Origin of the sequence: Chelatococcus caeni, assembly GCF_014196925.1 — a bacterium.
GTDB lineage: Bacteria > Pseudomonadota > Alphaproteobacteria > Rhizobiales > Beijerinckiaceae > Chelatococcus_A > Chelatococcus_A caeni.
The window spans coordinates 722,471-779,413 of the sequence record NZ_JACIEN010000002.1 but is presented as its reverse complement, the minus strand read 5'-3'; the positions used below and the strand labels follow the sequence as shown (position 1 = coordinate 779,413).

Here is a 56,943-nt window from a genome sequence, read left to right as displayed (position 1 = left end):
GAAGCAGTCGAAGCGGCCGGCTTCCGCGAAGCGCACGAGGATCTCGTTGTCATTGACGCCGACGCCGATCGCCTTCACATGGCCGTTGCGGCGCAGCTCGTCGAGGGCGCGATAGCCGTCGGCCATTACCTCGTCGAAGCGGCGGTCGACGGCATCGCCGTGCCAGCGCCGGTTGACGTCGTGGATAAACAGGATGTCGAAATCGACGAGGCCCGTGCGCTGCTGGCTGTCCTCGATCGACCGCATGACGCCGTCGTAGCTGTAATCGTATACGACCTCGAAGGGCAGCGGGTCGACATACATGCTCTCCGGCGCGCGGCCGCGCACCGGGCGGAGCAGCCGGCCGACCTTGGTCGACACCACGCAATCGCCTCGGCGCTCACGCAGGGCGTGGCCGAGGCGATGCTCCGCGAGCCCGAGGCCGTAGAACGGCGCCACGTCGAAATAGCGCAGGCCCGCGTCATAGGCCGCCGCCACCGTCGCATCGGCCTCGGCGTCCGAGAGCGCTCGGTAGACGCCGCCCAGCGGGGCGGCGCCGAAACCGAGCACCGAGACGGCAAGGTCGGTGCGGCCGAGACGGCGCGTCGGGACGCCCTCCGTCATCTCAGGCGTCCTTGCTGGCGCGCACGGTGATGCCCGCCTGCTCCTCGCGCAGGTGCAGCACCGAGGTGACGTCGAAATCGGCGAAGCCCGTGGTCTTGGCCTCCACCAGCACCGCATGGGCCGCGTCGCCGACCGGCGTGTCGACGCCGAGCGCCCTCGCCATGCCGATGGCCAGCCGCTGGTCCTTCTCCCCGAGCTTGACCATGAAGCCGGGCGAGAAGTCACCGGCGAGGCCCTTCTTCGGCAGGGCGATGGCGAGCTGGTTGTTCCAGGCCATCGTCGTGCGCATGACCTCGGTCATGAGCTCGAGCGACAGGCCGGCCTTGGCGCCCATGACGAGCGCCTCGCTCGTTGCCGACAAGATGGTGGCGGCGAGGAAGTTGTTGGTGAGCTTCAGCGCCTCGCCCATGCCGAGACTGCCGCAATAGAAAAAGTCGCTGCCCATGCAGGCGAGGATCGGGCGCACGCGCTCGACCACGGCGGGATCGCCGCCCACCATCAGGGTCAGCGTGCCGGCGATGGCGTGATCCTGGGTCTTGCCGACGGGGCTGTCGACCATGGCGATGCCCTTTTCGGCAAGCGCCTGGCCGACACGCCGCGTCACGGCGGGATCGATGGTGCTCATGTCGACGAGCACGGCGCCCGGGCGCATGGCGTGGGCGAGCCCGCCCTCGCCCAGCACCGCCCGCTCGACGTCCGGCCCGTCGGGCAGCATGGTGATGACGACATCGGCCCCGTCGGCGAGATCGGCGAGCGAGGCCGCGGCCTCGCCGCCGACCGCGACATGCGCCTCGATGGCGTTGCGGTTCAGGTCGAAGCCCTTCACGCGATAGCCCTTGCGCAGGATGTTGCGCGCCATGGGGCCACCCATGGTGCCGAGCCCCAGAAACCCGATCCTGTCCATCGATTCCATCCTTGTTCGATCCGGCAACGGATCAGTTCTTCGTCTGCCAGCGGTCCTGCTGCCATGTCGGCAATCCGCGCAGATCGCCGGCGTCGGAGGCCGTGAAGGCGCTCTCGTCGGGCTTGCTGCCCGAGAGTTCGTAGGCCTCGCGCAGGAGCGGCGCGGCCTTGGCGACATTGTCGTGCACGACCTGCCACTCTAGCGGGGCCGGGATCAGCCCGCCCGCCACCATGAATTTCGAGGTCTCGACGATGGCGCTGACGTCACCCTGCGTCGGCCACACCCAGCCGCGGCGGAAGAGCACCTCGTCCTCCACGACCTTGGCGCCGAGGTCGGACGGCAGGCCCCAGTATTTCTCGACGCTGTCGGAAATGGCGGCCGGCGACATGCCCTTCAGCGCATCGACGGCTTCCTGCTGGGCGGCGACGAAGGCCGTGATCAGTTTCGGGTGCTTGTCGAGGAGTTCATCCCGCGTCATCCAGAAGGAGCGGTGCAGATAATAGCCGTCCGGGTAGAAGGCGGACTTCTTGACCGACGGCAGCAGGTGCCCCGCCCCCTCGCCTTCCGGGCCCTTGTAATGGTCTTCCGTGTAGCCGAAGGAATTGACGATGCCGACGGTGCCGACCTCCTTCTGCGCCTTGAGGAAGGCGGGATAGATCAGCACGGCCGCATCCATGCCGCGCGGGATGGTCGCCGCCTGCGCCTGGGTCGGCGTGTTGATCATCTTGATGTCGAAGTCGCGCGGATTGCCCGAGCCGAGCTCGTTGAGGAGGATCTGAGAAAAGGCGTTGTAGGGGTCGCCGCCCAGCAGCGCGCCGACGGTCTTGCCCTTGAGATCCGCGATATTGCGGATCTCGGATCCCTTCCGCGTCGCGACGACGAAGCGGAAGTGCCCCTCGCCGACATTGACCACCGTCCACGGCTGCTTGGCGGCGAGGCCGCGGATGATGGGCGTGTTGCCCCACATGCCGAGGTCGAGATTGTTGCTGACGAAGGCCTCCACCATCGGCTGCGCGGAGGGATAGTCACGCCAGTCGACCGTCAGGTCGTAGCCGGCCTCCTTCGCCTTCTTCTCGAAGACCTTGTTGTTGAGCATGTATTGCGTGACGGGCGAATTGCCGGCCGCCCAGGGCTGACGCCCCACGGAGACGCTCACGGCCTGCGCCCGCGCGATGCGCGGCGCGGCGATGACCGCGATGCCGGCCGCTCCGGCCGTTGCGAGGAAACGGCGACGCGTTGGCTTGCTGGTATCCCTCATGTCAGTCCTCCCTTGGCCCGCTTTGCTGCGGGCTCCCCTCAGCGCCTGTCGATGGTGGCTTCGTAGGCCTCGCGGCGGATGAGCTGCCAGATCTCGTCGGCGAGCGTCTGGAATTCGCTGGTGGCGCGCAGGCTTTCGCGCCGTGGCCGCGGCAGATCGATGTCCATCACCGTCTTGATGCGGCCGGGGTGGTTGCTCATCACGGCGACCCGGTCGGCGAGGAACACCGCCTCGTCGATGCCGTGCGTGATGAAGATGACGGTCTTGCGCTCCGCACGCGGCAGGTCTTCGCCCCAGATGCGCAGAAGCTCCTCCTGCAGGATGAGCCGCGTCTGCGCATCGAGCGCCGCGAAGGGCTCGTCCATGAGCAGGACTTCGGGCTCGTTGGCGAGGGCGCGCGCGAAGGCGCAGCGCTGGCGCATGCCGCCGGAGAGCTCGTGCGGATATTTGTGCTCGGCCCCCGTGAGCGAGACGAGGTCGATGTAGTGGCGCACCAGCTTGTCGCGCTCGGCGGCGCCGAGCCGCGCATCCGAGCGGAAACGCGGGCCGAATTCGATGTTCTCGCGCACTGTCTTCCAGGGAAAGAGCGCGTAGTCTTGGAAGACGACACCGCGCTCGGAGCCCGGGGCGCGGATCGGCGCGCCATCCATGGCGACGGTGCCGGCGGACGGCTCGGCGAGCCCGGCGATCATGTTGAGGATCGTGCTCTTGCCGCAGCCGGACGGGCCGACGATGCAGAGAAACTCGCCCTGGACGATGTCGAGCGAGACATCGGCGATCGCAAGTGTGCGCTGGCCCGTGCGCGGGACGATGTATTCCTTGCTGATGCCGTCGAGGCGGATCTTCGGCGCGGCTTGATCTAGCGCTTCCATGGGATCATCCAGTATTCGAGGGCGCGCACGCCGCGGTCGATGAGAAGGGCGACGACGCCGACGCCGATCATGCAGACGATGATGCCGGAGAGATCGACGCTGTAGGCGTAGAAGACGAACATCATCTGCCCGATGCCGCCGGAGGCGCCGCCGCCGGCCTTCGCCCCTACGGCAAGCTCCGCGGCGATGATCGATGTCCAGGCGACGCCGAGCGCGAGACGCGCGCCGACGAAGAGATTGGGCAGGGCGCCGGGCAGGACGACCGTGCGCAGGATGGTCAGGCGGCCGACGCCGAGGGTGCGCGCGGCGCGGATGAGGCCGGGATCGATGCTGCGCACGCCGTGGATCGTGTTGACGATCATCGGGAAGAACGCCGCATAGCCGACGATGAAGGCGGCCGCCGGCGTGCCCGTGCCGAACCACAGGATGGCCAGCGGCAACAGGGCGATGGGCGCGATCGGCCGGAAGCTCTCGATGATCGGATCGAGGTTGCGGCCGACCGGGCGATAGGCCGCCATGGCGGTGCCGAGGACGAGCGCGAGCGCGGCGGATGTCGCGAAGCCGAGCATGACGCGCTGCAGGCTCTGCAGCAGGGCGAGCGGCAGTTCGCCGCTGGCAATGAGCGTCCAGCCCGTGGCGAGGACATCGGCCGGCACTGGCATGCGGTCGGCGGGCGCCGCCTGCATCGCCGCGAGCTGCCACAGAATGAGCAGCAGGGCCGGCAGGACGAAGGGGCGCAGGCGAAGGGCGAGATTCACAATGCGCCTCCCTGCGTCTGGGCCCAGGGGGTGAGCACGCGTTGCAGCCAGCGCAGCAGCCGGTCGAAGAGATAGCCGAGCAGGCCGATGAGGAAGACGAAGGCGAGCACGCTCGGCGTCATCAGCAGCTCGCGATACCACTCGACGGCAAAGCCGAGGCCGGAGGGCGCGCCGATGAGCTCGGCCGCGACCATGGCCATCCAGCCGGCGCCGGCCCCGAGCCGCGCTCCAACGAGGATGTTGGGCAGCGCCGCCGGCCAGATCACGTGCCGGACGATGTGTGCCCGGCCGACGCCGAGCACGCGCGCGGCCTGTACCAGCCCCGGATTGACCGAGCGCACGCCGACGACGGTGTTGATCACGATCGGAAAGAAGGCGCCGTAGAACATGATGGCCGTCGGCAACGCCTCGCCGACACCGAGGATGAACATGCCGAGCGGGATCCAGGCGATGCCGGAGATCGGCCGCAAAAGCTCGATCAGGGGATCGACCATGGCGAAGACGTTGCGGCTCAGGCCCATGGCGAAGCCGAGCGGCACCCCGAGGAGGATCGCGAGGGCGAAGCTCGTGCCGAGCCGGGTCAGGCTCGCCACCACGTTGCTGAACACTTCGCCCTGCCGCGTCAGATCGACGAGCGCCTCGGCCGCCGCGATCGGCGAGGGGAGAAGGATGGGGTTGCCGATCCACAGCGAGACGAGATGCCAGATGACGAGGAAGACGGCCATCGCCCGCACATAGACGAACAGGCCGCCGATCGACGCGTAGATGCGGGCGGCAAGGGGCGTCGGCCAGTATGGCGTGGCGCCGCCCGGCGCCACGGCGGCGCCATTCTCGTCACGAGCCGTCAAGGGCTCCTCCCAGGATCGCTTTTCAGGATCATTTTTCTTGTCTATTGGGTAATGGTACCGGTACCATTCGACAGCGTCAAGCGACTGGGCTAGATGAAGCGCGCATGACCAAGATGTCCGATCCAACAGGCCGGGGCGCCAAGCGCGCAGGGATCCGCGACGTGGCGCGGCTCGCCGGCGTCGCGCCCATGACCGTGTCGCGCGCCCTCTCCTTCCCGCATCTGGTTTCGGCGGAAACCCGCGAGAAGGTCGCCGCCGCCATCGCCGCCACCGGCTATATTCCCAACCGGGTGGCGAGCAGCCTGTCGTCGAACCAGACCATGACGATCGGCGCGGTCATCCCGACGCTGCGCAACTCGATCGCCGCCGATTTCGCCGAGGGCTTCAATCAGGTGCTCCGCGCCCGCGGCTACCATCTCCTCCTCGGCAACAGCGAATTCGTGCCGGAGGACGAGGAGGCCATCGTCGTCGAGTTCCTGTCGCGACGCGTCGACGGCATCTACCTGACCGGTTCCACCCATACCGAGCGCACGCGCAAGCTGCTGCGCGACAACGCCGTGCCGACCGTCGAGATCGCGAGCCTGCCGGAGGATCCGATCGACCTGGCGGTCGGCTTCTCGAACTTCGGCGCCGCCTATGCGGTCACGAAGATGTTCGCCGAACAGGGCTATCGGAAGGTCGCCCTGTTCACGACCTTCACCAAGGACAACGAACGGCAGGTGGAACGCCAGGCGGGCTATCACGCCGCCGTGCATGAATTCGGCCTCGACGACGATCCGGAAGGGCTCGTCGCCGAGCTCGAGATGGATCTGAAGGCCGCGGCGCGGCAGCTGCGGCTTCTGCTCGAGCGGCGCCCGGATGTCGAGGCGCTGTTCTGCACGGGCGACTTCATCGCGGCCGGCGCGCTGTTCGAGGCGCAGCGGCTCGGCCTCACCGTGCCGCAGGATCTCGCCATCGCCGGCTTCGAGGGCCTGGAGATCGCGGAGAATCTCAATCCCTCGCTCACGACCGTGCGCATCCCCCGCTACGAGATCGGCCGCAAGGCCGGCGAGATGCTGCTCGACCGCATCGCCCGCCGGCCGGTCGAGACGCCGGTGGTCGACCTCGGCTTCGAGATCATCAGGCGGGAATCGACCGCGGCCACGGCAGGCCAGCCGAAGGTCCGCGCCGAGGCGGGTGAGCGGCCGGCCGGCACAGGCGGGTGAGGGAGGAGCGGTCCATGGGATACGCGATCCGGGCGGTCTCCGAGCCGGTCGATATTCTCGGCGAATCCCCCGTCTGGAACGCGCGCGAGGCGGCGCTCTACTGGGTCGATATCCGCGCGCCCGCGCTCAGGCGGCTGAACCGCGGCGGAACGGTCGAGACCTGGCCCATGCCCGATCTCGTCGGCGCCGTCGTCCTGCGTGTGGACGGCCGTCTCCTCCTCGGCCTGCGCACGGGGCTCCATACCTTCGATCCCGCCGATGGGCGGCTCGTACCATGGCTGCCGATCGACGAGGGCCATGCGGAAAACCGCATCAACGACTCGCGCTGCGACAGGGCGGGCCGGCTGTGGTTCAGCACGATGTGGGACTTCGGCCGGCGGCGCACCGGCAGCCTCTACAGGCTCGACGGCGCCGTGATGCAGCTGGAATCGATCATCCGGGATCTCGCCGTGCCCAACGCCATCGCCTTCTCGCCCGCCGGCGACCGGGCCTATTTCGCCGACAGCGCCGACGGCGCGATCCACTGCCTCGCCCTCGATCCGCGAACCGGCGCCCTCGGCCCGCCTCAAGTCTTCGTGCCGGCCGGCGTGGTGCCGGGCAAGCCGGACGGCGCGACGGTCGATGCCGAGGGCTTCCTCTGGAACGCCCGCTTCGGGGCCGGCATCGTGGCGCGCTTTTCGCCCGACGGCCGGCTCGAGCGCGTGGTGCCGCTGCCGGTGTCCAACCCGACCTCGTGCAGCTTCGGCGGGCCTGATCACGCGACGCTCTTCGTGACCACCGCCACGCAAGGGCTGGACGACGCGCAACGCCGGGCGCAACCGCTCGCCGGCGCGGTCCTTGCCTTCGAGCCGGGCATAGGCGGGCTCGCGGAGCCGGCTTTCGCCGGATGAGGCGGCGCGGAACAGGCGCAACGACAAGACAACGGGAGGCTGCCATGCAGGAAGGGGCGACGGGACCGGGGCCGGCGGGCGGCAAGACGGGCGGCGCGCGCCGCGACGATGCCAGCTTCCTCGGCTTTCCCCGGCCTAAAGGGCGTGCCGGGATCCGCAATGCGCTCCTCGTGCTCGGCATCAACGGGCTCGTGGCGCCCGCGGCGCGCCGCATCGCCCAGGCCCTTCCCGGCAGCAGGCTCGTGGCGACGCCCTATGGTCGCGGCCAGCTCGGCCCCGACAAGGAGGTGCACTTCGCCCAGCTCATCGGCCTCGGCGCCCATCCCAATATCGGCGCGACGCTCGTCGTGGGCGCGGACCGGCCGACGGCCGAGATGATCGCAGAGGCGATCGTGGCGCGGTCCGGAAAGCAGGTGGCGATCGTCACCCTCGATGACGTGCACGAGGACGCGCTCGCCCTGACCGAGCGCGGCATCCGGCTCGGCGGCACGCTGGCGCGGGCGATCTCGGCCGAGCGGCGCCAGCCGGTGGCGGTCAGCGACCTCTTCATCGGCATCGAATGCGGCCATTCCGATGCGACCTCCGGGCTCGTGAGCAATCCGCTCGCCGGCGCGGTGGCCGATCGCCTCGTCGATCGCGGCGGCACGGCCGTGGTCGGCGAAACGCTCGAATGGCTCGGGGCGGAACATGTCCTCGCCGGACGGGCAGCCGAGGCCTCGATCGGCGAAGCGATCGTCGAGGCGGTCGCCCGGCGCGAGAAGGCCGTCGCCGCGCTTGGGGTCGATCTCCTCTACAACAACCCCGGCTACGAGAACGTACGCGGCGGGCTCTCGTCCATCGAGGAGAAATCGCTGGGCGCGATCGCCAAGGCCGGCAGCCGGCCGATCCGCTCGGTCCTGCCCTTCGCCGCGCAACCGGCCGGTCCCGGCCTGCACGTCATGGACGGGCCGGGCTTCTCGCCGGAATCGCTCACGGGCTTCGCCGCGGCGGGTGCCCAGCTCATGCTGTTCACCACCGGCCCCGGCAACAGCTTCTGCAGCCTTGTCGCGCCGACGATCAAGATCAGCGCCCATCCCGATGCCACGAGGGCGCTGGCCGAACAGGTCGATTTCGATGCGAGCGCGGTCCTTCTCGCCCGCGCGACGGTCGACGATGCAGCCGACCAATTGTTCGATCGCCTCGTGGACGTGGCGTCGGGCACAGCCACATGGGGCGAGATCTTCGCCGAAGGCGAGGAATGCCTGTTCCGAAGCGGAGGCTCCTTCTGATGTCGGGATCCGAGAAGCCGGAAGCCGCCTGGGAGGCGATGGCCATCAACGCCGCCGACAACGTCGCCGTCGCCCTATGCGACATCGAGGGCGACGTGAATGTCCGTATCGGCGATGCCGTTCACGTCATGCGTGTCGCGGCGCCCATTGCGATGGGGCACAAGTTCGCCACGCGCGACCTCGCGGCCGGCGAGCCCGTCCTCAAATACGGGGAATGCATCGGCATCACGACCGCACCGGTCGCAGCCGGCGAACATGTGCACGTCCACAATCTCGAGAGCCGCCGCGCCCGACGCGAGGCCGGTTGAGGGGGGCGTCACCGTATCCCGGCGCCGCCCGTTACGATGCACAGGCCGGGTGTGACAGCACCGCTTGCGGCGGGATCCACGCGCCGCGTGTCAGGAGTTCCCGAACCTGGCTGCGGACCATGTCGGCCAGCGCCCGCGTCGCCGTGGTCGTCGGGCGCTGGGTGGAGGTGGCGAGGAGGAGCTGGCGCGTCAGCTGCGGCTCGACGATGCGCCAGAGCTTGATGCGCCCCGAGCGGACGAGCTGATGGCAGCTCGAATAGGACAGGATGGTGTAGCCGAAGCCCTGCTCCACGAGATTGAGCGTCGAGGGCATAGCCTCCACCTCGAGTTCGACATTCACCTTGATATGCGCCGCGCCGAGAATTTGGTCGACTAACAGACGCAGGCCGTGCGGCCGGCTCGGCATGATCATCGGCAGCGCCGACAGGCGCGAGGCAAGGACCGGCCCGGGCGGCAGCCGTTCCGGATCGGTGTCGGCGCCGAGCAGGAAGAGTTCGTCCTGCAGCAGCGGCTCGGAGATGAGGTTGCTGACGCCCGGCGCGTTGTAGAGCACGGCCACGTCGATCTTGCCCGTCATCAGCCATTCCAGCACATGGCCGCTGAAGCCCTCCATCACGCGCATGGCGATGAGCGGGAAATCACGCCGGAAGCTGCGGACCAGCGGCACGGTGAGCACCGAGCCGACCGATGGCGGCATGCCGATGATGATCTGCCCCTTGGGGCTCGTGCGCAGGGCCGCGATGTCGCCTTCGGCCCGGGCCATGGTGTCGAAGATGCTGCGCGCATATTGCTCCAGGAGCTTGCCCGCCTCCGTCAGCACGATGCCGCGGCCGTTGCGATAGAGCAGTTCCACGCCGAGCTCCTGCTCGAGTGATTTGATCTGCCGGCTCAGGACGGGCTGTGCCACCGAAAGTATCGCCGCTGCCCGCGAAAAGCTCCCGGACTCCGCAACACCGGCGAACATCTTCAGCTGCCTGATATCCATCCCTGCAACTCTTTCTTGTCCAGCCGTTGTGCCCGGCGTTGTCCAGCAATAGCACAAAGTTGTCATAACAGTTAGCGCAAGCCCGACAGCGACTTGCAGGCATTCGTCTGCCACCATCCGGCCCCGGGCAAGGCGCACCATGCGCTTCGACAAAAGGGAGAATGACGATGGAGGAAGCACTGGAACGTCGCACGGCGCTGCTCACCGGCGCGGCCGGCGGCATGGGCAAGGCCATCGCGCGGGCCCTCGTGGCGAGCGGCCGGCAGGTCGTCCTGGTGGACCGCGCGCCGGAGCCGCTGCACGCACTCCAGGCGGAACTCGGCCGGGCGGCCCATGCCGTCGTGCTCGACGTCAGCGACGGCGCCGCCGTCGCCGCTCTGCCCTCCGCCCTGCCTCCGGCATTCGGCCGCATCGACATCCTGATCAACAACGCCGGCCACGACATCGGCGGGCGTACCCGCTTCGACATCGGCTCGGCCGACGACTGGGCCGCCATCATCGAGACCAATCTCATCGGCCTCATGCGCATCAGCCGCGCCATCCTGCCTGACATGGTCACGCGCAACCGCGGCGACATCGTCAACATGAGCTCCATCAGCGCCCTGCGGCTGGTGCCCGACATGGCGGCCTACACGGCGAGCAAGACCGGAGTGCACGCCTTCACCGGCGTCCTGCGCGGCGAGCTCGCCGAGACGGGCATCCGCGTCACCGAGATCATGCCCGGCCTCACGCGCACCGGCATCATCGCCGCCCGCTATCGCGGCGACGAGGCGGCGGCCGAGCGCTATTTCGCCGAGTTCAAGATGGCCCTCGCGCCAGAGGACGTGGCGCGCTGCATCCTTTTCGCGCTCGATCAGCCACCCGAGGTGCAGATCGCCGAGATCGTCGTGCTGCCGGTCAACCGGTGGTGATCACGATCCGTCGCGCCGCTTGGGCTCGAGGTCGAGCCGGGCGGCGATGCCTTCGAGGCCGGGCGCGGCGGCCGGATAGAGCGCGAGCACCAGCGGATCGTGCCCGGGCACGATATGATCCCTCGACGTCGCCAGCCTCTCGACCGTGTCATAGCCCTCCAGCACGCCTTCGAGGCTGTGCACCGTCGGGAAGACGCGTCGCTCGTCGAGATGGCGGTAGAAATGGGCGGCATCCGAGGCGATCACCACATGGCCGCGCCGCGTCCTGACGCGCACGCATTGCAGGCCCTTCGAGTGGCCGCCGATGTGGTGCAGGGTGATGCCGGGCACGATCTCCGACGTGCCGTCGTGGAAGCGCACCTTGTCCGCATAGACGCGCCGGACCATGCCCACGACGTCCTCGACCTCGAAACTGTGGCGCAGCACGTGGTGGCACATGCAACGCCCGGTGACGAACTGCATCTCGCAGTCCTGCACGTGAAAGCGGGCGCGGGGGAAAAGGTCGTTGTTGCCGGCATGGTCGTAGTGCATGTGCGTGATGATGACATCCTCGACCGTGCCGGGATCGACGCCGACGGCCCGCAGGCCCTCGGCCACGGGCAGCACGAACTCGCGCCCGCGCCGGCCGCCGGATTCGGCATTGAACCCCGTGTCCACGACGAAGGTCCGCTTCTCGCCGACGATCGCCCAGACGAAGTAGTCGAGCGGCATGTCGACGTCGTGCGCATCGCCGCCGATGAAGTTCTCCGGCGACCGTCGGGCGCTGTGGCCGTAGCGGACCGCATAGACCTCGTAGATGTCGTCGCCCATGGCCTCCCTTTCCCGGTTTTGCGGCGTCAGCGCATGACGAAGGGGTTCGGCACCTCACCGCTGGTGTCGATCCAGACGCTCTTCTCCTGCAGGTATTCGCGCACGGCGCTGAGGCCGCTTTCGCGCCCGATGCCGGAGCGCTTGTAGCCGCCGAAGGGCGACATGTAGCTGACGGCCCGGTAGGTGTTGACCCAGACGGTGCCCGCTTCGAGCCGCTCCGCCATGGTGAGCGCCCGTCCGATGCTCTGCGTCCAGACGCCGGCGGCGAGCCCGTACAGGGTGCCGTTGGCGATGGCGATCGCCTCTTCGTCGTCGTCGAAGGGGATGATCGAGAGGACGGGCCCGAACACCTCCTCCTGCGCGATGCGCATGGTGGGCTTCACATGGGTAAAGATGGTCGGCTCGACGAACCAGCCCTTGCCGCATTCCGGCCGGGTCGCGGGCGTGCCGCCGAGCACGCAGCGCGCGCCTTCCGCCTTCGCGATCTCGATATATTCGAGCACCTTGGCGTGCTGAGGACGCGTGGTGACCGGGCCGACCTGGGTGGCCTCGTCAAGAGGATCGCCCATGCGCGCAGTCTTCGCCACGGCGAGCAGGCGCTCCACGAAATCGTCGTGCAGCGAGCGGTGCACCAGGGCGCGGGAGCCTGCGATGCAGGTCTGCCCCGTCGCGGCGAAGATGCCGGAGACGACGCCCTTGACGGCGTTGTCGATCTCGGCGTCCTCGAAGACGATATTGGCCGACTTGCCGCCGAGTTCGAGCGTCACGGGCTTGATGGAGCGGGCGGCGAGTTCGTAGACGCTCTGGCCGGTGCGGTCGCCGCCCGTGAAGGCGACCTTGGCGACGCGGGGATGCGCGACGAGCCGCTCGCCGATCTCGTTGCCGAAGCCGGTGACGATATTGACGACGCCGGGCGGGAACCCCGCCTCCTCGAACAGCCGCCCGAATTCGAGCGCCGACGCCGACGAGAACTCGGACGGCTTCCAGACGACCGTGTTGCCGGCGCCGAGGGCCGGCGCCAGCTTCCAGGCCGCGAGCATCAGCGGCGAATTCCAGGGGGTGATGGCGGCGACGACGCCAAGCGGCTCCTCACGCGTGAAGTTGAAGACGCCGGGCTTGTCGATCGGGATGACCCGGCCTTCGAGTTTGTCCGCGAGGCCGCCGAAATAGTAGAACCACTGCGGGATGTAGCGCAGCTGGCCGCGCATCTCCGTGATGAGCTTGCCGTTGTCGCGGGTCTCGATCTCGGCGAGGCGCTCGGCCTCCGCTGCGACGAGATCGCCGAGCCTGCGCAACAGGGCCCCGCGGGCGCTCGCGCTGATGCGCCGCCAGGCGGGATCGGCGAAAGCGGCGGCCGCAGCCGCGACCGCCCTGTCCACGTCGGCGGGCGTGCCACGCGGAATGCGGGCCCAGGCTTCCCCGGAAAACGGGCTCTCGGTCTCGAAGGTCTCTCCCCCGGCAGCCACGATCCAGGCGCCGCCGACCAGCATCCGATAGGTCTTCACGCTCCCACACTCCTCTGCCGCTATTTCGCCCCGTCGACCTCGGCGAAGACCTCGCGCGCCGTGCGGAAGGCGTCCACGCCGGCCGGCACGCCGCAGTAGATGGTCACCTGCAGCAGCACCTCGCGGATTTCCTCACGGGTGACGCCGTTCCGCAACGCTCCCTTGAGATGCATCCTGAGCTCATGCGGGCGGTTGAGCGCGCTCAGCATGGCGAGATTGAGCATGCTGCGCGTCCGGCGGTCGAGGCCCTCGCGGCCCCAGACGGCGCCCCAGCAATATTCGGTGACGAGTTCCTGCTGCGGCATGTTGAAATCGTCGGCCGCGGCGAAGGATTTCTCGACGAACTCCTTGCCGAGGACGGATTTGCGGATCTCGAGGCCGCGGTCAAAAACGTCCCTGCTCATGCGCTGTCTCCTGTTGGGGGAAGGAACCGCGGCCGCCCTCGGTGAACGACCGCGGGTGAAATCTATTTCTTCGACCAGAAGGCCTTGGCCATGGCGAGATCGGGCGGATAGACCGTCACCGGCAGGCCGTCCTGCCACTGCACGATGGTGAAGCTCGCATCGACGCGGCGGCCCTTGTCGTCGAATTTCATGCGGCCGCCCGGGAAGTATTTCGTCGGGCCGGACGTCAGGTCCATGCTGCGCAGGGCCTCGGCCACGGCCTCCTTGTCGGCCTTGCCGGCCAGCTCGAGCGCTTCCTTGATGATCCACATGTCGCCGTAGGTCGAGATGGCGTTCTGCGTCATCCAGGGCTCGTCATATTTGTTGCGAAGCTCCTCGATGAGCGCCTCGTGCCCCTTGGAGCCCCAGTTGCCGACGACGGTCATCACGCCCTGCAGAAGCTCCGGGCTCATGTTCTTCAGAAGGTCCGGCTCGGCGACGGCGATGCCGAAGGAGATGACCGGGATGCGCGCCTGGGCGAGGCCGAATTCGTTCATCTTCTCGAGAAGGAGCTTGGCATCCGAGATCACGGTCGGCAGGAAGAAGAGCATGTCGGGACGCGTGGCGCGCACGCGCTGCACGAGCGGCGTCGCATCGGCGAGCGGCGGCGTCCATGTCTCGTCGACGACGAGTTCGAGGCCATACTGCTTGAGCAGCCGCTCCTTCATCGGCTTCACCGAGGCGACGGAAGCGGCGGTGTTGTCGGTGATGATGGCCACCGTCTTCGGCCGCTCGCCGGAGGTCGCCTCGGCGAGCTTCATGATCTCGGGCAGCGCTGTCTCGGCCTGCGCCGCCGCGGTCGCCGAGGTCTGGAAGACATATTTGAAGCCGCGCTCGGTGATGAGGTCGGAATAGGACAGCGTCAGCACCGGCAGGTGCGCCCGCTCCGTCACCTCGGTGACGGCGAGGGTGAAGGAGCTGAGATAGGCGGCGCTCGCCGCCACGAGGTCGCCCTCCTGCGCCACCATGCGCTGGGCGGCGTTCTTGGCCTTCTCGGTGCTGTCGCCGGCATCGATCTGCACGAGCTTCAGCTTGGCGCCGCCGAGCGCCTTGATGCCGCCCGCGGCATTGATGTGCTCGACCGCCATCTCGGCGCCCATGCGCATCACCTGGCCGGGCCGGCTGTAGATGCCCGAGAGCGGCACGAGCAGGCCCACCTTCACCTCGGCGGGCTGCTGCGCCGCGGCCTCGCCGGTGATCGCGGATGCCGCAAGAGCAAGCCCGGCGGCCAGCACGGCGCGGCGGCTCGCACCACACGTCTTCGTGTTCATGATTGTCCCTCCCTGGATGATGGTCTTGCTTGCGCCGGGCACCCTCAGGCCTTGGGCCAGAACGGCTGCGCCGTGGCGAGATCGGGCGGATAGACGGTGACGGGCACGCCGTCCTGCCACTGCACGATGGTGATGCCGGCGCCGATGCGCCGGCCCCGCTCGTCGAATTTCAGGATGCCGCCCGGGTAGTACCGCGACGGTGCGCCATCGAGGTTGCGCAGCGCCTCGGCAACGGCGAGGCGATCGGCCTTGCCGGCCTTTTCCAGCGCCTCCTTGAACAGCCACATATCGCCATAGGTCGAGATGGCGTTCTGCGTCATCCAGGGCTCGCCGTACTTGGCCTTCAGCTCCGCCATCAGCGCCTCCTGGCCCTTCGAGCCCCAGTTGGCGACGATGGTCATGAGGCCCTGCACCACCTCCGGCGTCACGCTCTGCAGCATGTCGGGCTCGGCCACCGTGATCGAGAAGGAGATCGTCGGGATGCGCCCCTGCCCGAGGCCGAACTCGCTCAGCTTCTCGAGGCCGAGCTTTGCGTCGGACACGGCGTTCGGCATGAAGAGGAGAAGATCAGGACGCGCCGAGCGGACGCGCTGGACGAGCGGCGTCGCATCGGCGAGCGGCGGCGTCCAGACCTCATCGAAGAGGAGTTCGAGGCCGAGCTCGTCGAGCAGCTTCTCCTTGATGGCCTTGGCGGTGGCGACGGAGGTCGCCGTGTTGTCCATGACGATGCCGACCGTCTTCGGCCGCTTGCCGGACGCCGACTGGGCGAGCTTCATCAGTTCCGGCAGCCCCATGGCGGATTGCGCGCCTGCGGTCGCCGCGGTCTGGAAGATGAACTTGAAGCCGCGTTCCGTGAGCAGGTCCGAGTAGGACAGCGTCACCACCGGCAGCTGCGCCCGCTCCGTGACCTCCGTCACCGCAAGCGTGAAGGAGCTGAGATAGGAGCCTGTGGCGCCGACGAGGTCCGGCTCCTGCGCCACCATGCGCTGCGCTGCGTTCTTGGCCTTCTCCGTCGTGTCGCCGCAGTCGATGGTCACCAGCCGCAGCCTGGCGCCGCCGAGCGCCTTGATGCCGCCCTGTGCGTTGATGTGCTCGATGCCCATCTGCGCGCCCATGCGCATGACCGTGCCGGGCCGCGTGTAGAGGCCGGACAACGGCACGATGAGGCCGATCTTCACCTCGGCCGGCTGCTGCGCCCGCGCCGCGCCGGCAACCCCGAAAGCCGCGGCCGTCGCGATGAGGCCGCGCCTCGTCAACGATCCCTTGCTGTGCATCCCGTCCTCCCCTTTTTTCCCGTTCCCGCCTTTGCGGCGGCTGTTGTCGTCACATGCCGAGATAGGCCTGCCGGACACGGTCATCGGCGCGCAGCGTCGCGTTGGTGCCTTCCAGCACCACGCGCCCCGTCTCCAGCACGTAGCCGTAGTCGGCCGTCTCCAGCGCCTCCGCGACCCGCTGCTCGACGAGCAGGATCGTGAGGTTCGTCTGGCGGCGGATGTCGATGAGCCGCTCGAAGATGAAGTCGGCCATCGCCGGCGCGAGGCCCATGGACGGCTCGTCGAGCATCAGCAGCTTGGGCGCCGAGGCGAGCCCGCGCCCGATGGCGAGCATCTGCTGCTGGCCGCCCGACAGGGTGCCCGCCGGCTGGTGGCGGCGCTCGGCGAGCACCGGCATCAGGGTCAGGATCATGTCGAGGTTGGACCGCCAGGCGCGCCGGCCCGCCGCCGTGTAGGCGCCCATCTCGAGGTTCTCCATCACGGTCAGCGACGGGAACACCTGGCGGCCTTCCGGCACGTGGGCGATGCCGAGATGCGCGCGCGCCGACGGCGGCACGCTCATGAGGTCCTGCCCGTCGAAGACGAGCCGCCCCGCCGACGGAATGACGATGCCGGAGATCGTCTTGAACAGGGTCGTCTTTCCGGCCCCGTTCGGGCCGACGATGGCGACGAACTGCCCGGCGGCCACCTCGATCGAGACGCCCTTGAGGACCGGCAGCACCGAATAGGCCGCGTCGAGGCGATCAATTGTGAGCATAGGCGCCCCATTTCTTGCCGAGATAGGCTTCGACCACCTGCGGATCGCGCGTGACCGCCTCCGGCTCGCCGTCGACGAGCACGGCGCCGTGGTCGAGCACGAGGAAGTGGTCGACGAGGCGGACCATGGCCTGCATCGTGTGCTCGATGATGACGATGGTGGTGCCTTCGTCCGCCAGCCTGCGGATGACGGCGATGACATCGTCGACCTCGCCGTGGCCGAGGCCTGCGAGCGTTTCGTCGAGCAGCAGGATCTCGGGCTGCCCGGCGAGCGCCCGGGCGATCTCCATCAGGCGGAGCTGCCGCGTGGCGAGGCCGCCGGCGATCTCGTCCGCATGGTCGGCGAGCCCGACCCGGCGGATCGCGTCGGCCGCGAGCCTGCGAGCCTCCTCGTCGGTCGCCGCCTTGACGAAGGCGCCGACGAGCACGTTGTCCGCCACCGTCATGCGCTGGAACGGGCGCATGATCTGGAAGGTGCGGCCCATGCCCATGGCGCACAGCTGGTGAGGCTTGCGACCGACGATGTTGCGGCCGTTGAGCAGCACTTCCCCCGTATCCGGCACCAGGAAGCCGTTGAGCAGGTTGAAGACGGTGGTCTTGCCCGCCCCGTTCGGGCCGATGATGCCGAGGATCATGCCCTTGCGGACCTGGAAGCTGACGTCCTGCACGGCCTTCAGGCCCCCGAAGGACTTGGAGAGACCCTTCACGTCGAGGATGACCTCGTCCCCGACCGTGCGGCGCGGGCGCTGCGCCGACCAGGCAACGACATTCTCCGGCGACGGCGGCGGAGCCTCGGCCGCCGCAGCCGGCGCCCGCTTGAAGAAGCGGTCGCGCAGCGTCCAGAACAGGCCCTCGGGGGCGGCGATCATCACCGCGATGATGGCGCAGCCGTAGATCACGCCCTGGATGCCGGGCACCCAGGCGCCGAGTTCGGCATGCAGCGTCTCGCTGACCGGAATGAGGATGAGCGCGCCGATCACCGGGCCCCAGACCGTGCCGACACCGCCGAACATGGCGACCGTCAGGGCCTGCGCCGAGACGAGCATGCCGAACACCGCGATCGGCGTGACCACGAGGAGGACGACGGCGTAGAAGCCGCCGATGCCGCCCGCGATCATGCCGCTGAGGGCGATGGCGCGCAGCTTCCAGCCGAGCGTGTCGATGCCGGCGGCATCCGCCGCTGCCTCGTTCTGCTTGATCGCCATGAGGGCGAGGCCGAAGCGCGAGCGCTCGACCCTTCGGGTGACGAGCATGACGAGAACGAGGATGACGAGCGCGATGAAGGTGTAGATGCGCCCGTCCGAGAACTGCATGTAGGCTGCCGGATGCACCCGCTCCATGGGGAGCGAGACCTCCTGGTAGCCGAGCCACTCGAAGACGTAGAGCAGCGCCAGCGGATAGGCGAGCATGGCGAGGGCGAAATAGTGCCCCCTCAGCCGGAAGGTCGGCAGGCCGACGACGAGGCCGGCAATGCCGCCCAGCACGGCCGCGATGGGGATCGAAATCCAGGGCGAGAGGCCGAAATAGTTCTGCGCCAGCGCGACCGTATAGGCGCCGAGGCCGAAGAAGGCCGCATGGCCGAACGAGACGAGGCCCGTATAGCCGCTGAGCAGGTTCCACGACAGGCCCATCGTCGCCCAGACGAGGACCAGCGTCATCATGAGCTGGTAGTAGGAGTTGGTGACGGTGAGCGATAGCGCCGCATAGACGACGGCGAAGACGAGGATCGCGAGGAGAGAGCGGTCTTGCCTCATGTCACGTCCTCTCCACGACGCGGCCGAAGAACCCTTGCGGCCTCAGGAAGACGATCAGCAGGAACATCACGAAGATCGCGGTGTTCTGGAGCTGCGTCGGCAGGACGAGCGTCGACATCTGCTGCACAAGGCCGATGGTCATGCCGCCCCAGAAGGCGCCCATGATGCTGCCCATGCCGCCGAGCACGACGCCGGCATACATGACGATGACGTATTCGAGCCCGACGAAGGGGTGGAACGGATAGGTCGTGGCGAGCAGGCCGCCCGCCACCGCCGTGATGGCGACGCCGAGCCCGAAGGCGACGCGGTGCGCGCGGTCGACGTCGATGCCCATGTAGGTCGCCGCCACGGGATTGTCGGCCGAGGCGCGCAACGCCTTGCCGAGACGCGAATGCGTGATGACGAGCGCGATGCCGGCAATCACCACCCCCGATATCAGGGCGGCGATGCCGCGGGACTTGTTGATGAAGACGCTGACGAAGTCGCCCCAGAAGGGCCCGAGCTCCCAGGCGCTGATCGACAGCGGCGTGCGGATCGACACGGGCATGGAGCCGAAGGCGATGAGCGCGCCGTTCTGCAGGATGAGCGCGATGCCGAGCGTCAGGACGAGCTGGGCGTAATGGCCCTCGCCGTCGAGGCCGAGCGTGCGCGTTCCCGTCACCTGCGAGATCAGCGCCCGGTGAATGCCGTAGCCGACGACGAACAGCAGCGGCCCGGCGAGCACCGCCGCCACATAGGGCCCGAAGCCGTTGCCGAAGAGCACGTGGATGCCGAGCGCCGTGAAGATATAGTAGGCGGCGTACATGCCCAGCATCATGAAGTCGCCGTGGGCGAAGTTGATCACGCGCATGACGCCGAAGATGAGCGCCAGCCCGACGCACATAAGCCCATAGAGCGAGCCGACGAGCACGCCGGCGACGAGCGCCTGCAGGATGTTCTCGATGATCTGGGGCGCGGTCACGGGCCTGTCCTCCGCATCCGGTGCCCGCTGGCGCCCACGCGCCAGACTGTCGACATGACTGAAGCGTGCATCGCGCCACGTTCCTCCCGGTTCTTCCAGCCGCTTGGGCGGCTCTCTTTGGCCGGCGCCCCAGCGCCGGAATTGGCTTATTCGGCGGCCGACAGAGGTTCGGCACGCCGCTTGGCTTCGCCCCTCGGAGCGCACAGCACGAGCAGGCGCCCGGCATCGGCGATTGCGTCGAGATCGTCCACGAAGGCCTCGATCTCGCGCGCCCGGCGCTCGCCGAGCACGGCACCGGCCGCCTCGCGAAAGCGCCGGCGCACGTCGTCGGCCGTCGCATGCACCACGTCCTCGAGCCGCCGGGCGATCCGCCTGCCGTCGGCAAGGCCGAGGACGACCTCGGCCCCCTGCGCGGCCGGGAAGGCGGCGGTGAGCGCCGCGTCTTCCGAGAGGCGCGTCACCGACACGAGGCGCATGATCTCCGCGTCGGCGAGACGGGCGTAGTTCGCCTCCTCGATCGCCCCCCGCGCGAGGGCGGCGGCAACGCCGAACTGGATGCTCATCTTGGCCTGCAGCGGCCGCTCGTACGGGCCAGCGAAGTCGCAGCCCGGATAGCGCAGCGCCGCCCTGGTCACCCGGATCGACACGGATCGGACGGCCTCGGAGCCGGCACCCGCCTCTTGCAGCGCCGCGACCGCGGCCTGGCATGGCGTCTGGGCGAAATTGCAGGCCGGAACGGGCTTGTTGTAGACGTCGAGGATCTCGAAATGCCCATCCGCGAACAGCTCGATCCCGTCCGGCGGCAGCCTGCGGGCGAAGGCCGCGAAGAGGCCGGCCTCGCCCTCGAGAATGTCGGGCGACGCGAAGGCGCCCGCTTCCGCCAGTTCCACCGCCGTGACGGTATTGCGGGCGGCGAAGGCGGGCTGGAAATACATCTCGCTGCCGCCGTGATGCGGCCATTGGTTCAAGCCGCCGACGGTATTCGCCGCGAGCGAGAGGGCCGAGGTCGCCTGTTCGGCGTCGAAATCGAGGAGCCGGGCCGCCGCGAGCGAGGCGCCCAGCGGCGCGGTGAGCCCCGTCGGCCGGAAGAGACGGGCGAGATCGGCGTCGAACAGCGCGCGGCCGATCCTGCAGCCGGCTTCATAACCGATCACGGCGGCCCTGAGGAGATCGCCCCCCGAGACGGGCCGGCGCTGCGCCAGGGCGAGCAGCACCGGCCAGACGACGACGCCGTGGTGGCTGATGCTGCCGGCATGCATGTCCTCGCGCACCAGCCCGTGCCCGAGCGTGGCATTGACGAAGGCCGCATCGCGTGGCCAGGCGACATGGTCGAAGCCGACGACGTGGGCGCCCGTCCCGGTCGCCTTCGTCACCGCGAGCGCCTGCCGGCTCCACGGCAGGTCGCGCGCCTCGAAGGCGCAGGACATGAAATCGATGAGGCATGTCCTCGCCTTCGCCGCAACGGCCTCCGGCAGGGGCCCGCCCGCAGCATCCAGCGCCCGGCGCGCCAGCCGGCCGGCAAGGAATTGGTGTTTCGCGGACGCGGTCATGGCGGCCCTCGCGCTCGATGCTCAGCCCCGGATTTCGACGCCGGCCCACTCCTCGACCACCTTGGCGATGGAGGTGAAGTCGGAATCCGGGCCGAATTTGGCGTTGGTGACGGCCAGCATCTGCCGGACGATGGCGCCGGCGACCATCGGCACGCCCATCGCCTCGGCCTCGTCGATGCAAAGGCGCACGTCCTTGTAGGAAAGCCCCGTCGCAAAGCCGAAGTCGAAGGTGCGGGTCAGGATGGCGCGCGGGAACTTGTCCTGGGTCGCGCTGTTGCGGCCCGTGCTGGCATTGAGGATGTCGATGAGGACCTTGGGGTCGATGCCGGCCTTGACCCCCATCACGACGGCCTCCGAGGAGACCACGAGCGCCGCGGCGGCGAGGAGGTTGTTGGCGAGCTTGGCCGTCTGCGCGAGGCCCGGCTTCTCGCCGGTGTAGAACAGCCGCCCGAAGATCTTGAGGATGGGTTCGAGCGTCTCGTAGGTCTCCCGCGGGCAGGACACCATGACGGCGAGCGTGCCGTTCCTGGCGCCGGCGATGCCGCCGCTCACGGGGGCATCGACGCCGATCTTGCCGCTCTTCGCGAGGCCCTCTGCGAGGAGCTTGGCCGTCCGCGGCCCGCTGGTCGACAGGTCCACCACGATCCGCGCGCGGCTGCCGGAGGCGATCCCGCCCTCGCCCAGCACAACCGCCCTGACGATGTCCGGCGTCGGCAGGCTGACGAAGACGATGTCGGCGCGGGATGCGAGATCGGACGGCGAGGATGCGGCCCGCGCACCCTGGCCGACGGCCGCCTCGAGGGCGGCACCGTTCGCGTCGAAGACGCATACCTCGTAGCCGGCCTCGACGAGCCGGCCGCTCATGGGGCCGCCCATGCGGCCAAGACCAACGAACCCAAGCACCTGTGCCGCCACGCGACGCTCTCCCTGCAGAGAGCCCCGGAGCGCAGGAGCGCGGCGGGGCTTCCTCGATGTCGGGAGAACTATGAAGCGGTGCCCGTGCGAGCGGCAGAACGATCCGCGTCATAACAGAAATAGCATTTGGAGCACGGCCATGCCGCGTCCGGCACCCGTGGACGATCATGCTCGCGGCATCTAGGAACCCGCACGCAACGTCTCGACGCGGTCCGCCACCAGCCCGGGACGTGCCCTCGAAAATCGCGCCTATGTTGGAATGAGCCCGAGGCCTTCGATGTGGTGCGCGAAGGCCTCGACGAATTCCACGGCGACGGGCGACGGGCTTCGATGGGGCGGAAACACCGCCGCGAAGTCGAAGTCGATGCGCGGCAGGAAGGGGCGGGCGACGACGCCGCGCGAGGCGTATTCGGCCGCGGTGAAGGGATCGCAGATGGACACGCCGAGGCCCGAGGCGACGAGCCCGCACATGATCTCCGACAGGGCGGTCTCCACGCGCAGGACGCGGGAGACCCCCGCCTTGGCGAAGATGTTGTCGATGAGGTGCCGGCCGGAGCTGCTCGGCATGAGCGAGATGAAGGTCTCGCCCTCGAAATCCCGCGGCTCGAGGACGGCCCTGCTCTCGAGCCGATGCCCCCGGGGCAGCACGGCGACCCGCGCCAGGGCCGGCATGCGGCTCATCGGCAGGCCGGAATGGGCGATCGGCACCTCGGCGAAGCCGACGTCGCACTGCAGGTTCAGGACCCAGTCGACGACGATCGGCGAGATCACGCCGAACAGCGCGAAGCTGAGATTGGGCCGCTCGAGCAGGAAGCCGCCCGAGAAGCGCGGCAGGAAGCCGTTGGCGAGCGCCGGCAGGGCGGCGACGCGCAGCATGCCCGTGCGGCGCGTGCGGATCTCCTCGGCCGCCGCGAGGATGCGGTCGAGGCCGAGGAAGGAGCGCTCCACCTCCGCATAGAGGGCGCTGGCGGCGGCCGTGGGAACGAGGCCGCTCCCCTTCTTCTCGAACAGCCGCATGTTCAGGGACGACTGCAGGTCGCGCAGCATGCGGCTGATCGCCGGCTGCGTCACGCCCATCACCGCGGCGGCCGCCGTGACGCTGCCCGACAGCATCACGGCGCGGAACGCCTCCACCTGCCTCAGATTGATCCGCGCCATCGCGTTCCCGATCATAACATTCGTTTATAACAAAGATATCATTATGAATTTGACGATCAATCCGCTTCTTTGGAAGGATTTGAGGGCACTCAGGACGCGGGTGAGACAGAAAAAGCCGCCCCCTGCGTCCTGGCCAACAGGGGAATCAAAGCTCATGCACCGCTCACAGCTGATCGCCGCGGCCAGTCTCGCGGCAACGATGGCGTTCGCCCCGCCCGCTTTCGCGCAGGAGAAAGTGCTTTATGTCGCCGGCTACGGCGGCTCCTTCGAAAAGACCATGCGCGACGAGGTCATCCCGCAGTTCGAGAAGGAGCACGGCGTCAAGGTCCAGTACGTCGCCGGCAATTCGACCGATACGCTCGCCAAGCTCCAGGCGCAGAAGGGCAACCAGCAGATCGACGTCGCCATCGTCGACGACGGGCCGATGTATCAGGCGATCGAGCTCGGCTTCTGCGGCCGCATCGCGGACCTGCCTGCGGCCGATCTCTACGACGCGGCGCGCTTCAAGGACGACCGGGCGGTGGCCATCGGCCTCGTCGCCACCGGCCTCGTCTACAACAAGGATCTGTTCGCCGAGAAGGGCTGGAGCGCCCCGGCGTCCTGGGACGACCTCAAGGATCCGAAGTTCAAGAACCTCATCGTCATCCCGCCGATCAACAACACCTACGGCCTTTACACGCTGCTCATGTTCGCCCGCATGAACGGCGGCGGCGAGGACGACATCGAGCCGGGCTTCAAGGCGATGAAGGAGGTCAACGCCAACGTCCTCGCCTACGAGCCCTCGCCGGGCAAGATGACCGAGCTCTTCCAGTCGGGGCAGGCGGCGCTCGCCGTCTGGGGCACCGGCCGGGCGCAGTCCTTCGCCAATACCGGCTTCCCCGTCGACTTCGTCTATCCCAAGGAAGGCGCCGTCACGCTGCTCGCCTCGGCCTGCCCGATCGAGAAGCCGGGCGTCTCGCCCCTCGCCTCGGCATTCGTCAAGGCGCTGCTGAAGCCGGAGCTGCAGCTCGTGCTGCTCAGGGATTACGGCTACGGCCCGGTCAACAGGAACGTCGAGGTGCCCGCCGAGCTCGGGCGGATGGCGCCCATCGGCGAGCGGGTGAAGGCGCTCTACAATCCCGACTGGGCGCGCATCAATCCCAAGCGCGAGGAGTGGACCAAGCGCTGGAACCGCGAGGTCGAGCGCTGACCCTCCGGCTGCGCGGCATCCGCGCAGCCGCCGTCGCGCGCCCCCTTCGACCCTGCTCGCGGCGCCGGCCGGCAGCCGGCGCCCTCCACTCCTCCTTTCATGGGACACGGCCGTGGCCTTCCTCGAACTCGACCATGTCAGCAAGCGCTTCGGCGGCCACGTCGCCGTCGAGGGCTTCTGCCTCAGCGTGGCGAAGGGCGAGTTCATCTCGTTCCTCGGCCCCTCCGGCTGCGGCAAGACCACGACCCTGCAGATGATCGCGGGGTTCCTCGATCCCTCCGGCGGCGCGATCCGCCTCGACGGGCGCGACCTTGCGCGGGTCAGGCCGGCGAGGCGCGGGCTCGGCATCGTCTTCCAGAGCTACGCGCTCTTCCCGCACCTGACGGCGGCCGAGAACATCGCCTTCGGCCTCGAGATGCGCGGCGTGCCGCGCGCCGAGCGGGAGGCACGCGTGCGCGACGCCCTCGCCATGGTCGGGCTCGCCGGCTACGGCGAGCGCCACCCGCGCCGCATGTCCGGCGGCCAGCAGCAGCGCGTGGCGCTCGCCCGCGCGCTCGTCATCCGGCCGGACGTGCTGCTGCTCGACGAGCCGCTGTCCAATCTCGACGCCAAGCTGCGCGAGGACATGCAGATCGAGCTGCGCCAGATCCAGCGCAACCTCGGCACGACGACCGTGCTCGTCACCCACGACCAGACCGAGGCCATGGCGCTGTCGGACCGCATCGTCGTCATGAGCAAGGGGCGCATCGAGCAGATCGGCACCCCGCACGAGACCTACGAGCGCCCGGCCTCGGCCTTCGTCTCGCACTTCCTCGGCAAGACCAACGAGTTCCCGGCCGAGGTCCGGCCGAACGGCAGCGGCCGGGTGCTCGTCGCCGGCTCCTGCCGGTGGCCGGCGCCGGCTGGTCCCTCCGGCGCCGTCACGATCACCGTGCGCCCGGAGAAGGTGGCCTTCGCCGACGGCACGGCCGACGGCCTTGCGGCCCGGATCGCGAACCGCATCTTCCAGGGCAACCACTGGCTCTTCCAGTGCGAGACGGAGTGCGGCGCCGCCCTCGTGGTGCGGCAGAACAACGGCGAGCGGCAACCGGCCGAGGGCGAGGCCGTGCGCCTCGTCTGGCGGGCCGAGGACATGGGCCTGCGCCGGGGAGGCGAGGCATGACCGCGACCGCCGCCACGACCACCGCCGCCCCGCCGGCCGCAGCGGCTGCCAGCACCAGCGCCTCCGCGCAGAGGGCGCCCTGGGCGCTCGTCCTGCCCGCCCTCGCCTTGTTCGTCGCGGTGCTCGTCGTGCCGCTTGCGATGACGGTCCTGCTCTCGTTCCACAACTGGGGGCAGTACACGGGGATCGAGCCCGTCCTCGTCCTGAAGAACTGGGCCGAGATCTGGTCGGACGGCTATTTCCTCGAGATGTTCGTGCGCACCTTCCGCATCGCCGCGCTCGCGACGGTGCTGACCGCACTGCTCGGCGCGCCGGAGGCTTACATCCTCCACCGCATGCGCCCGCCGTGGAAGGGCCTCTTCCTGCTCGTTGTTCTCGGGCCGCTCCTGATCTCGGTCGTGGCACGCACGCTCGGCTGGGCATTGCTGTTCGGCGGCGAGAACGGCGTCGCCAACAAGGGGCTGATCGCGCTCGGCCTGATCGACAGGCCGCTGCCCTTCATGTTCACGGAGACGGGCGTCGTCATCGCGCTCGCCCATGTGATGATGCCCTTCATGGTGCTCTCGGTCTGGGCCGCGCTGCAGCGTCTCGATCCGCAGATCGAGAACGCGGCGACGTCGCTCGGCGCCGGCTCCCTCACCGTCATCGGCCGCATCATCCTGCCGCAGATCATGCCGGGCATCCTCGCCGGCGGCATCATCGTCTTCTCGCTGTCCGCCAGCGCCTTCGCCACCCCCGCCATCATCGGCGGCCGGCGGCTGAAGGTGGCCTCGACCCTGGCCTACGACGAATTCCTCAACACGCTCAACTGGCCGCTCGGCGCCGCGGTCGCCGTGCTGCTGCTGCTGGCCATCGTCCTCATCGTCGTGGGCAGCAACGCGCTGATCGAGCGCCGCTATGCGGAGGTCTTCCGATGAGCCGCAACGGTCCCCTGTCGCTTCTGTTCCACGCCGTCTTCGTCGTCTTCATGCTGGCACCGATCGCCGTGGTATGCCTCGTCGCCTTCACGCCCGAGGGCTATCTCTCGCTGCCGGTCAACGGCTTCTCCCTGCGCTGGTTCCGGGCGCTCGCGAGCTATCCGGAGTTCATCGACGCGTTCTGGGTGAGCCTGTGGGTCGGCGCCGCCTCCTCGTTCATCGCGCTCGGCTTCGCCATTCCGGCCGCGCTCGCCGTGGCTCGCCACCAGTTCCCCGGGCGCGAGGCGATCTCCGCGCTCTTCCTTTCGCCGCTGATGATCCCGCATGTGGTGCTCGGCGTCGCCTTCCTGCGCTTCTTCACCCAGATCGGCATCAGCGGGACGTTTCCGGCGCTGCTCGTCGCCCATGTCATCCTGGTGTTTCCCTTCGCGCTACGCCTGACGCTGGCGGCGGCGGTCGGCATGGACCGCTCGGTCGAGATGGCCGCCGTGTCGCTTGGGGCGAACGGCTGGACGTTGTTCCGTCGCATCACCCTGCCGCTCATCCTGCCCGGCGTCGTCAGCGGCTGGGCGCTCGCCTTCATCCAATCCTTCGACGAAGTCACCATGACGGTCTTTCTCGCCGCGCCCGGCGTCGAGACGCTCCCGGTCCGGATGTTCCTCTACGTGCAGGACAATATCGATCCGCTCGTCACATCCGTCTCCGCCTGCGTCATCGCCATCACGATGATCGCGCTCGTCCTGCTCGACCGGTTCTACGGGCTCGACCGCGTGCTCGCCGGCCACAGCGACCGCAGCAGCTAGGGAGAGCTGAGATGTCCAGGGACTATGACGTCGCCGTCGTCGGCGGCGGACTGCTCGGCTCGGCCATCGCCTGGGGGCTCGGGCGCCTCGGCCAGCGCGTCTGCGTGCTCGACGAGGGCGACATGGTCAAGCGCGCCTCGCGCGCCAACTTCGCCCTCGTGTGGGTGCAGAGCAAGGGCCTCGGCATGTCCGCCTATACCCGCTGGACCGTCGCGGCCTCCAACAGCTGGCCGCGGCTGGCGGAGGAGATCCGCGAGCAGACGGGGCTCGACGTCTGCTTCCAGCGCAACGGCGGCTTCCACCTCGCCCTGAGCGAGGAGGAGCTGGCCCAGCGCGCCGACACGGTGAAGCGCATGAGCGAGCAGCCGGGAGGCGCAGCCTACCACTTCGAGATCCTCGGCCACGCCGAGGTGGCGAAGATGCTGCCCCACATCGGCCCCGAGGTCGTCGGCGGCAGCTTCTGCCCGCTCGACGGCCATGTGAATTCGCTGCGCACCTTTCGCGCGCTCCACACAGGCCTCGCCCGTCTCGGGGTGGACTACCGCCCCGACCATGCCGTGACGGCGATCTCCTATACCGGCGGCGGCTTTCGCCTGACGACGGCGGGAGGCGAGATCGCCTCCGGAAAGGTCGTGCTCGCCGCCGGAAACGCCAACGAGACCCTCGCCCCCATGGTCGGGCTCACGGCGCCGATGGGGCCGACGCGCGGCCAGGTCATCGTCACCGAGCGGACGGCCCCCTTCCTCCCCCATCCGCTGACGACCATCCGCCAGACCGACGAGGGCACGGTCATGATCGGCGACAGCAAGGAGGACGCGCTCGATGACAGCGAGGCCCGGCTGCCGATCACCTCGGTCATGGCCGACCGGGCCCGGCGCACGTTCCCGCTGCTCGGGCGGCTCAACGTGGTGCGCAGCTGGGCGGGCATCCGCGTCATGCCGAAGGACGGCTTTCCCATCTACGACCAGTCGCAGACCTGCCCCGGCGCCTTCGTCGCCTGCTGCCACTCGGGCGTGACGCTGGCCGCGATCCACGCCTACGAGCTCGCCCCCATGATCGCCGCCGGTCGGCTCGACCCGGACAGGACCGGCGCCTTCAGCGCCCGGCGCTTTGCCGAGGCGGCGAAGGACGGGACGGACATGCCCGCAGGGCCGCATGGCGCGTGGGCTCAGGAGAAGCGGAATGTTCAAGCGCATTGAGGAGGACCGCCGCCGGGCGGTCGAGATCTTCGTCGAGGGGCAGAGCGTCACCGCCCGCGAAGGCGACACCGTGGCCGCGGCGCTGCTCGCCTCCGGCCTCGACGTGCGCCGGTCCACCGCCGTGAGCGGGGCGCCGCGCCTGCCCTACTGCATGATGGGCGTCTGCTTCGACTGCCTCGTGACCATCGACGGCATGGGCAACCGCCAGGGCTGCCTCGTGCCGGTGCGCGAGGGCATGAGGATCGAGATCCAGAAGGGCAAGAGAGAGATCGGACGATGACCAGCATCCCCCAGCGCGACGCCTATGACGTCGTCGTCATCGGCGCAGGTCCCGCCGGCCTCGCCGCCGCGGCGCTCACGGCCGGCGCCGGCCTCGCCACGCTCCTCGTCGACGAGAACATGGGCCCGGGCGGGCAGGTCTGGCGCGCCATCACGACGACGCCGGTCAAGGAGAAGCGCCTTCTCGGCGACGACTACTGGGCGGGGCAGCGCCTCGTCGACGATGTGCGGGCGAGCGGCGCCGAAATCCTCCAGCGGGCGACTGTCTGGAGCCTCGACCGGACCCTCGAGGTCGGCCTGTCCATCGACGGCGGCGCCCGCCTCGTGCGGGCGAAGCGCATCATCCTCGCCACCGGCGCGCTGGAGCGGCCGTTCCCGATCCCCGGCTGGACCTTGCCGGGCGTGATGACGGCGGGTGCCGCGCAGACGATGCTCAAGTCTTCCGGCCTGCTGCCGCAGGGCCGGGTCGTCGTCGCCGGTCAGGGGCCGCTCCTGTGGCTGCTGTCCGCCCAGATCCTGCGCATGGGCGGCATGATCGACCTCGTGCTCGACACGGCCGACCGCCGCAACCGCCTGCGCGCCCTGCCGCACCTGCCACCGTTCCTGACCTCGCCCTATTTCTTCAAGGGGCTCGCCATGATGCGCGAGGTCCGCGCCCGCACGCAGGTCGTCGGCGGTGTCACCAGCCTCGCCGCGAGGGGCAGCGGCCGCGTCGAGGCCCTCGCCTACGAGGCAGGCGGTCGCCGCTCCGAGATACCGGTCGACGTGCTCCTGCTGCATCAGGGCGTCGTGCCCAACGTCAATCTCGCCATGGCGGCGGGCGTCCGGCACCGGTGGGACGACGTCCAATTGTGCTGGGTCCCGGAGCTCGACGAGCGGGGCGAAAGCTCCGTCGCCGGCATCCACGTCGCCGGCGATGGCGCCGGCATCGGCGGGGCCAGCGTCGCGGTGCACCGCGGGCGCATCGCCGCGCGGGCGGTGATCGAGGCGCTGAAACCGGAGGCGGGCCTGGCCCTGGCCGACCATGCCACGCTGGCGTCCGAGCTCGCCAGGGCCGAGCGCGGACGCGCCTTCCTCGACGTGCTGTTCCAGCCGGCGCGCCAGTTCCGCATCCCCGCCGACGAGACCGTCGTCTGCCGCTGTGAGGAAGTGACGGCGCGGGACATCCGCGAATCCGTCGCCCTGGGCGCCACGGGCCCCAACCAGCTGAAGGCCTATCGCCGCACGGGCATGGGACCGTGCCAGGGCCGCCTGTGCGGGCTGACGGTGACGGAACTGATGGCCGAAGCGCGCGGCAGGACGCCGGCGGAGATCGGCTATTACCGGCTGCGCGCGCCGGTAAAGCCCATCACGCTCGCCGAGCTCGCCTCGCTGCCCAAGGGCGAGGACGCGACGAAGGCCGTGGTCAGGGGATGACGCGCGCCGACGCCATCATCATCGGCGGCGGGATCCACGGCTGCTCTACGGCCGTGCACCTCTGCCTCAAGGGGCTGCGCCCCGTTCTCGTCGAGAAGGACTATGCCGGCCGCCACGCTTCCGGTGTCAACGCCGGCGGCGTGCGCCAGCTCGCCCGCCACACGGCCGAGATTCCGCTCTCCATCCGCTCCATGGGCCTCTGGGAGCGGATCGCGGACATCGTCGACGACGATTGCGAGTTCGAGAGCCACGGCCAGGTGCTGGTCGCCGAAACCGGGGAGGAGCTCGCGGCCTGCCGCGCCCGCGTGGCCGAGCTCGAAGCCCTCGGCTTCAGCCACGAGGAACTGATCGACGCGGCCGAGCTGCGCCGCCTCGTGCCGGCCGTCTCCGACAGCTGCCCCGGCGGCATCGTCTCGCGCCGCGACGGCGCCGCCAGCCCGGCGCGCACGACGACCGCCTTCCGGCGCAAGGCCGGGCATCTCGGCGCCATCGTGCGCGAGGGCATGGGCGCGACCGGTATCCGCAGGCAGGACGGGCTCTGGCGGGTCGATGTGGGGTCGGAGCGCTTCGAGGCGCCCATCCTCGTCAATGCCGCCGGCGCCTGGGGCGGGGACATCGCCGCCGGCCTCGGCGAACCCGTGCCGGTCGAGACCGTGGCGCCGATGCTGATGATCACCTCGCGCGTGCCGCCCTTCATCGCGCCCGTCGTGATCCTGCGCGGGCGCAAGCTCTCCTTCAAGCAGTTCGGCAACGGCACGGTGCTGATCGGCGGTGGTCATCTCGCGACGCCCTGTCGCGATACCGGCGAGACGATCCTCGACTGGCGCAAGCTGCAGGAGAGCGCCCGGACGGTCTTCGAGCTCTTTCCCGTCATGCGCGGCGCGACCATCGTGCGCGCCTGGGCGGGCATCGAGGCGAGGACGGGCGACGACCTTCCCGTCCTCGGCCCGAGCGCCGTGCACGAGGGCCTCTATCACCAGTTCGGCTTCTCGCTGCACGGCTTTCAGCTCGGCCCCGGCGCCGGCGCCGTCATGGCGGAGCTGATCGTCGACGGCAGCACCGCAACGCCCATTGACGGCCTCGGCATCGGCCGCTTCGCACGCCCTTCCCCTCCCCCTGCTCCAAGAGGACAGCCATGAGCATCAAGCGCAACATCCGCACGCCCATCATGCACCGCGCGGTCGAGGCAAACGGCTTCGTCCATGTCGGCGGCATCATCGCCGACGATACCGGCCTCTCGATGGGCGAGCAGACCCGCAACATCCTCGCCAAGCTCGCCGGCTACCTGAGGGAGGTCGGCTGCGACCTCGGCAAGGTCGTCTCCGCCACCATCTTCGTGACCGACCTGTCGCGCAAGAAGGAGATGGATGCGGTCTGGACGGAGGTCTTCGGCGATACCCTGCCAGCCCGCGCCACCGTCGGCGTCGCCGACCTCGGCGGCGGAGCGCTCATCGAGGTGGTCGCCATCGCCGCGAAAACCTGACCGCTGCCCTCGCGTTGCGGTGCGGCTCGGATCCGCACCGCCGCGAGCTGGATGAGGAATGGGCGGGACAGGTTCAGGACACCAGCCGCCCGGGTCGTGAGGCGGTATTTTGAGGCACGATGACGGCGGCCCGTCCATATCCTCCGGAATCCTCGACCGGAAGCTTCACCGCGCCGGCCGGCAGCTGGGAAATCCCGTGTCGAGACTTCATTGCCTCCGGTGAGTTGATCCGGCTACTGCAAGGTCGCATCGCGGGCGGATCCGCAGCGCGGCCGAGCGCCGGTCGTGCTCCCTTCCAACTTTGCTGGATGTGACGCCTGCCGGAAGCGCCTGGCCCCTGCCCGGCGCACTCGGTGCTATGCTCGGATTCGCCTCACCGCTGTTCGAGAAGCACGCCCTCGATGCCACCGAGCTCCGACCAGAGACTGATCTCGACCTCACTGCCGTCGGACACGCAGCTTCGCGTCATATTCGCCGTCGTGGTCATGCTCGTCGTCGCTCTCGCTGTGACGGCTCCCTATGCGGGGCGTCCGACGCAGGGCACCGAGATCTTCCTCCCCGCCTATGCGGCTGCCGTCTTCGTCATCGAGATGACGACCGCGGCCCTTCTGTTCGCCACCTTCCGCGTGCAGCGCTCGGTCCCGCTTCTCGTCCTGGCCTCGGGCTACCTGCTGTCCGCCGTCCTCGCCGTGCCCTGGGCGCTCAGCTTCCCGGGTGTGTTCTCGGTGCTCGCATGGGATCAGAACCTGCAGGCGACGGCCTGGATCGCGGCGATCCGGCGCATCGGCTTCGCGGTCGCGGTGGTCGGCTTTGCCCTGTCAGATCCGCGCCGGACGGTCAGGTCGCCGGGCCGCTGGGTGCTGGCCTGTGTCGGCGGGCTCCTCGCGGGCGCGGCCGCGGTCCTCTGGTTCGTGGTGACGGCGACGCAGAGCCTTCCCGCCTTCATGGCCGACGCCCGGAGCACGGCTCCCGCCTGGGCCTATGTGCCGCCGCTCGCGCTCCTGCTCTATGCCGTCGGCATCGCCGTGCTGCTGACGCGGCGCCGTTCGACGCTCGACATCTGGATGTCTGTCGCCCTCCTGTCGCTCTTCGTGGAAATCCTGCTGATCTCCTACATGGGCGCCGCGGTGCGGCTCAGCATCGGCTGGTGGTCGGGGCGCTTCTTCGGCCTGGTGGCGGCGGGCACCATCCTGCTCGTGCTGCTCGCGGAGACGACCGGAAGCTACGCCCGCCTGGCCCAGGCGGCGGTCAACGAGCGCCGGGCGCGGCGCGACCGGATGACCGCGATGGAAGCCCTGTCGGCTTCGATCGCGCATGAGATCAACCAGCCTCTTGCCAGCATGGTGACCAACGCCAACGCCGGCCTGCGCTGGCTGTCCCGCGCCGAACCGCAGATCGGCGAGGCGGAGGCCGCATTGAAGCGCATCGTCGACGACGGCCACAGGGCCGACAAGATCGTGTCCGGCATCCGCACCATGTTCCTGAAGGGCGCGCAGGAGCGGGTCGCCGTCGATCTCAAGTGCGTCATCAACGAGGCGCTCGGCCGGAGCGCCTCCGAGCGGGCGCTCGCGGCAGTCGAGGTCGAGACCGTCTATCCGCCTGAGATCAAGATGGTGATCTGCAATCCGATCCAGCTGCTGCAGGTCGTCTCGAACCTGATCGACAACGCGGTCGACGCCATGAAGGCGGGCGGCGGCCGGGTGCGCCGGCTGACCATCAGCATCGAGGACGGCGAGCCGGGGGAGGTCGAGGCCTCCTTCGCCGATACCGGTCCCGGTGTCAGCCCGGACATCGCCGACCGCATCTTTCTCCCCTTCGTCTCGACGAAGCCCGACGGCATGGGCATGGGCCTCATGTTCTGCCGGTCGGTGATCGAGGCCCACGGCGGCCGGCTCTGGATCGCCGCCAACGCGCCGACCGGCGCGGTCTTCCGTTTTTCCCTGCCCGCGTCCACTGTGGTGGAGGCCAGCAACCAGGTGGGCGTGCATCCATGAGCGACGATCCCGTCGTCTATGTCATCGACGATGACCCTGCTATTCGCGTCTCGCTGGAGAGCCTGCTGGCCTCGGTCGGCTACGCGGTCCGGACCTTCGGATCCGCGGAGGATTTCCTCGCCGCCGAACAGGCCGATGCCCCCGCCTGTCTCGTGCTCGACGTGCGCCTCAAAGGCAGGAGCGGGCTCGAGTTCCAGCGCGAACTGGCGCGCCGCGGCCAGAGCCCGCCCATCGTCTTCGTCACCGGCCACGGCGACGTGCCGATGTCGGTCGCCGCGATGAAGGCGGGAGCCGTCGAGTTCCTGACGAAGCCCTTCCGGGACCAGGACCTCCTCGACGCGGTCCACGAGGGCATCGAGCGCCACCGGCGCGAGCGCGATGAGGCGAGCGCCATGGGGCAGATCCAGGGGCGCTACGAGACGCTCTCGCCGCGGGAACGGCAGGTGGCGGCCCTCGTCGCCTCGGGACTGATGAACAAGCAGGTGGCCGACCGGCTCGGCCTCAGCGAGGTCACCGTGAAGGTCCACCGGGCGCAGATCATGCACAAGCTGCAGGCGCGGACCCTGGCCGACCTGATCCGCATCACCGACCGGCTGGGGATCGCGCTGGGCCAGGACTGACAGCCCCAGCCTTTCCCGGCGGACGCAGGAGCGCCGCTGCCCCCAGCACTATACCGGGGGATAGGCGGCACTATCCGCCTGCACAATTGCGCCGATCGACCATCCGACCCTACCTTGCCGTCACTCGACGCGTTCCCGGCGGGAGCGCCTGAATTTCAACCCGAGGTCCGGATCCGCGAGCCTGTCGCACAGGAAGGATCACGCACGTCCGCGACCCGCACGAGCGATGGGAAAGGGACCAGAGAGATGGCACAGGCAAGCGCTGCGCCGGGGCGGAGCCTCCTCGATCCGACGAACCACATGCTGATCATGATCGACTTCCAGTCGCAGATGGCCTTCGCGACGAAATCGATCGATGCCGTGCTCCTGCGCAACAACGCGGCGCTCGTGGCCCATGCGGCCGCCGGCTTCAAGGTGCCCACGATCCTGACCACGGTGGCCGAGAAGAGCTTCTCGGGACCGATGTTCGCCGAGATCACGAAGGCTTTCCCGGATCAGCCGATGCTCGATCGCACCTCCATGAACACCTGGGAGGACGAGCCGGTCATCGCGCGCGTCAACGAGATCGGCAGGCAGCGCATCGTGCTCGCGGGGCTGTGGACGAGCGTGTGCATCGTCGGACCGGCGCTGTCGGCGCTCGACCAGGGCTTCGAGGTCGTTGTCGTCACGGACGCCTGCGGCGACGTCTCGGAGGAGGCGCACGAGCGCGCCGTCGCGCGCATGGTGCAGGCCGGCGCCGTGCCCATGACCGCCCTGCAATACCTCCTCGAGCTGCAGCGCGACTGGGCGCGGGCCGGGACCTACGATCTCACCACCGGCATCGCCAAGGAGTTCGGCGGCGCCTACGGGCTCGGCATCATCTACGCCAAGACGATGTTCGGCGCCTCGGAAGGCCATTGAGCTCCACCACCGCGGCATTCCGCAGCAGCAACGGGAGTGACCTTCATGCCCAGCATCGCGACCAGGGACGGTGTCGAGATCTTCTTCAAGGACTGGGGGCCGAAGGATGCGCAGCCCATCGTCTTCCATCACGGCTGGCCGCTGAGCGCGGATGACTGGGACGCGCAGATGCTGTTCTTCCTCGCCAAGGGCTACCGCGTCGTCGCCCACGACCGGCGCGGCCACGGCCGCTCCACCCAGGTCGCCGACGGGCACGACATGGACCATTACGCGGCTGATATCGCCGCGGTGGTCGAGCATCTCGACCTGCGCGGGGCCGTCCATATCGGCCACTCCACCGGCGGGGGCGAGGCGCTGCACTACACGGTCCGCCATGGCAGGGGCCGCGTCGCCAAGCTGGTGCTGATCGGCGCGGTGCCGCCGATCATGGTGAAGACGGCGGCGAACCCCGGCGGCCTGCCCATCGAGGTGTTCGACGGCTTCCGCGCCGCGCTCGCCGCCAACCGCGCCCAGTTCTTCCTCGATGTCCCGACCGGCCCCTTCTACGGCTACAACCGGCCCGGCGCGGAGGTTTCCGAGGGCGTGATCCGCAACTGGTGGCGCCAGGGCATGATGGGCGGCGCGAAGGCCCACTACGACGGCATCAAGGCCTTCTCGGAGACGGACTTCACCGAGGACCTGAAGGCCGTCGAGGTGCCGACGCTGGTGATGCACGGCGACGACGACCAGATCGTGCCCATCGCCAACTCCGCCCTCCTGTCGGCGGAGCTCGTCAGGAACAGCACGCTCAAGGTCTACGAGAAGCTCCCGCATGGCTTGTGCACGACCCATCCCGACGTGATCAACGCCGATCTGCTCGCCTTCGTGCGGGCGTGACGGTCCGGCGCCGGAGCGGCAGGAGAAGGTCCATGAAGCTCTATCTCGCCTCTCTCGGCGCCGGCATTCTGGTCGGGATCGTCTACAGCCTGATCAACGTGCGCTCGCCGGCACCGCCCGTGGTGGCGCTCCTCGGCCTGCTCGGCATCCTCGTCGGCGAGCAGATCATGCCGGTCGCCAGGCACATCGTTGCCGGCTGCGGCTTCCGCGAGGCGGTCGGCCGCGCCAATTGCGGCAACCACATCCTCGGCGAACTGCCGGCCAATTCCGCCGAGGCCGCGGCTGGCGATGCCGGCCGGGGCCCCGGCGGCTGAGACAGGCGTCGATGACCACCCGTCGCGAGATCGTCGCCGGCATGGCCGCGGCAGCGGCTTCGGGCCTGATCCCAACCTCGGCGAGGGCTGAGACCATGAACGAGACGGCAGATCTCATCCTCCTCAACGGCAAGGTCACCACGCTCGACAGGCAGAACCCGCAGGCGGAGGCGGTGGCGATCCGCGACGGCCGCTTTCTCTTCGCCGGCACGGCGGCCGATGCGATGGCGCACGCGGGGCCCGCAACCCGGACGATCGACCTCGGCGGGCGACGCGTCATCCCCGGGCTGATCGACAGCCACATGCACATCATCCGTGGCGGGCTCAACTACAACATGGAGCTGCGCTGGGACGGCCTGCGCTCGCTGGCGCAGGCGATGGAGATGCTGCGCCGTCAGGTCGCGGTGACCCCGCCGCCGCAATGGGTGCGCGTCGTCGGCGGCTTCACCGAGCATCAGTTCACCGAGAAGCGCCTGCCGACGCTCGACGAGATCAATGCCGTCGCGCCCGATACGCCGGTCTTCATCCTCCATCTCTACGATCGCGCACTGCTCAACGCGGCCGCGCTCAGGGTCGTCGGCTATGACAAGGACACGCCGAACCCGCCGGGCGGCGAGATCGTGCGGGACGCGGCAGGTAACCCGACGGGGCTCCTCCTCGCCAACCCCAATGCCACCATCCTCTACGCGACCCTCGCCAAGGGGCCGAAGCTGCCGCCGGACTACCAGAAGAACTCCACGCGCCACTTCATGCGCGAGATCAACCGCCTGGGCGTGACCGGCGTCATCGACGCGGGCGGCGGCTTCCAGAACTATCCCGACGACTACGCCATCATCGAGGAGCTTCACCGCGAGGGCCTGCTCACGGTGCGCATCGCCTACAACCTCTTCACCCAGCGGCCGAAGGAGGAACTGGCCGACTTCACGGCCTGGGCGAAGCAGGTCTCCCCCGGGGCGGGCGACGATCTCTACAGGAGCAACGGCGCCGGCGAGATGCTCGTCTACAGCGCCGCCGATTTCGAGGATTTCCGTGTCGCGCGGCCGGAGATGCCGCCGAACATGGAAGGTGACCTCGAGCCGGTGGTGCGGCTGCTGGCCGAGAACCGCTGGCCATGGCGGCTGCACGCCACCTATGACGAGACGATCTCGCGCGCCCTCGACGTGTTCGAGAAGGTGAACCGCGACATCCCGCTCGCCGGGCTCAACTGGTTCTTCGACCACGCCGAGACGGTCAGCGACCGCAACATCGAGCGCATCGCCGCCCTCGGCGGGGGCATCGCCGTGCAGCATCGCATGGCCTTCCAGGGGGAATATTTCGCCGAGCGCTACGGTCACCGTGCCGCCGAGCGCACGCCGCCCGTCGCCCGCATGCTGGCCGCGGGCGTACCGGTGGGCGCCGGCACCGACGCGACGCGGGTGGCCTCCTACAATCCGTGGGTGTCGCTGGCCTGGCTCGTCACGGGCCGTACCCTCGGCGGCCTTGCGCTCTACCCGGCGGCCAACCGGCACGACCGCGAGACGGCGCTGCGCCTGTGGACGCACGAGAACACCTGGTTCTCCACCGAGACGGGCAAGAAGGGAATGATCAAGGCCGGCCAGCTCGCCGATCTCGCCGTGCTGTCCGACGACTATTTCGCCGTCCCGGAGGATGCGATTGAAGACATCACCGCGGTGCTGACCCTGCTCGGCGGCAAGCCGGTGCACGGCAGCGATGCCTTCGCGCCGCTCGCACCGGACCTGCCGCCGCCGATGCCCGACTGGTCGCCGGTGCGTACCTTCGGCGGCTATCAGCAGCGACGGGCGGGGCTCGGGACGCAATACGCCCTCGCGGCGGGCTGCGGCTGCGCCACGGCCTGCGGCGTCCACGGGCACGCCCATGCGGCGGCCTGGGGATCGACACTCCCCGTCTCGGATACCCGCAGCTTCTGGGGCGCCCTCGGCTGCGCCTGCTGGGCAGTGTGAGATGGACAAATCGTCTCCGGAGGGGCAGGTGAGCGCGCCCGCCACGGCTGTACCGGCGGGTGGCGGTTTCGCGCCGCTGCGCCACACGGCCTTCGCCGTTCTGTGGGCGGCGACGGTGCTCGGAAACACCGGCACCTTCATGCGCGACGTGGCGAGCGGCTGGCTCGTCACCGACCTGTCGGCGTCCCCGGCCGCCGTTGCCGCCATCCAAGCCGCCGGCACCCTGCCGGTCTTCCTGCTCGCCGTTCCCGCGGGCGTGCTCTCCGACATTCTCGACCGGCGCCGGTTCCTCATTGCCGTGCAGCTTCTCCTCGGGCTGGTCAGCCTGACGCTGCTCGTGCTCGCCGCGACCGGAGCGATGACCGTGTCGGCCCTCGTCGCGCTCACCTTCGTCGGCGGCATCGGCGCCGCCCTGATGGCCCCGACGTGGCAGTCGATCGTGCCCGAGCTCGTGCCGCGGGCGGAGCTCAAGAGCGCGGTGGCGCTCAATTCGCTGGGCGTCAACATCGCCCGCGCCATCGGCCCGGCGGCGGGCGGCCTGCTGCTCGCCGCCTTCGGGGCGGCCTTTACCTATGGCGTCGATCTCGCCAGCTACGTCATCGTCATCGCGGCGCTCCTGTGGTGGAAGCGCCCCGCGAACGAGGACGACGGCCTCTCCGAACGCTTCGGCGGCGCCCTGCGGGCCGGCCTGCGCTACATCCGCTTCAGCCGCGAGCTTCACGTCGTGCTGCTGCGCGCCCTGTTCTTCTTCGCCTTCGCCAGCGCCATCTGGGCCCTCCTGCCGCTCATCGCGCGGGATCTCCTGGGAGGGGGAGCGGCCTTCTACGGGGCGCTCCTCGGCTCGGTCGGCGGCGGGGCCATCCTCGGTGCGGTGCTGATGCCGTGGGTCCGTTCGCGCCTCGGCGTCGACGGACTGATGCTCGCCGCCGCCGTCGTGATCGCGGCAGCGAGCGCCACGCTCGCGCTGTCCCCGCCGCAATGGGCGGCGATCCTCGTCCTCCTCGCCATGGGAGCGGCGTGGATCGCGGCGCTGACGACGCTCAACGCCACCGCGCAGGCAGTGCTGCCCAACTGGGTGCGCGGCCGCGGGCTCGCCGTCTACCTCACCGTCTTCAACGGCGCCATGGCCGGCGGCAGCCTGACCTGGGGCTTCGTCGCCCAGGTCGCGGGCCTCTCCGGAGCGCTCGTCGCGTCGGCGCTCGGGCTCCTCGCGGTCGGCCTCGCCCTGCACCGCCTGCCCCTGCCGGCGGGTGAAGCCGACCTCACGCCGTCGAACCATTGGCCCGAGCCGATCCTCGCCGCGCCGGTTCCGGGCGATCGCGGCCCGGTCCTCATCCTGATCGAATACGAGATCGATCCCGAAGACCGATCCGCCTTTCTCGCTGCGCTCGCCCGGCAGTCACAGGCGCGCCGCCGGGACGGCGCCTTCAACTGGGGCGTCACCGAGGACGCAGCCAATCCCCGCGCGATCGTCGAATGGTTCACGGTTGAATCCTGGGCCGAGCACCTCAGGCAGCATCGCCGGGCGTCCCATGCCGACGCCGACGTCCACGCCGAGATTCGCCGCTTCCACATTGGCGCGGAACCGCCGCGGGTGCGGCACTATCTGTCTCTGTCCTGAGTGTCGAAAGCAGGGGTGTGAAGCCCCTCGATCATTCGCCCTTGACATAGGAAACGATCATTTCCTAATTTGCCTGAATGGAACAGGCATTGAGCAGACAGACCAACGCCCGCCCCGGACGCCCGCGCGCCTTCGATCAAGACAAGGTCTTGAACGACGCCATCACCATGTTCAGCCGCAAGGGCTACAGCGCCAGTTCCGTTGCCGATATTTCCCAGGCGCTCAAGCTGACGATCGGCAGCATCTACAAGGCCTTCGGAGACAAGCGTGGTCTCTTCACCGCAGCGCTTCAGCGCTATGTGGAGCAGCGATACGAGCGGACGTCGGCCGCGCTTCGAGCTGCGCCCAACGGACGGGAGCGGGTACGCGGCTTTCTTCTGGAATATGCCGATCTAAGCCATGGCGAGGCCGGGCGCACCGGCTGCCTTGTCGTTGCCACAGCGGTCGAGTTCGGCGCTTGCGACCCGGAGCTTGCACAAAACGTCGCCCTGCTTCTGGAAGCCCGCGAAAAGAGCCTGCGTCGCTTCATCGAGGAAGGCCAGACCGACGGCTCGATCGGCCGCCAGATCGATGCGCAGACCGCCGCCCGCGCCCTGTTATGCATGGCGCAAGGCATGCGCGTACTCGGCAAGACCGGCCGCACCCGTGCCGAGATGATCGAGGTCGCCGAGCAGGCAATGCGCATCCTCGACTAATTTTTTTGCCAAATTAGGAAATGATCATTTCCTAACCAGGGAGCCTTCCATGAACGTGTTACGCCAGTCGCCCCCGGCAGCTGCGAAGCCCTTGCCGTTTCCGCAGGCCTTTCGTCACGGCACAGCCCGCGTGGGGGATCTGCATCTCCACTATGTGGAGGGCGGAGAAGGCAGACCCATCCTGCTGATCCCGGGGTGGCCGCAAACCTGGTACGCCTGGCGCCACGTGATGCCGCTTCTCGTCGAAGCCGGACGCCGGGTGATCGCGGTCGACCCACGCGGGACAGGAGAATCCGACCGCCCGCTCGACGGCTATGACCTCGCCACCGTGGCGGCGGATATCCATGGCCTGGTCGAGGCGCTCGATCTCTTGTCAAGCGGTCCGATCGATGTCGCAGGACACGATGTCGGGGCCTGGATCGCCTACGCCTATGCGTCGGACTGGCGATCCGACATTCGCCGATTGGCGCTTCTCGACGCGCTCATTCCGGGCCTTTCGGCCGCCCGCGTCGACCTCGGCGTTCGGGAAGGCCATCTGCGCAGTTGGCACTTTCCTTTCAACCAGCTTGACGATTTGCCCGAGCTATTGCTGGCGGGCCGGGAGCACGCGTTCCTGACGTGGCTGTTTCGAGCGAAGTCGGTCCGCCCATGGGCCTTCACGGCTGACGATATCGACGAATATGCGCGCCAGTTGGCGGCCCCGGGCGCGATCCGCGCGGCGACCGCCTATTACAAAGCGGCCTTCTCCGCCGAAGGCATCGCCGCCAATCGGAGCCGCGCGGAGAGACCACTCGAGATTCCCCTTCATGTCCTCGGGGCGGAACGGGGCCTTGGCGAGGCCATGGTCGAGGCTTTGACTCCGCTCGCGCGCGACGTCAGGGGCCGCGCCGTCTCCGACTGCGGCCACTACATGCCCGAGGAATGCCCCGACGAGATTGCGGCAGAGCTTCTCGCGTTCTTCGAGCCGGCGTCCATACGCACGGAGCGCTTCGCATGAACGGGTTCTATCTCATGCTCGCCATGGCCGGCGGCGCGATGATGCCCGTTCAGGCCGCGATGAACGCCCGCCTTGCGCAGGGCGTCGGTGGAACGACCTGGGCCACGGCTCTTTCCGCTCTGGGCGTCGCGGTCGTGCTTTCCGTCGCTGGTTTGATAGCGGGGCACGGTCGATGGGCGGGAGCAACGTGGCAGGCGCCATGGTGGGCTTGGGGCGGAGGTTTCTGCGGCGCCATTGTGCTCTTCGCGGCCGCGGCGGCCACGCCCCGAATCGGAGCCATGACGATGGTCGCCCTGATGGTCGCGGGGCAAGCCCTGGCATCCGCAGCCCTCGACGCGCGCGGATGGTTCGGTCTCACGGCGCAGCCTCCGACAGCTGCGCGGATCGTCGCCGCGCTTTTGATCGTCGCTGGCGCGATCATCCTTGCATTGTCCTCCAGCCCCGCGCGCTCGAACTGACGCCAGCGTGGCGGAGTGATCATCGCCTTGGATCGGCGACCATCAGGCCACACCAACTGTTCGGGGCAGAGCGGCATCCGGCGCGGGTGCACTGCGCCGGCACCGCCATCAACGGCAAGACGCTCGGCATCCCGTTTGGAGGTTGGGCGGCGCATATGCGCCGCCTTCCGCAACCGTAATGGTCGAAGCGCTCCCGCGCGGACGATCGGCCGCCTCAGACCTGCGCCAGGCCTCCATCGACGAATACCTCGCCGCCGGTCATGAAGCTGCTGTCGGAGGACGCCAGAAACGCGGCGACCGCGCCAGTTTCCGCCGGATCGCCCATGCGCCCGAGCGCCGTCGTGGCCCCCAGCGCGTCCATTCCTTCCTCACCCACGACTTCGAGCGCCAGCTCGGTCTTGATCGGCCCCGGCGACAGCACATTGACGCGGATACCCGTGCCACGAAGATCCAGTGCCCAGCTGCGCGCCAGGTTGCGAACCGCCGCCTTCGTGGCGCTGTAGATGCTGAAGGCCGGCGTTCCCATCACGCCCGTGCTTGAACCGGTCAGGATGATCGACGCGCCTTCCTTCATCAGCGGAAGGGCCTTCTGCACCGTGAAGACCAGCCCCTTCACATTGAGGTCGAAGATCTGGTCGTAGTGGTCGGTCGTGATCTCGCCGAGCGGCGCGAAAGACCCTGTCCCCGCGTTGGCGAGCAGGATGTCAAGGCCGCCGCGCTCGGCCTTCACCGTCTCGTACAGCCGGTCGAGATCGGCCATGTCCGTGACCGAGCCCCGCACCGCGCGGGCGTTGGGACCCAGTTGCGCCAGGGCGGCGTCCAGCGCCGCCTACCGCCGCCCGAAGATGTAGACGAACGCGCCTTCGTCGACGAACCGCTTGGCGGCCCCAAGTCCGATGCCGCTTCCGCCCCCTGTCACCACCGCCGTCTTACCCTGCAATCTGCTCATCACGTGCTCCTTGAATGACGTCGCACCAAGCTGGCGGGGCATACACCTATTGACAAGTATGCACCTTTTGGTAAGTACCTAGAAATGTCATTGGATAATCGAGACCCGACCGCCTCGGTGACGGACGCTTCGCCGCCTGATCATGCCCGCTCCCCGGCGCTGGCCGGTTTCACATGCGGCCTCGACGTGACGCTGCGGGTCATCGCCGGCAAGTGGAAGCCACTGATTCTCTACTTCCTCGCCCAGCGTGGGCCGACCCGCTACGGCGAATTGCGGCGCGCCGTGCGCGATGTCAGCGACAAGGTGCTGATCCAGCAGCTCAAGGAGCTGGAGGCCGATGGTCTGGTGAAGAGGACCGATTACAAGGAGGTCCCGCCTCGGGTCGATTATAGCCTGAGCCCCTTGGGCGTCAGCCTGGCCGAAGCCCTCGTACCGCTCTGCACCTGGGGGACGCAGAACCTGGCGGAGGTGAGCCGGATCTTCGCTCGGCGGGCAAAGCGGGAAAGCTGATCAAATCCGCGTGGCCCACAGGCAGGGCGCTCGATGGCGCTGGCCGCGCGAGGTCTTCCCCGCTTCTCTGCGCCAATCCTTGGCTCGGCTGATCGCTTGACACCATTAACCTGCTAGGAGCTGGCATCGCCGCCGCTTCGGCTGCGCCTGCGCGGTGATTGCAGCGCTCGGTGCGACACGTCGGGAGCCAATCAGCGGGGGATGGCCCTCTGCTCGAACAGGCGCCGTCGAGCGCTGTCAAACGCGCGATTCCGAATACCGATGCCTCCCCTTCCGTGCATCGTCCTGGCGGGTGACTTGGCCGACGACTTGGCCGGCGACTTGGCCGTCAGTGGAATGGGACGCGGGAGGCGAACCGCGCCTATACCGTCTCGGCGTACATCCCATGACTCGCTTGAAGGCTGTGCTGAAGGCGCTTTCCGACTCGTAGCCGAGCGACAGCGCGACGGCCGAGACCGGGTCATTGGTGTTCTCAAACCTGTCGCCGGCGAGCATCATGCGCCAGCGCGACACGTAGTCCATAACCGTCTCGCCGACCGTCACCTTGAACTTCAGGGCAAAGCTGGATCGCGACATGCCGGCGCGCTCGGCGAGTGTCTGAAGGGTCCAGCGACACGCTGGATCGGCATGAATGGCGGCAATCGCAGCGCCGAGCTGCTTGTCCGCAAGGGCGAAGAACCATCCGACGCCGGCGGCCGGCCCTTCCTCCAGATGCAGTCGCAGGGCCTGGACCAACATCATGTGGGCAAGATGCTGCGCAATGAGCGAACTGCCCGGACGCCGCTCACGCAACTCCTGCCGCATACGCTCGACCGACCAAAGCCACGCACTCTGCTCAGGCTCTCTGCGGATGTGGACGATGGGCGGAAGCATGCGGAGAAGGCTGGGCGAGTTTCGGCCGCTCACGGCGAAGCGGCTGCCTACCAGGAAAAAGTCGCCGCCGTCATTGACCGTTACAACACCGCCCGGGTTGGCCGGCGGAAAGAACGCGCTGGCATCAACAGGCGTCAAGGCCATGTCGCTGGCGAGCCGGAAGTCCCGGCCGCTCGGCAATACGAAGCAGTCGCCCGCTCGGAGCCTCACGGGCTCAGCGATATCCTCCACGAGCAGCCAGCATTCACCCGATATCACCGCGTAGCACTTCATTCGGTTCTGCTGATGGGAGAACTGGACCGACCAGTCGCCGCCCGCATCGAAACCGGAGGACACATAGCTGCGCGGCTTGAGCAAGGACAGCACGTCTGACAGCGGGTCCATGAATCCTCCTGGACGATCGCGAAGATAATATGGACATCCTAGCATAGATAGAACTCATCCCAGTGATTATAGTTTATGAGACAAACAGACAAGCAGTCCGTCAGAGGAATTAACTTTTTTTGTCAACGGCAACGAAAGCACTAAATAGATATAGACACAACGCCCCGCAATCCCGCAGACCTTCAACTGATCACCGCAGCTCGTCTGCTGTATACTTGCATCGGCGGTAGCTGCAAAGGGAGCCGGCAGCAGGCGGCTCTTTCAACAACACCACAGCAGCTGTCACAGCCCTCAGGTTGGCCGGAACGGAATCGGCCGCCGCCGCGTGCCATCGCTTGGCCGCGCCGCGTGAGGTGGTTGCGGCGGATGACCGCCATCGTCCCCGACGACACCCGGTGCGGCAATCACCGCCTATCTCGAAAATCCCCCGGGAGATGCATTCATGACCGCGTTCACGATCAATGGACGCGCGGTGGACGTCGACACCGCGCCAGACACGCCGCTTCTGTGGGTGATCCGGGAGCATCTGAAGCTCACCGGCACCAAGTTTGGCTGCGGCATCGCACAGTGCGGAGCCTGCACGGTTCATGTCGACGGCGCGCCGACGCGCTCCTGCGTAACCTGGCTTGAGGACGTGGCCGGGCGGCGAGTGACGACGATTGAGGGCCTGTCGCCGGATGCCGGCCATCCGCTTCAGAAGGCCTGGATTGCCGAGCAGGTCCCGCAATGCGGCTATTGCCAGTCCGGGCAGATCATGCAGGCGGCGGCTCTTCTCGAGAGCAACCCCAACCCCACGCGCGAGCAGATCGTCGAGCACATGGACGGCAACATCTGCCGCTGCGGAACCTATGTGCGGATCATCAGCGCGATTCAGCGCGCCGCGCGGGAGGGCTGAGACATGATCAAGATGATCAAGCTTCACAGCCGCACGCTTTCGCGGCGCAGTTTCCTGATCACGGCGGGCGGCTTCGGCGTCGCGGTCGCCTTCGGCGGCCTACCCGGGCAGGCCGTGGGTGCCGCAGTGGCGCCGGCCGCCGAGGGCAATTACCGCCCGAACGCTTGGGTGACCATCGCGGCCGACGGCATCGTCAGCATCATGTCGCCAGCCTCGGAAATGGGCCAGGGCATCATGACCACGCTGCCGCTTCTCATCGCCGAAGAAATGGATGCCGATTGGGACAGGATCCGCATTGTTCAGGCTCCATCCGATGCGGAGAAATATGGAAATCCCGGCTTCTATGGCATTCAGCTCACGGGCGGCAGCGAATCCACGCGCGGCTATTACGACCTGCTGCGGCTGACCGGCGCGCAGACCCGCAAGGTCATTCTGGCGAGCGCGGCCGGCATGCTGAACGTGCCGGTGGGCGAACTCACGACGGAGCCCGGCAGGGTGGTGCATGCACGCTCCGGCCGCTCGTTCGGCTACGGCGAGATCGCCGCCGATGGCGCGCTCCCCGATCCGCTGCCGCAGGCGACCGAGGCCGATCTGAAGCCGGCCGATCGATGGCGCTATATCGGCAGGCGCACGGTCCAGCGTGTCGACGTGCCCTCGAAGGTCGACGGCTCCGCGATCTACGGCATGGACGTGCAGCGCCCCGGCATGCTTTACGGCACGGTCCTGCGGGCGCCAGTCCAGGGCGAGCGGCCTGAAGCCATCGACGACGCCGAAAGCAGGGCCGTACCGGGCGTGGTGCAGATCGTTCCGCTCTCCTACGGCGTCGGAATCATCGGCGAGACGGTCGAGGCGACGCAGCGGGCCAAGGATTTGCTCAAGGTGACTTGGAGCAGGTCGTCGCGGGTCCGCAGCTATACGAGCGGCAGCCTGCTGGAACACTACCGCAGCGTGGGGCGCGACCTCTCGCAGACGGGCGTCGAGGCGCTCTCGGAAGGCGATGCGGAGGGGGCGCTCGCGGGAGCCGTTACGGTCATCACGGCCGACTATATGAGCGATCTCGTCTGTCACGCGACCATGGAACCGATGAACGCGACGGCGCTTGTGAAGGGCGATAGCGTGGAAATCTGGGCGCCGACCCAGGGCCCGACGCATACCCAGAGGTTTGCCGCGGAGGTCGTCGGCACCACCCCCGACAGGGTCAAAGTGAACACGACTCTCCTCGGCGGCGGCTTCGGCCGCAAGGCCGAGGCGGACTTCATCGTCGATGCGGTGTCATTGGCAAGGGAGGTCGAGGGCCGGCCGGTCAAGGTCATCTGGAGCCGTGAGGACGATATCCGGCACGACAAGTTCCGGCCTCTCGAGGCGCAGCACATCCAGGTCGGGCTCGATGCCGACGGCAACATCCTCGGCTGGCGGCATCGCATCGTGGCGGATTCCATTTTCGCCCGGACAATGCCCGACCTGTTCGCGAGCCGGGGTGGGCATGACGACGTCGTGACGGAGGGGGCGCAGTTCAACTACGCCGTCCCGGCCCATCGGATCGAATACATCCGCCAGGACAACGGTCTGGACATCGGCTTCTGGTTCGCGGTCGGGGTCGGCTACACCAGGTTCGGCATCGAATGCGTCATCGACGAAGTTGCGGCGGCCACGGGGGCCGATCCCGTACAGCTCCGGCTGAAGCTCCTCCCCGAACAGCCCCGGGCCCGCAACGTGATCGAAACCGTCGCGGCGATGGCGGAATGGGATCGGAAGCGCGACGGCCGGGCGCTGGGGCTCGCCTATTCCGACGCCTTCGGCTCCCACTGCGCGCAAATCGCCGAAGTGTCGCTCAACAGGGAAACCGGTGCGATCAGGGTGCACAAGGTCTGGTGTGCGGTGGACCCGGGGGTGGCGATCCAGCCGGTACACATTGAAGGCATGATGATCGTCGGCATCGCCAATGGCATCAGCCACGCACTGTTCGAGCAGATCAACATCGTCAATGGCGAGGTGCAGGAAGGCAACTTCGACACCTATCGGGTGATACGCATGTCCGAGGCACCTGACATCGAGGTGGCCATCGTCCCGACATCCGGGAGTCCCGTCGGCGGCATGGGCCAGGTCGGCCTGCCGCCGGTCGGGCCGGCAATCGCCAACGCGGTGGCGCGCCTCACGGGCGGCGTACGGCTCCGGCACTACCCGTTCCTGACCGAGCGGGTGCTGGAGGCATTGGGCGCCTGAAATCCGAGTGCTCTCGGCGCAAGTTGCCCGCGATGCCTTTCTGGAGCCCGCCCATCTGGTCGCGGGCATGCGCTATCGACCCGGAGGCACCGATGCCGAGCGAGCCGCGCGAGCCTTCCGGAGCGCCCAGGCTGAAGCTCGCCTGCTGCCCCACCCCAAAACTCTTCGACGAGGACGACTGGAACGAGCCGTAGCCGGATTGGGCGCTCTCGACGAGGAGGTCGCGGCCGACGGTCAGAGTCAGGTCCCGAAAGAGGACGCTCGCTTAGGATCTCGCCAAAGCTCATTATCGAAATAGACAATTTGAAAGCTGGGCAGCTCCACCTTCAACTGATCCCGTAGCCTCCGCCCTTCTTTGTTGAAGGCGATAGCGGCCGCTTTGGAAGAAAACCCAGATTCTACTGGATTATCGCGATCCAACGTTTCGCTGTAGCTTGCTGCCCATGCTTCGAGGGCCGCTTTCAGCGTCGCTGAAAGTGGCAAAGTCTCAGGATTGACATTTCGGATTTCGTCAAGATCCCAAAGAGGCCAGCAGTCATAGTCGGCCATCAGTTTGATTTTACGTACCTTCGATTTCATCTCTCGCCCCTCACGGCAACGAAGTGGGATTGGCGCCGACAATGAAACCGTTGCTCCCAACAGTGATAGCCATTCGGTGCGTTTGGCCGTTGAACGAATATTCATAGATTGGACCCTCGACGCGGGCATCGAGCATCTCCCGAGCGACGAGTGCCATCTGGTCACTGGCCGAGGCATGGCCTGAGAAGTCCTTGCCGAAACCGCCGGGCACACAGCCGTAGATCAGCCGCGTAAGTCACTGTCGATGCGATATTCTCGTCCCCGGAAATCAGTAACGATAATCTTACCGCCAGACGCAACAGAGGAGACGATCAATTCATCATGATCAAGTAGAGTCTTCGAAAAATCCATATTCGACATATTTCTATATATTACAACGGAGTCACATATAATAAAAACGCCCTCCGAATTAAGGTATATTCTTTGAATATCCTCTCCCTCGAAGAGCCTGGCAAGCGTTCTATTTTTAATAAATATCCAATTCCGGCCAGCGTATACCGAAATATCCCCAGAACGCGAAACGGAGAAGCGAGGCGTATAGGCCGAAATGAACTCACATTCTCCAATTATAAGGCCATCTACATCAACTTTATAAATAGACATCTCGCCGTTCAATTCCGTCTCCAAGAGAGTCAGCGCTAATTGGTGGGCAATCAGAGAAAACGACCTCATTTCTTATTTACCTCCTGGCCGGGAGCGCTGTAATTAGTTCAATACTGCCATTGCTGCGAACTTGCCAAACGGACTTCACGCCTGCCGTCACTCCATTTGGCCCTGTTATCTCAGACGATACCTCAATTTTTGAGCCCCTTACAGAGGCCGACCCAAAGTTATCCTTAAGTTGATTTGTCAATGCAACGCCAAGGTCGTCTCCCGCAAAGCCGAGATAATCCTTAAAATATCCACCCTTCCCTAGGCTGTCTTGGCTATATGCTACCTTCCCGAGCAAATAGTCGATTTTCCCGAAGGGGCTGTTATTTGGGCCCGGAATGGCAATTTTTGACGTGTCCAGAATGGCCCCATCTGCTCTGGCAAGAAAGCGGGTGGCGGTGTCTTGTGCAGCTCCTGGTATCTGAGCACTGGGAGCAGTGCTGAAGCGCACCTTCGACGCGGCGCTGGCGCCGGCGATTATCCCCGCGATGTCGAAGGCCGTGTCGATGACCTTCTGATCGCGCGGATCATTGGGATTGGCGAAGAAGTACTCACCGGTTAGCCGGTTTTGATAGAGCAGGCGACCGCTTTCGTCGACTGCCCCGAAGTTGCCTCCGTTCTCATCCGTGCCGATGATGACCGGCCCGTCGCCGTAGATCGCGGCGTGGTTGCCGAGAGGTCCCGCGAAGCCGTTGAGGAGGGTCAATCCGCCGATGATCTGCTGGATGGTATCCGGCCGGGCAGCCATCATAGCCATGTAGGCTTCAAGGCACTTCTGGCGATCGTCGCCAGAGAAGGTGATGGTCTGCCCGTCCGCTGTCTTGACCTGGCACGTGCCGGCAGCATGTGCGGTGCCGATGAACAGGTCGAACAGGTTGAAGCCCTGGCTCGGGTTGCAGGCACCCAGCTGCGCGACAATATCAGCATCGCTGAGCGCACCCCGCTCCTTGGCAGCGGCGAGATCGGAGAACGTGGCGTTCCCCTGCCGCCCCAGTTCGCCGAACACGCCGGTGGAGATCTCGGCCAGTGTCTTGCCGACGAATTCAACAGCCTTGATCGCCTCCCGCACCGCCGTGTCCGACACATAGAACTCGACGCCGGAGCGCTCGTTCTTGGTGATCTCCTGCGCCCTGTCGAGATCGCGGTTCAGCGCTGCGACGTCCTGGGTCTGGTTCTTCCGTGTCGCGGATGATGATCTCGCCGGCACCGACCGTGGCGCGGGTTTCCTGCTCGCGGTCATGCTCGGCGACGTGGCCGGACAGGCTGCCGCCGGTGGGGACGCCCGTCGCCGTGTAACCGGGCTTGTCGCCGCCGGCAGGCGAGGTCCCTTGCTCCTTCTGCCCCTTGCCGTCACGGTCGATGGCGAAGCTGATTCCCGCCTGAGCGCTCCACGACGAGCCTTTGTCGTGGTCGTGGAGGTCGGAGAAGCCGAGCGTACCGGTGTCGAGGACAAGGTCCCCGGTGAGCGAGGCGATGACCGCGCCGTCGATCTGCGTGTGGCCCTCGACGCGAGCGTGGAGCGTGTCGAGGGCAATGATCGACGTCTGGTCGTTGACCCAGGCATGGTCGGAGGAGCCGCGGCCCGCGCCCACCGAGATCGAGCCCGAGACCGGGCTGGTGCCGACGCCGACGAACACGCTGCCGCCGATATTGCTGGAGCGGCTCGCCCCGTGGCCGGTGTCCTGGCGCGAGGCGACGGTGAGGTCTCCGCCGATGTTGAGGAACACGTCCCGGCCGGTGGCGTTGGCGCCGGCGAGCGTCGCATCGCGCCCGGCGACGATGGTGAGCGTCTCGCCCGCATCGAGCCGGGCGTTCAGGCGACGGTGAGGGCCGCCCAACGCCCTGCTACTGTCGGAAGCCCAAATGAGTGACCACAAGGTCGTTCGTCGAAGATGCCCTGAAGACACCTCCGTCTTCCGCTTCACCGCGGCGCTCACCCGGTTGTGTGCGAACGGAGCCTGCCAGCCCTATTTAGGGCCAAGCGGACAGGGTACTGGCCGGCTTCCCTTCGGGGGCGTCCCAAGGCAGGTCCGGCCCCAGCCGCTCAACCCTTTAGGGACGGGCTCCTATGAGGCGGATGGAGGCGAGCTTGACGAAGGCGAGCGCTTTTGCGTTGACTGTCCGTCCGCGAAAAGCGCAACCACAGAATCATGGTTTGTATTCCACAGTATAGTTGTTACCGAGCTCCTTCTGTAATCGCTTGGCTAGCTCGGCACCTTTTATAATATGGACCGCCTCCAGATCAGACGACTTAAAGCCAGAATCAGGCGGATATTCGCTGTTGAAAGTCGCCTGATACTCATCGTCCCAAGCTAGAATGGCTCGCTTCAGCTCCTCCGAAATGGGGAGATCATCAACATCAATATGACCCATTTTTTCCGAGTCGGGACAGAAGACAGGCCCCGCCAGATACTCATTCGCAAGCCGTACCGTCATCATGGCAATGGCTTCCAAGTGCTGACCGGATTTGCTCGAACAACAAATCCATTCGATCCAATACCAATCGCTATATACTGCTCGACACCGTTGTGTATAGTGCGGTAGACATTTGCTGATCCGTTCGTTCCTACAATACTTCCTTGTTCAATAGCATTCATAACGACCGTCTGTATCTTCTCGCGAGGTATTCCTTTATTAACGAAATCAACTTCATGTCTCTTATAAATATGCTGCAATCCTGCAGAATCACTGCCTATTTCAATCCAGACTGTTCTTCCGTCCGGAAGCCTGCGGATATCAACCACATTCGCAGGTGTGATCTTGGTTCCGCCCCTTACCAGATCATCAATAAGCTGTGCTCTATTTGCCCCCTTCACAGCGCCGTACAGCTCGCGCACGGTATCAGAAATCTTGGCGGTAAAGCCAGCGCGCGCGTCCTTGGAGACGAACTTCATCGATGCGATCACAGCGGCGGCGATCAGCCCGGTGGCGACCTCGGGGCTGAACTCGCCGTTGCCGAGGGCAACGAGCTGCTTCGCCAGGAACGTCCCCATGGCATCGGCGAGGTCCTCGACGCGGCCGCCGCTTCTCTCGAACGCCTGCCTCGCTTCCGCGGCGAACTGATCCATGATCAGGCCCGACGGCAGCAGATCGAGCGCGCGCATTGCCTTGGCGAAGCCGTCCGGATCGGCGGCAATGCGATCGGCGAAATAATCCACGATCGGCGCCCCGTAGGGCGCGATGGCCGAGCGCAGCTTGTCGAGCCCGTCGAGGCACAGGTCGATGGCCTCCCGGCTGTATTGCTCGCAGACGCCGGCGTAGGCAGGGCCGACGAGGACATCGATCAGGTTGAAGCCGCCCTGGCTGGCGCAGGCCTGCAGGGCGGCACGGGGAAGCTTGCCGTCCAGCACCTCGCCCATCAGATCGAGCGCTTCGGCCTTTGTCGCCGCAGCAATATCGCTGCGGGTGTCGAACAGGCTCGACAGGGCATCGACCAGGGTGCCGCCCACCAGCTGCATGGCAGCGAGCGCACCGGCGATATCAGCCGGTCGTTGCGGGACGCCCTCGGCAGCCGCCTTGCCGAGCTTGTCGAGGTTGTCGCGGATCCCGGCGAAAACCGAGGCGATCTCCTGGATGGCGGACGAGGAGACATAGAACTCGACGCCGGAGCGTTCGTCCTTGGTGATCTCCTGCGCCCTATCGAGATCGCGGTTGAGAGCCGCAACGTCCTGGGTCTGGCTGGTTTGGAGGCGGTAATGACCCGCTATTACAAGTGCATCTTTACGCCGCTGATCCCATCAGTAGCGTGCCGTCCCCGTGGAAACTGAGTAACGGTGACGAGCATTCAAAGGGCGGGATCTTTCGACCTCCAGCCGCCCGCCCCTCTCTCGTAGCAAGCGTAAAAACTTCGAGGCCTTTCGATGGCCCCAGACTCCGATATAGTCGCAATTAGTTTCGTCATTTGTATAAACCACCAATCGCCCAAATATCTCCTTGATGGAAATTTCATCAAAAATATTACCCTCACCTAGTTTATCAATTACGCAAACAATAGTATCCCCAGCCGCCGAAAAACCGGTGTCTCGAAACCAGTACACCCGACTACTTTCCATGATACACCTACTTCAGATTAATATGATGATTTCCGATTCCCGGAACTTCCAGATTTATATGCGGAACCTGCCCAGATAGATATTGTCCAGGCAACAAATCAAAACGGATTATCAGCCCATTAGGGAATATAAATTGAGTAGCGCCCTTGGGAGTCGTGACTTGACGAGGCTTTCCACCACCTAGACTTTCAAGTTGTGAAGCAATTGACCCTGTTACTAAATCATCATCGTCAGCAGATTCGGCGCGCCTCATAAGGATATCATAAAGCGCAGCCATCCCAACGTTCGCCGCGTTAATGACTTGCTGAGCAGCGGAGGACGACACATAGAACTCGACGCCGGAGCGCTCGTCCTTCGTGATCTCCTGCGCCTTGTCGAGATCGCGGTTCAGCGCCGCGATGTCCTGGGTCTGGTTCTCCGTGTCGCGGATGATGATCTCGCCGGCGCCGACCGTGGCGCGGGTCTCCTGCTCGCGGTCGTGCTCGGCGACGTGGCCCGAGAGGCTGGCGCCGGTAGGCGCTCCCGTCGGCGTGTAGCCAGCCTTGCCCTTTTCTCCGGTGCTCGCGCTGATCCCCGCCTGAGCGCTCCAGGACGAGCCCTTGTCGTGATCGTGGATGTCGGAGAAGCCGAGCGTGCCGGTGTCGAGGGTGAGATCGCCGGTGAGCGAGGCGATGACCGCGCCGTCGATCTGCGTGTGGCCTTCGACGCGGGCGTGGAGCGTATCGAGGGCGATGATCGACGTCTGGTCGCTGACCCAGGCATGGTCGGAGGAGCCGCGACCCGCGCCCACCGAGACCGAGCCCGAGACGGGGCTGGTGCCGACGCCGACGAACACGCTGCCGCCGATGCTGCTGGAGCGGCTCTCCCCGTGGCCGACATCCTGGCGCGAGGCGACGGTGAGGTCGCCGCCGATGTCGAGGAGAACGTCCTGGCCGCTGGCGTTGGCGCCCGCGAGCGTCGCATCGCGCCCGGTGACGATGATGAGCGTCTCGCCGGCATCGAGCCGGGCGTTCAGGTTCTGGAGCCCGCTCATCTGATCGCGAGCATGGGCGATGGAGCCGTTGGCCGTGAGGCCGACGGTGGCCCCGCTGGTGAGGCTGACGCTGGCGCCGACGCCCACCCCAAAACTCTTCGACGAGGACGACCGGAACGAGCCGTAGCCGGATTGGGCGCTTTCGACGACAAGGTCGCGGCCGACATCGAGGATGAGGTCCTGCCCGGCAACCGCCTGGGTGCCCTCAAGGTGCATGTCGCGGCCGGCGGTCAGCGTCAGGTCGCCGGCGGCGGTCAGCGTCGTCGGCCGCGCCGTCTCGCCGTAGGCCCACTGCCGGCTCGTCGAGGAGGAGGCGCCGGCGGTGATCGAGCCGGAGAGGGTCGGGTTCGACAGCTGCAGGGCGGCGTCGACCCCCTGCATGATGCCGGAGGCCATGCCGATCGCCTTGTAGGCGTCGTTGCCGTAGCCGGAGTTGAAGGTGGAGGCGGCGCCCTTCAGCTGCTCGAGCGCGCCCGAGACGTTCTGGCTGACCTCGGCCTTGAGGCCGACGAAGCTCTGCTTGCGGATCTCGAGCTCGCGCTCCACCTCTGTGGCGGCGAGCAGCGCAAGGTCGCGTTGGGCGGTGACGGCGATGTCGCCGCCGGAGACGATGTCGGCCGCGGTGGCGGTGACGTCGCGCCCGGCGGTGATGACGACCCCGCTGCCGCCCTGGATGAGCGAGGCCTCGGCGACCGTCTTCTCGTGCGCCTGATAGAGGCTGTCGCGATGGGCGCCGATCGACAGCGAGACCGAGCCGTTGCCGGCGGAGACGCCGATGCCGACGCCGGAGACTTTTCGCGAATAGGTCGAACCCTCGGCCTCCATCCCCGGGGCGATGGTGACGTCACGCCCGGCGGCAAGGCGCGCCTCCTCCGCGGCCGCGATGGCCGAGCCGACGATGTCGATGTCCCCCTTGGCGCTGATGTCGACATTGCCGCCGGCGGTGAGCGATGAGGCGACGTTGGCGACCTCGGCCGTGGTCGAGGCCACCTTCTTCGAGCGGTAGACATCCATCCAGCCGTCGCCGAAGTGGAGGCCGACGCCGGAAGTCTTTTTCCAATAGGCCGTATCGCGCACGTCCTGGCCGGCGAGGATGCGCACGGAGGCATCCTCGCGGCCGTCGGCGCCGGCACCCGCTGCGACGGTGAGGTCCTCGCCCGCCGCCAGATGGCTCGCCACGACCGTCACGTCGCCGGCCGCCGCGACGGTGAGATTGCCGCCGGCCGAGATCAGCGAAGCGACGTTGCGCTCCTCATGCTCGCTATAGCCGAAGGACGAGCGGCGCAGGGCGTTGCCCTTCCTGCCGCCCGCGGCGACGTCGGTGACGTCCACGACGGACGAGATGACGATTTCCCCGCCGGCCGCGAGGGTGGCATCCTCCGCCGCCGTCACCGTCGATCCCGCGACGATGAGATTGCCGCCGGCGGCGATGGTGAGGTCGCCGCCGGAGGCGACGAGGCCGGCGGCGTGCTCGACGGTGTCGATCCGCGTCCAGCGCTTCTTCGAGCCTTCGAACAGGCTGTTGGCGATCTGCTGCGCCTCGAGGATGACGTCGCCGCCGGCCTTCAGGGCGAGGCTGTCGTTGCCGATGAGGACGCCGCCGCGGTTGACGAGGTCGCGCTCGGTGGTGATGAGCAGGCTGTCGGCCACGATGAGGCCGCCCGACTGCAGCTCCTGCCAGGCGTAGCGGCCCTGCGCTGTCCAGGCGGCGCGCTGCTCGTTCAGGAACTCCCCGGCGGTGATGGTGAGCGTGTTCTCGGCGAGGATGGCGCCGGTGTTGTGCACCCTCTCGCCCTCGAGGAGGATGTCGCCGGCGATGAGCTCGCCGCCGGCACCCTTCACCCATTCGCCGAGCCGGTCCTCGGGCAGGAGGAGCTGCGGCACGAGGACGGGGCGGCCGTCGATGAGCTTTTCCTCGTACCAGAGGATGGGCTCGGCGATGCGGGCCTTCTCATCGGCTGTCAGCACCTGGCCGAGGCGGATGTCGGGATTGGCCTTCAGGAACGCGACCGTGCCCTGGTAAAGCGCCTCCTGCTGTTCGACGGGATTGCGGTAGGCGGGGTCGAGGATGGCGCGGCCCGTCTGCTCGATGAGCGCCTCACGGATGAGGCGGCGCTCCGTGGTCGGGTCGGCGAAGACGGTGATGGGGCCGCGCACGTCGCCGACCTCGGCGAGGATCCATCCCGGGCTGCGCTCGTCGGTGCCGCCGGGGATGGGCGCGCCGTTGAGGAAGGTGACGTCGCCGACGGTGACCGGCTTCGGCGCGGCAACGGCGCCGGCATAGGCGGCAAGGTCGATCGCCGCATCCGGCAGGCGCGGCGCCGCCGTCGGCAGGTTGCGGTCGGTGATGCCGATGGTGATCGCCGGCGCTTTGATCTGGGCGGTCTGGGATTGCACCGTGCCGGTATTGGTGAAGCTGCCGCTGGCATTGGCGCTGAAGGCCCCGCCGGCATGGAAGAGGGCCGGCGTCTCGCCCACCGCATAGACATAAGGACCGTAGAACACGCCCTTGCGGATGGCGGTCTGCGTCATCGTCAGGGTGCGGGCGAGGTTCTCGACCGTGCCGGCGGTGATGACGAGGTCGGTGCCGGCAAGGATGGACGAGGCCAGGTTGCGCACGGTGCCGGCGCTGATGGCGAGCCGCCCGTCGGCCTGGATGGTGGCGGCGCCCGAGGTCTCGTACTGCGTCTTCTCGTTGCCGTA

At 67.6% G+C, this 56,943-nt stretch carries 53 protein-coding genes and 1 pseudogene (2 of these 54 only partly in view); 27 read left to right on the top strand and 27 right to left on the bottom strand.

Translation table 11 applies throughout. The annotated features are described in order from the left end of the window. The 6 genes in view from GGR16_RS12485 to GGR16_RS12460 are tightly spaced (at most 38 nt apart) and all read right to left on the bottom strand, a layout consistent with a single transcriptional unit that may run on beyond the window. Positions 1–603 carry the 5' portion of an aldo/keto reductase gene (locus GGR16_RS12485; protein ID WP_183316811.1) on the bottom strand. Its footprint begins 417 nt before the window's first position, so 603 of the gene's 1,020 nt are visible here — the first part of the coding sequence; the start codon lies at positions 601–603; its stop codon lies off the left edge, out of view. Between the two features lies 1 nt (position 604). Beyond that, a complete protein-coding gene (locus tag GGR16_RS12480; protein WP_183316810.1) occupies positions 605–1,507 on the bottom strand; it encodes an NAD(P)-dependent oxidoreductase in 903 nt (300 codons plus the stop codon). Positions 1,508–1,538: 31 nt separating this feature from the next. Next, complete coding sequence (locus GGR16_RS12475) at positions 1,539–2,765, bottom strand: ABC transporter substrate-binding protein (RefSeq protein WP_183316809.1); 1,227 nt, start codon at positions 2,763–2,765, stop codon at positions 1,539–1,541. 38 nt (positions 2,766–2,803) lie between these two features. Beyond that, the gene (locus tag GGR16_RS12470; protein WP_183316808.1) at positions 2,804–3,637 is read right to left on the bottom strand and encodes an ABC transporter ATP-binding protein; all 834 of its coding nucleotides are present in this window, start codon (positions 3,635–3,637) and stop codon (positions 2,804–2,806) included. After that, the gene (locus GGR16_RS12465; protein ID WP_183316807.1) at positions 3,625–4,395 is read right to left on the bottom strand and encodes an ABC transporter permease subunit; all 771 of its coding nucleotides are present in this window, start codon (positions 4,393–4,395) and stop codon (positions 3,625–3,627) included. The genes GGR16_RS12470 and GGR16_RS12465 overlap by 13 nt, the downstream gene beginning before the upstream one ends. Further along, a complete protein-coding gene (locus GGR16_RS12460) occupies positions 4,392–5,243 on the bottom strand; it encodes an ABC transporter permease (protein ID WP_183316806.1) in 852 nt (283 codons plus the stop codon). Before GGR16_RS12460 ends, GGR16_RS12465 begins: the two co-directional genes overlap by 4 nt. Before the next feature lie 104 nt (positions 5,244–5,347). Between GGR16_RS12460 and GGR16_RS12455 the strand changes: the two genes are divergently transcribed. Genes GGR16_RS12455 through GGR16_RS12440 form a run of 4 tightly spaced genes read left to right on the top strand, consistent with a single transcriptional unit; the run spans position 5,348 to position 8,914 of the window. Next, positions 5,348–6,448 (top strand): LacI family DNA-binding transcriptional regulator, encoded by a 1,101-nt coding sequence (locus GGR16_RS12455; protein ID WP_019403383.1) that lies wholly within the window; start codon positions 5,348–5,350, stop codon positions 6,446–6,448. Positions 6,449–6,462: 14 nt separating this feature from the next. Beyond that, positions 6,463–7,338: an SMP-30/gluconolactonase/LRE family protein gene (locus GGR16_RS12450; protein ID WP_019403382.1), complete on the top strand. Its 876-nt coding sequence runs from the start codon at positions 6,463–6,465 to the stop codon at positions 7,336–7,338. A 44-nt stretch (positions 7,339–7,382) separates the two neighbouring features. Then, positions 7,383–8,606 (top strand): UxaA family hydrolase, encoded by a 1,224-nt coding sequence (locus tag GGR16_RS12445; RefSeq protein ID WP_053193336.1) that lies wholly within the window; start codon positions 7,383–7,385, stop codon positions 8,604–8,606. Next, positions 8,606–8,914, top strand: coding sequence for a UxaA family hydrolase (locus GGR16_RS12440; protein ID WP_019403380.1), 309 nt, complete (start codon positions 8,606–8,608; stop codon positions 8,912–8,914). Before GGR16_RS12445 ends, GGR16_RS12440 begins: the two co-directional genes overlap by 1 nt. 31 nt (positions 8,915–8,945) lie before the next feature. On the opposite strand, the gene GGR16_RS12435 is transcribed toward GGR16_RS12440, so the two are convergent. After that, the gene (locus GGR16_RS12435) at positions 8,946–9,899 is read right to left on the bottom strand and encodes a LysR substrate-binding domain-containing protein (RefSeq protein ID WP_053193338.1); all 954 of its coding nucleotides are present in this window, start codon (positions 9,897–9,899) and stop codon (positions 8,946–8,948) included. Between the two features lie 167 nt (positions 9,900–10,066). Here GGR16_RS12435 and GGR16_RS12430 point away from each other — a divergent pair, with 167 nt between their 5' ends. Then, on the top strand, positions 10,067–10,810 hold the full coding sequence (locus GGR16_RS12430; protein WP_019403378.1) for an SDR family oxidoreductase: 744 nt from the start codon (positions 10,067–10,069) through the stop codon (positions 10,808–10,810). On the opposite strand, the gene GGR16_RS12425 is transcribed toward GGR16_RS12430, so the two are convergent. The 11 genes from GGR16_RS12425 to GGR16_RS12375 form a co-directional block, all read right to left on the bottom strand. Further along, positions 10,811–11,620: an N-acyl homoserine lactonase family protein gene (locus GGR16_RS12425; RefSeq protein ID WP_019403377.1), complete on the bottom strand. Its 810-nt coding sequence runs from the start codon at positions 11,618–11,620 to the stop codon at positions 10,811–10,813. A gap of 26 nt (positions 11,621–11,646) precedes the next feature. Next, complete coding sequence (locus tag GGR16_RS12420) at positions 11,647–13,125, bottom strand: aldehyde dehydrogenase family protein (RefSeq protein WP_183316805.1); 1,479 nt, start codon at positions 13,123–13,125, stop codon at positions 11,647–11,649. A 20-nt stretch (positions 13,126–13,145) separates the two neighbouring features. Then, a complete protein-coding gene (locus GGR16_RS12415) occupies positions 13,146–13,529 on the bottom strand; it encodes a carboxymuconolactone decarboxylase family protein (protein ID WP_183316804.1) in 384 nt (127 codons plus the stop codon). A gap of 62 nt (positions 13,530–13,591) precedes the next feature. Continuing rightward, positions 13,592–14,839, bottom strand: a complete 1,248-nt coding sequence (locus GGR16_RS12410; RefSeq protein ID WP_019403374.1) for an ABC transporter substrate-binding protein — start codon at positions 14,837–14,839, stop codon at positions 13,592–13,594. 44 nt (positions 14,840–14,883) lie between these two features. After that, a complete protein-coding gene (locus GGR16_RS12405) occupies positions 14,884–16,113 on the bottom strand; it encodes an ABC transporter substrate-binding protein (protein WP_019403373.1) in 1,230 nt (409 codons plus the stop codon). 49 nt (positions 16,114–16,162) lie between these two features. Next, positions 16,163–16,870 (bottom strand): ABC transporter ATP-binding protein, encoded by a 708-nt coding sequence (locus GGR16_RS12400; protein WP_019403372.1) that lies wholly within the window; start codon positions 16,868–16,870, stop codon positions 16,163–16,165. Further along, positions 16,857–18,623: a branched-chain amino acid ABC transporter ATP-binding protein/permease gene (locus GGR16_RS12395; RefSeq protein WP_019403371.1), complete on the bottom strand. Its 1,767-nt coding sequence runs from the start codon at positions 18,621–18,623 to the stop codon at positions 16,857–16,859. Before GGR16_RS12395 ends, GGR16_RS12400 begins: the two co-directional genes overlap by 14 nt. 1 nt (position 18,624) lies before the next feature. Continuing rightward, on the bottom strand, positions 18,625–19,584 hold the full coding sequence (locus GGR16_RS12390) for a branched-chain amino acid ABC transporter permease (RefSeq protein ID WP_019403370.1): 960 nt from the start codon (positions 19,582–19,584) through the stop codon (positions 18,625–18,627). A gap of 146 nt (positions 19,585–19,730) precedes the next feature. Further along, entirely contained in the window at positions 19,731–21,134 is a 1,404-nt protein-coding gene (locus tag GGR16_RS12385; protein ID WP_183316803.1) for an MmgE/PrpD family protein, read from the bottom strand. 21 nt (positions 21,135–21,155) lie between these two features. Then, positions 21,156–22,049, bottom strand: a complete 894-nt coding sequence (locus GGR16_RS12380) for an NAD(P)-binding domain-containing protein (RefSeq protein WP_183316802.1) — start codon at positions 22,047–22,049, stop codon at positions 21,156–21,158. Positions 22,050–22,298: 249 nt separating this feature from the next. Continuing rightward, positions 22,299–23,207 (bottom strand): LysR substrate-binding domain-containing protein, encoded by a 909-nt coding sequence (locus tag GGR16_RS12375; RefSeq protein ID WP_183316801.1) that lies wholly within the window; start codon positions 23,205–23,207, stop codon positions 22,299–22,301. 154 nt (positions 23,208–23,361) lie between these two features. On the opposite strand from GGR16_RS12375, the gene GGR16_RS12370 reads away from it, so the two are divergent. The 19 genes from GGR16_RS12370 to GGR16_RS12280 all read left to right on the top strand — a co-directional run bounded on the left by GGR16_RS12370 (position 23,362) and on the right by GGR16_RS12280 (position 42,091). Then, a complete protein-coding gene (locus tag GGR16_RS12370; RefSeq protein WP_183316800.1) occupies positions 23,362–24,396 on the top strand; it encodes an ABC transporter substrate-binding protein in 1,035 nt (344 codons plus the stop codon). 112 nt (positions 24,397–24,508) lie between these two features. Continuing rightward, positions 24,509–25,558: an ATP-binding cassette domain-containing protein gene (locus GGR16_RS12365; protein ID WP_183316799.1), complete on the top strand. Its 1,050-nt coding sequence runs from the start codon at positions 24,509–24,511 to the stop codon at positions 25,556–25,558. Further along, positions 25,555–26,475, top strand: coding sequence for an ABC transporter permease (locus GGR16_RS12360; RefSeq protein ID WP_246373003.1), 921 nt, complete (start codon positions 25,555–25,557; stop codon positions 26,473–26,475). The genes GGR16_RS12365 and GGR16_RS12360 overlap by 4 nt, the downstream gene beginning before the upstream one ends. Continuing rightward, on the top strand, positions 26,472–27,278 hold the full coding sequence (locus tag GGR16_RS12355) for an ABC transporter permease (RefSeq protein ID WP_183316798.1): 807 nt from the start codon (positions 26,472–26,474) through the stop codon (positions 27,276–27,278). The genes GGR16_RS12360 and GGR16_RS12355 overlap by 4 nt, the downstream gene beginning before the upstream one ends. A gap of 11 nt (positions 27,279–27,289) precedes the next feature. Continuing rightward, entirely contained in the window at positions 27,290–28,477 is a 1,188-nt protein-coding gene (locus GGR16_RS12350; protein ID WP_183316797.1) for an NAD(P)/FAD-dependent oxidoreductase, read from the top strand. Beyond that, complete coding sequence (locus tag GGR16_RS12345) at positions 28,461–28,757, top strand: (2Fe-2S)-binding protein (RefSeq protein WP_183316796.1); 297 nt, start codon at positions 28,461–28,463, stop codon at positions 28,755–28,757. The genes GGR16_RS12350 and GGR16_RS12345 overlap by 17 nt, the downstream gene beginning before the upstream one ends. After that, a complete protein-coding gene (locus tag GGR16_RS12340; RefSeq protein ID WP_183316795.1) occupies positions 28,754–30,172 on the top strand; it encodes an FAD/NAD(P)-dependent oxidoreductase in 1,419 nt (472 codons plus the stop codon). The genes GGR16_RS12345 and GGR16_RS12340 overlap by 4 nt, the downstream gene beginning before the upstream one ends. After that, positions 30,169–31,311, top strand: coding sequence for an NAD(P)/FAD-dependent oxidoreductase (locus GGR16_RS12335; protein ID WP_183316794.1), 1,143 nt, complete (start codon positions 30,169–30,171; stop codon positions 31,309–31,311). The genes GGR16_RS12340 and GGR16_RS12335 overlap by 4 nt, the downstream gene beginning before the upstream one ends. Beyond that, positions 31,308–31,655, top strand: coding sequence for a RidA family protein (locus GGR16_RS12330; RefSeq protein ID WP_183316793.1), 348 nt, complete (start codon positions 31,308–31,310; stop codon positions 31,653–31,655). Before GGR16_RS12335 ends, GGR16_RS12330 begins: the two co-directional genes overlap by 4 nt. 401 nt (positions 31,656–32,056) lie before the next feature. Beyond that, positions 32,057–33,649: an MASE4 domain-containing protein gene (locus tag GGR16_RS12325; protein WP_183316792.1), complete on the top strand. Its 1,593-nt coding sequence runs from the start codon at positions 32,057–32,059 to the stop codon at positions 33,647–33,649. Next, the gene (locus GGR16_RS12320) at positions 33,646–34,269 is read left to right on the top strand and encodes a response regulator transcription factor (RefSeq protein WP_183316791.1); all 624 of its coding nucleotides are present in this window, start codon (positions 33,646–33,648) and stop codon (positions 34,267–34,269) included. The genes GGR16_RS12325 and GGR16_RS12320 overlap by 4 nt, the downstream gene beginning before the upstream one ends. A 246-nt stretch (positions 34,270–34,515) precedes the next feature. Continuing rightward, positions 34,516–35,169 carry a hydrolase gene (locus GGR16_RS12315; protein ID WP_183316790.1) on the top strand — a complete coding sequence of 218 codons (654 nt, stop codon included), beginning with the start codon at positions 34,516–34,518 and terminating at the stop codon, positions 35,167–35,169. Positions 35,170–35,214: 45 nt separating this feature from the next. After that, on the top strand, positions 35,215–36,045 hold the full coding sequence (locus GGR16_RS12310) for an alpha/beta fold hydrolase (RefSeq protein WP_026015337.1): 831 nt from the start codon (positions 35,215–35,217) through the stop codon (positions 36,043–36,045). A 32-nt stretch (positions 36,046–36,077) separates the two neighbouring features. Beyond that, the gene (locus GGR16_RS12305; protein ID WP_019403354.1) at positions 36,078–36,359 is read left to right on the top strand and encodes a DUF1427 family protein; all 282 of its coding nucleotides are present in this window, start codon (positions 36,078–36,080) and stop codon (positions 36,357–36,359) included. Positions 36,360–36,370: 11 nt separating this feature from the next. Then, positions 36,371–38,320 carry an amidohydrolase gene (locus GGR16_RS12300; protein WP_183316789.1) on the top strand — a complete coding sequence of 650 codons (1,950 nt, stop codon included), beginning with the start codon at positions 36,371–36,373 and terminating at the stop codon, positions 38,318–38,320. A 1-nt stretch (position 38,321) separates the two neighbouring features. Further along, positions 38,322–39,941 carry an MFS transporter gene (locus GGR16_RS12295; RefSeq protein WP_246373002.1) on the top strand — a complete coding sequence of 540 codons (1,620 nt, stop codon included), beginning with the start codon at positions 38,322–38,324 and terminating at the stop codon, positions 39,939–39,941. Positions 39,942–40,030: 89 nt separating this feature from the next. Next, the gene (locus GGR16_RS12290) at positions 40,031–40,636 is read left to right on the top strand and encodes a TetR/AcrR family transcriptional regulator (protein WP_246373001.1); all 606 of its coding nucleotides are present in this window, start codon (positions 40,031–40,033) and stop codon (positions 40,634–40,636) included. A 49-nt stretch (positions 40,637–40,685) separates the two neighbouring features. Then, positions 40,686–41,633, top strand: a complete 948-nt coding sequence (locus GGR16_RS12285; protein ID WP_019403350.1) for an alpha/beta fold hydrolase — start codon at positions 40,686–40,688, stop codon at positions 41,631–41,633. Then, positions 41,630–42,091 carry a DMT family transporter gene (locus GGR16_RS12280; RefSeq protein WP_183316787.1) on the top strand — a complete coding sequence of 154 codons (462 nt, stop codon included), beginning with the start codon at positions 41,630–41,632 and terminating at the stop codon, positions 42,089–42,091. The genes GGR16_RS12285 and GGR16_RS12280 overlap by 4 nt, the downstream gene beginning before the upstream one ends. A 214-nt stretch (positions 42,092–42,305) precedes the next feature. On the opposite strand, the pseudogene GGR16_RS12275 reads toward GGR16_RS12280, so the two are convergent. Further along, positions 42,306–43,040, bottom strand: a pseudogene (locus tag GGR16_RS12275) (SDR family NAD(P)-dependent oxidoreductase). Between the two features lie 117 nt (positions 43,041–43,157). Between GGR16_RS12275 and GGR16_RS12270 the strand changes: the two are divergent. Next, the gene (locus GGR16_RS12270; RefSeq protein WP_183316786.1) at positions 43,158–43,550 is read left to right on the top strand and encodes a winged helix-turn-helix transcriptional regulator; all 393 of its coding nucleotides are present in this window, start codon (positions 43,158–43,160) and stop codon (positions 43,548–43,550) included. Positions 43,551–43,787: 237 nt separating this feature from the next. Here the strand turns inward: GGR16_RS12270 and GGR16_RS12265 are convergent, their stop codons facing one another. After that, entirely contained in the window at positions 43,788–44,807 is a 1,020-nt protein-coding gene (locus GGR16_RS12265; protein ID WP_183316785.1) for an AraC family transcriptional regulator, read from the bottom strand. Positions 44,808–45,249: 442 nt separating this feature from the next. Here GGR16_RS12265 and GGR16_RS12260 point away from each other — a divergent pair, with 442 nt between their 5' ends. Both GGR16_RS12260 and GGR16_RS12255 read left to right on the top strand, forming a co-directional pair. Further along, positions 45,250–45,702 (top strand): (2Fe-2S)-binding protein, encoded by a 453-nt coding sequence (locus tag GGR16_RS12260; protein ID WP_019403345.1) that lies wholly within the window; start codon positions 45,250–45,252, stop codon positions 45,700–45,702. A gap of 3 nt (positions 45,703–45,705) precedes the next feature. Then, positions 45,706–47,925, top strand: a complete 2,220-nt coding sequence (locus tag GGR16_RS12255) for a xanthine dehydrogenase family protein molybdopterin-binding subunit (protein ID WP_019403344.1) — start codon at positions 45,706–45,708, stop codon at positions 47,923–47,925. A gap of 240 nt (positions 47,926–48,165) precedes the next feature. Here the strand turns inward: GGR16_RS12255 and GGR16_RS12250 are convergent, their stop codons facing one another. The 7 genes from GGR16_RS12250 to GGR16_RS12220 form a co-directional block, all read right to left on the bottom strand. Next, positions 48,166–48,504, bottom strand: a complete 339-nt coding sequence (locus GGR16_RS12250; protein WP_156332690.1) for a hypothetical protein — start codon at positions 48,502–48,504, stop codon at positions 48,166–48,168. Between the two features lie 222 nt (positions 48,505–48,726). Continuing rightward, on the bottom strand, positions 48,727–49,119 hold the full coding sequence (locus GGR16_RS12245) for a hypothetical protein (RefSeq protein ID WP_156332691.1): 393 nt from the start codon (positions 49,117–49,119) through the stop codon (positions 48,727–48,729). 64 nt (positions 49,120–49,183) lie between these two features. Next, positions 49,184–50,239: a hypothetical protein gene (locus GGR16_RS12240; protein ID WP_053193340.1), complete on the bottom strand. Its 1,056-nt coding sequence runs from the start codon at positions 50,237–50,239 to the stop codon at positions 49,184–49,186. Continuing rightward, entirely contained in the window at positions 50,199–50,993 is a 795-nt protein-coding gene (locus GGR16_RS12235; protein ID WP_053193342.1) for a hemagglutinin repeat-containing protein, read from the bottom strand. The genes GGR16_RS12240 and GGR16_RS12235 overlap by 41 nt, the downstream gene beginning before the upstream one ends. A 310-nt stretch (positions 50,994–51,303) precedes the next feature. Then, complete coding sequence (locus GGR16_RS12230; RefSeq protein ID WP_156332692.1) at positions 51,304–51,594, bottom strand: hypothetical protein; 291 nt, start codon at positions 51,592–51,594, stop codon at positions 51,304–51,306. Continuing rightward, positions 51,591–52,613: a hypothetical protein gene (locus GGR16_RS12225; RefSeq protein WP_183316784.1), complete on the bottom strand. Its 1,023-nt coding sequence runs from the start codon at positions 52,611–52,613 to the stop codon at positions 51,591–51,593. Before GGR16_RS12225 ends, GGR16_RS12230 begins: the two co-directional genes overlap by 4 nt. Before the next feature lie 601 nt (positions 52,614–53,214). Further along, positions 53,215–56,943 carry the 3' portion of a hemagglutinin repeat-containing protein gene (locus GGR16_RS12220; RefSeq protein ID WP_183316783.1) on the bottom strand. Its footprint extends 2,853 nt past the window's final position, so the window shows 3,729 of its 6,582 coding nt (coding positions 2,854–6,582); the start codon falls outside the window, past its right edge; its stop codon occupies positions 53,215–53,217.

Bases quoted from the DNA above. Each gene is read 5' to 3' on its own strand.
- GGR16_RS12480 (WP_183316810.1), bottom strand. From the start codon at position 1,507: ATGGACAGGATCGGGTTTCTGGGGCTCGGCACCATGGGTGGCCCCATG.
- GGR16_RS12475 (WP_183316809.1), bottom strand. From the start codon at position 2,765: ATGAGGGATACCAGCAAGCCAACGCGTCGCCGTTTCCTCGCAACGGCC.
- GGR16_RS12470 (WP_183316808.1), bottom strand. From the start codon at position 3,637: ATGGAAGCGCTAGATCAAGCCGCGCCGAAGATCCGCCTCGACGGCATC.
- GGR16_RS12455 (WP_019403383.1), top strand. From the start codon at position 5,348: ATGACCAAGATGTCCGATCCAACAGGCCGGGGCGCCAAGCGCGCAGGG.
- GGR16_RS12450 (WP_019403382.1), top strand. From the start codon at position 6,463: ATGGGATACGCGATCCGGGCGGTCTCCGAGCCGGTCGATATTCTCGGC.
- GGR16_RS12445 (WP_053193336.1), top strand. From the start codon at position 7,383: ATGCAGGAAGGGGCGACGGGACCGGGGCCGGCGGGCGGCAAGACGGGC.
- GGR16_RS12440 (WP_019403380.1), top strand. From the start codon at position 8,606: ATGTCGGGATCCGAGAAGCCGGAAGCCGCCTGGGAGGCGATGGCCATC.
- GGR16_RS12435 (WP_053193338.1), bottom strand. From the start codon at position 9,899: ATGGATATCAGGCAGCTGAAGATGTTCGCCGGTGTTGCGGAGTCCGGG.
- GGR16_RS12430 (WP_019403378.1), top strand. From the start codon at position 10,067: ATGGAGGAAGCACTGGAACGTCGCACGGCGCTGCTCACCGGCGCGGCC.
- GGR16_RS12425 (WP_019403377.1), bottom strand. From the start codon at position 11,620: ATGGGCGACGACATCTACGAGGTCTATGCGGTCCGCTACGGCCACAGC.
- GGR16_RS12415 (WP_183316804.1), bottom strand. From the start codon at position 13,529: ATGAGCAGGGACGTTTTTGACCGCGGCCTCGAGATCCGCAAATCCGTC.
- GGR16_RS12410 (WP_019403374.1), bottom strand. From the start codon at position 14,839: ATGAACACGAAGACGTGTGGTGCGAGCCGCCGCGCCGTGCTGGCCGCC.
- GGR16_RS12405 (WP_019403373.1), bottom strand. From the start codon at position 16,113: ATGCACAGCAAGGGATCGTTGACGAGGCGCGGCCTCATCGCGACGGCC.
- GGR16_RS12400 (WP_019403372.1), bottom strand. From the start codon at position 16,870: ATGCTCACAATTGATCGCCTCGACGCGGCCTATTCGGTGCTGCCGGTC.
- GGR16_RS12395 (WP_019403371.1), bottom strand. From the start codon at position 18,623: ATGAGGCAAGACCGCTCTCTCCTCGCGATCCTCGTCTTCGCCGTCGTC.
- GGR16_RS12385 (WP_183316803.1), bottom strand. From the start codon at position 21,134: ATGACCGCGTCCGCGAAACACCAATTCCTTGCCGGCCGGCTGGCGCGC.
- GGR16_RS12375 (WP_183316801.1), bottom strand. From the start codon at position 23,207: ATGGCGCGGATCAATCTGAGGCAGGTGGAGGCGTTCCGCGCCGTGATG.
- GGR16_RS12370 (WP_183316800.1), top strand. From the start codon at position 23,362: ATGCACCGCTCACAGCTGATCGCCGCGGCCAGTCTCGCGGCAACGATG.
- GGR16_RS12360 (WP_246373003.1), top strand. From the start codon at position 25,555: ATGACCGCGACCGCCGCCACGACCACCGCCGCCCCGCCGGCCGCAGCG.
- GGR16_RS12355 (WP_183316798.1), top strand. From the start codon at position 26,472: ATGAGCCGCAACGGTCCCCTGTCGCTTCTGTTCCACGCCGTCTTCGTC.
- GGR16_RS12350 (WP_183316797.1), top strand. From the start codon at position 27,290: ATGTCCAGGGACTATGACGTCGCCGTCGTCGGCGGCGGACTGCTCGGC.
- GGR16_RS12345 (WP_183316796.1), top strand. From the start codon at position 28,461: ATGTTCAAGCGCATTGAGGAGGACCGCCGCCGGGCGGTCGAGATCTTC.
- GGR16_RS12340 (WP_183316795.1), top strand. From the start codon at position 28,754: ATGACCAGCATCCCCCAGCGCGACGCCTATGACGTCGTCGTCATCGGC.
- GGR16_RS12335 (WP_183316794.1), top strand. From the start codon at position 30,169: ATGACGCGCGCCGACGCCATCATCATCGGCGGCGGGATCCACGGCTGC.
- GGR16_RS12330 (WP_183316793.1), top strand. From the start codon at position 31,308: ATGAGCATCAAGCGCAACATCCGCACGCCCATCATGCACCGCGCGGTC.
- GGR16_RS12325 (WP_183316792.1), top strand. From the start codon at position 32,057: ATGCCACCGAGCTCCGACCAGAGACTGATCTCGACCTCACTGCCGTCG.
- GGR16_RS12320 (WP_183316791.1), top strand. From the start codon at position 33,646: ATGAGCGACGATCCCGTCGTCTATGTCATCGACGATGACCCTGCTATT.
- GGR16_RS12315 (WP_183316790.1), top strand. From the start codon at position 34,516: ATGGCACAGGCAAGCGCTGCGCCGGGGCGGAGCCTCCTCGATCCGACG.
- GGR16_RS12310 (WP_026015337.1), top strand. From the start codon at position 35,215: ATGCCCAGCATCGCGACCAGGGACGGTGTCGAGATCTTCTTCAAGGAC.
- GGR16_RS12305 (WP_019403354.1), top strand. From the start codon at position 36,078: ATGAAGCTCTATCTCGCCTCTCTCGGCGCCGGCATTCTGGTCGGGATC.
- GGR16_RS12300 (WP_183316789.1), top strand. From the start codon at position 36,371: ATGACCACCCGTCGCGAGATCGTCGCCGGCATGGCCGCGGCAGCGGCT.
- GGR16_RS12295 (WP_246373002.1), top strand. From the start codon at position 38,322: ATGGACAAATCGTCTCCGGAGGGGCAGGTGAGCGCGCCCGCCACGGCT.
- GGR16_RS12285 (WP_019403350.1), top strand. From the start codon at position 40,686: ATGAACGTGTTACGCCAGTCGCCCCCGGCAGCTGCGAAGCCCTTGCCG.
- GGR16_RS12280 (WP_183316787.1), top strand. From the start codon at position 41,630: ATGAACGGGTTCTATCTCATGCTCGCCATGGCCGGCGGCGCGATGATG.
- GGR16_RS12265 (WP_183316785.1), bottom strand. From the start codon at position 44,807: ATGGACCCGCTGTCAGACGTGCTGTCCTTGCTCAAGCCGCGCAGCTAT.
- GGR16_RS12260 (WP_019403345.1), top strand. From the start codon at position 45,250: ATGACCGCGTTCACGATCAATGGACGCGCGGTGGACGTCGACACCGCG.
- GGR16_RS12255 (WP_019403344.1), top strand. From the start codon at position 45,706: ATGATCAAGATGATCAAGCTTCACAGCCGCACGCTTTCGCGGCGCAGT.
- GGR16_RS12250 (WP_156332690.1), bottom strand. From the start codon at position 48,504: ATGAAATCGAAGGTACGTAAAATCAAACTGATGGCCGACTATGACTGC.
- GGR16_RS12230 (WP_156332692.1), bottom strand. From the start codon at position 51,594: ATGATGACGGTACGGCTTGCGAATGAGTATCTGGCGGGGCCTGTCTTC.
- GGR16_RS12225 (WP_183316784.1), bottom strand. From the start codon at position 52,613: ATGCAGCTGGTGGGCGGCACCCTGGTCGATGCCCTGTCGAGCCTGTTC.